Source organism: Afipia sp. MLSD5-FHT05B12, assembly GCF_058793355.1.
Genome location: NZ_JBXAFS010000012.1, coordinates 57,080 through 113,737 on the forward strand (window position 1 = coordinate 57,080; position 56,658 = coordinate 113,737).

Consider the following 56,658-nt stretch of genomic DNA (forward strand, 5'->3'; position numbering starts at 1 on the left):
AGAACCAATTTTATACGTCTAATCCAGCTCTAATCGAGAGGTTAACAAAGTGTTAATCGAAGCGGTCGTTTTGAGGCAAGGTAAGCCTAACAAGCGATGACACTTTGCTTTGTCTTCCTCTTTTGCCGTCGCCAGCCTACGACTGCAAAAAAAAGACGAGGCTCAAATGAATTCATGGCTCGATGGCTCCGATCTGATCGAACTCGCTCCGGGAAGTGCGCAAGCGACTGCCGATCGCTTGCCGGTTATTGCTCCCGTCATACCGAACAATACTGCTCCACGCCGTATCAGTATTTTTGGATTAGGCTACGTTGGGGCGGTATCGGCCGCGTGTTTCTCACGTACAGGCCACACGGTCATTGGGCTGGATACCAATGACATCAAGCGCCAGTGCTTTCGCGAGGGTAAGCCGCCGGTCGTCGAGGCAGGTCTTGACGATTTTATGCAACAAGGGGTCCGGTCGGGACGCTTGACGGCAACCGACGACGTCAATCAGGCGATACGCGACACCGACATCTCGCTGATATGCGTCGGGACGCCAAGCCGCGAAAACGGCAGTATCAATATCGATACCGTCTGCAGTGTCGTTGCGGAAATCGGACGTGCGCTTCGGGAAAAGCAGGGCGATCACCTTGTTATCGTGCGATCGACGATGATTCCGGGGTCGATGCGCAACACACTCATTCCGATTCTTGAGCGCGAATCCGGACGCCGCTGCGGTGAGGGGCTTTCCGTCGCATACAATCCCGAGTTTCTGAGGGAGAGCACGGCAGTCGCCGATTTTTTTGCCCCGCCAAAGACCGTTGTCGGTGCGGATGATCCGAGCGCCGCACTTCAGGTTGCGAACCTTTACGAGGGAATTCGCGCGCCGCTTTTCACGGTATCGTTCGAAGCCAGCGAGATGATCAAGTATGCGGACAACACGTGGCACGCGTTGAAAGTCTGTTTCGGAAACGAGATCGGAAATATCTGCCAGGCACTGAAGATCGATAGCTATGAATTGATGAACGTGTTCTGTTCCGATACAAAGCTCAACATCTCGCCGTACTACCTCAAGCCGGGTTACGCGTTCGGTGGCTCATGCCTGCCGAAGGATGCGCGCGCGTTGACATATCTCGCACGTCAACTCGACGTCGAGGTGCCGATCCTGTCCAACATTCTTCCCAGCAACCGCAATCAGATCGAAAGAGCGATCGCCAAGGTTGTTGCGTTCGGTCAGCGAGACATTGCTGTGCTTGGATTCAGCTTCAAGCCCGGTACCGACGATCTGCGTGAAAGCCCGCAGGTCGAGCTGATTGAGCGTCTGATCGGCAAAGGCTTCAATCTCAAGCTCTATGATCCAAGCGTCAATCTCTCGGCGCTGACCGGCGTGAACAGGCAATATATCGAGAAGGCAATTCCTCACATCGGCTCGATCATGATGACGTCGTTGCGGAAAACCGTCGTTGCGGCAGACGTCATCATTATTGGAAACGCGTCTGCTGAATTTCGCGGCATTGAACCGATGCTCAGCGAAGACCAGATCGTTCTCGATCTCGCCCGATTGTGGGAATCTCCAGACATGAAGGCGCGTTATGTCGGAATCAATTGGTGACCAGCGCCTTGTCAAGGATGGACGGCCGCTTCGCGTCCTGATCATTGTCGAGAATCTATCCGTACCTTTCGACCGACGCGTATGGTCGGAAGCGAAAACCATGGCGAAAGCCGGGTGTGTGGTCTCGGTGATTTGTCCGAAAGGGTTTAACGCACAAAAAAGCTATGAGCTGATCGACGGCGTTCACATTCATCGCCACGGGATGCCCTTCGAGGCCAAACGCGCATCAGGTTATCCGCTCGAATATGGCTGGGCGCTGGCTTGCGAGTTCTTCTTGAGCTGGAAAGTTCTTTTTGCTCGCGGATTCGATGTGATCCATGCGTGCAATCCGCCCGATACCATTTTTTTGATCGGCGGGTTCTTCAAGCTCTTCCTTGGCAGGATGTTCGTGTTCGATCATCATGACATCAATCCCGAGCTGTATGTATCAAAATTCGGCCGAAAGGATTTCTTCTATCGGCTGCTCGTTCTCCTTGAGAAGGTGACCTTCCAGACGGCAGATATCTCGCTTGCCACGAACGAATCCTATCGCAGGATTGCGCTGACTCGCGGTGGCATGCTCGATGAGAATGTCTTCGTCGTCCGCTCCGGCCCGGATCTCAATCGCATTCAAATCCTTCCGCCCAATCCGGAGCTGCGAAAAGGCCGCCAGTTTCTGGTCGGCTATGTCGGCGTCATGGGCGCACAGGAGGGGATCGATCTGCTGCTGAACGCTGTGAAGATGATCGTGGAGGATTTCAGGCGATCGGACATTCATTTCGGGCTTGTTGGCGGAGGTCCTGCACTCGAAGAAATGAAGACGCTGGCGAAAACGCTCGGTGTGCAGGACTTCGTTACGTTTACTGGCCGCGCCAGCGACCATGATCTGTTTGAAATGCTGAACACGGCGGACGTCTGCGTCAATCCTGACAAAGCTGACGAAATGAATGACAAGTCCACCATGAACAAGATCATGGAATACATGGCATTGAGCAAGCCGATTGTTCAGTTCGATCTGACAGAGGGACGTGTCTCCGCTGCTGATGCCTCGCTATATGCCCGACACAACGATCCGAGGGACATGGCGAGCAAGATCATCGAACTTCTTGACGATCCGGAACGTCGCGCAGCAATGGGCGCCTTCGGCCGGCAGCGCATTGAACGGGATCTGTCCTGGGAGCATGAGGCGCCGAAGCTACTCGGAGCTTACGCTGCACTGATCAAGAACAAGACCAACCGGCCCAAGGCTGAAACGCCGGTCGCTGCGACCCCGCAAGCCCGCTAGGATGTCTGTCGATATGGCAGGTTCGCTCGGTAAACTTGGATGGTACGCCAACCGATTGCGGGCCATGAGCGTGCCGGAGTTGGGTCATCGGTTACGTGAGGCCGGAAAGCGCCGTGTGTCCGCGATGCGGTCATACGATTACTCAGAGTTTGCGGCCAAGGCCACCGATCTGCCGTTTCTCTCAATCGATACGAACCGGCTGCCATTGATCGACACCGATACGCGCTCGCTTTGGCGGTCTGTCGCACCAACCGCGATGGCACCTGGGATCTATCGCGCGCTCGGTTATGATTTCAAGTTATCCAGGGACATGGACTGGCATCTTGATCCCGTCTCGGGATTGCGCTGGCCGGATAACATCTATTGCTTCGACATCGATTACCGGCATGATCGCCAGCGCGGTGATGTGAAACTGGTCTGGGAACTCAATCGACTTCAGTTCGTGCCGGTGATCGCGGCGCTGTCCCGGCTGGAGAACGATGATGTGATGGCTCAGTCTGCGCTCGATCTGATCGAGAGCTGGATCGACGCTAACCCGCCGTTCAAGGGCATTAACTGGATATCCGGGATCGAACTTGCTTTGCGTGTTGTCTCAATCCTGCTGACAATAGGGCTGGTTGGCCGGGAACGAGTTGGCGCGCGGCTTTCACGGAAGATCAGGGGTTGCCTGGCTGCGCATGCGTACTGGCTTAAGCGTTTCCCCTCGCGCTATTCGTCTGCGAACAATCATCTGATCGCAGAGGAGGCGGCACTCTTCATTCTGGGAACACTCTGGCAAGGATCCGCAATCGATCCGCTGGAAGCGCGGGATATGCTGATCGCTGAGGCCTTTCGTCAGATTCACGACGATGGCGTGGGTGCGGAACAGTCACCGACATACACCGCATTCACATGCGAGTGGTACCTTCTCGCATTCATCGTTGCGGAAGCGGCCGGCGTTCCGTTTCCGGATGACGCCATTGCGCGCATCGCTGCTGCCGGAGAACATCTACGATGGCTGCTTGATGGCACGGGGAATCATCCGCGCATCGGCGATGACGACGAAGGCCGCGTCATCGCGTCCGGCGCAGGCCATGAACCCCTTTATCTGGCATCAATCGTGAGCGGGATCGCGGCCGCGACAGGCCGCCGGGATATCGTTGCGGATCGCGGTGTTCCCCAGCTGCGAAATCTTCTTCTCGGCTGGTCCGACGATGCGTCCGATTCATGCATAGGGACGCGTACATTCGAGCGTGGAGGATATACGATCTCCAGAGGCCGAATGGGTGGGCGAGAGTCGCTGGCGGTGTTCGACCATGGCCCGCTCGGCTATCTGTCGATTGCGGCGCATGGTCATGCTGATGCCTTGTCGTTGATGCTGCATCTCGACGCAAAGCCGGTGCTCGTTGATGCCGGAACATATCTGTATCATTCCGGCGGCAGTGTCCGCGATCGTCTACGTGGCACGATGGCTCACAATACACTCTGCATCAACGGAACGGATCAGAGTGAAGTTTCCGGCGCGTTCAACTGGCGGCGCAAGGCTGTATCGAAGTATCTTGGTCTCCGCGAGATCGACCATGGCGTCCATGTTTCGGCTCAACACGACGGATATGTTTGCGACTATGGACTGACATGTGAGCGCGCGGTAACCATCGACACCAGCGGATTGACGGTGACGGACAGGTTGCTTGAGACCGGAGGCGAAGTGTCAAGGCCGCTGACCTCAATCAGCATTGATTTTCTGCTTCATCCGGAATGCTCGGCAAAAATTGAGGGAGCAACCATCGTCGTCACGCGTGATGGCGAGATGCTGATGCATGTCTCTGCTGGGCCAAGCGTCTCAGTTACGCTTGAAAGCGCGGAGTATTCGCCGGCGTTCGGGGTCATGGAGAGCTCGACGCGTATTGTGTTTCATGCAAATGACCTGAAAGCGCGGGAATTCCGCACGCGGGTCGACGTTCAGCCTGTCGCCATTTCGGTGAACGATGGTTCGCCGGCTTTACAGCCGGATCAGGCGCCAACCCCGAATCTGGCGAACGCAGGTCTCTGATGAAAAACCTGAATGTCGTCCTTTATTTCGGCGCCAATCTCGTGCCCCGCCTGTCGACATTTGTCCTGCTTCTGGTCCTGACCCGATTGCTGTCGATGGACGACTACGGGATGTTTGCCCTTATCGTTGTCACAGGCGAAATTCTCGACATGGCAACGGGTGGATGGGTACGGCTGTTTGTACTGAGCAGCGAAAGCAAGGACCGTGTGCCGTCCGCAGGCAGGCTTGGTCGCGCACTTGTTCTGACTGTCGTGTCCTGCGTACTCTCCTTGCTCGGCGCACTGCTGCTGTCGGTCGTCCAGCCCAGTCTGTCCGGATGGTTCACAGTCGCCGTTGCTGTTTATGTGCTGGCCTTCGCTGTCTTGCGGCTCGGTTTAACGCTGTTGCAGACACAGCAGCGTCATGGGCTTTACGCAGGCGTCGAGATCGCGCGGGGCATTCTGTCGCTCGCATGCGGAGTGGGCGCTGTCCTAGCGATTGAACCGACGTTCTTTGCCGCGTCGCTCGGAATTTCCCTGACAACACTCGCTCTTGGAGGGCTCGCCTGTGGGGTGGCTTTCCGCGATCTGCCGTGGCCCTATTTCCCGCGTCAGGGTTATCGCGCTGCTCTGTTATTCGGAGTTCCGATCGTATCGGTCACGCTGCTGGCGCAGACGGTCGGCTGGCTCGATCGCTTCATTCTCAACCATGCCCTTGGGCCCGCGAGCGTGGGCCTCTATGCGGCTGCTTATGCGCTGGCTAGGCAGCCGGTCGAACTGTTCAGCGGCTCGCTTAATCCGTATCTGTTTCCGATGCTTGTCCGCAGTTATTCATCTGAAGGACGAGAGGCGGCCGGCCGCGTTCAGAGCGGCAACATCCTGACGCTGGTTCTCCTGTGCGGAGCCGTGGCGGCCGGGATTGCGCTGCTTGCGCAGCCATTTGCTGAACTGGTCTTGCCGGAGGCTTATCGCGTTGAGGCCGCACGGGTCATGCCATGGATTGCGTTCGCAACACTGTTCGCAAGCCTGAAGAATTTCTGCTTCGACAATGCTTTCTACATCACGAAGAAAAACTGGCAGCAGTTAGTAAGCATGGCTCCGCCTGCGGTGATCTCCCTGTTTCTTGGGTTGCTTTTGATCCCGCGAGGTGGCCCGCAGGCTGCGGCCATGATCGCAGCGTTTTCATCCTTCGTTTCGCTTGCGGGCAGCGCGTTTCTCTCCACGCGCCTGTTGCCGTTTACTGTGCCATGGCGGGCTATCGCGGGGCTGACAATTTCGTTTAGTCTCGCTTCGGCAGCAACCCTTGGCACCCGCGCGCTTCTGGGCGGACAACTGCCGCTGATCATATTGTTCGGCGGAGCCGCGACGTTCATCGCGGTTTATGCGTCAACGCTCTCTGTATCCGGATTTGCGCTGGTGCGGATGCTTGACCGGCCGTGGGAAATCTGGCGCGAGCAATCTGCTGCGACAGCTACCGCTGAGCCAGTATCGTACTGAACAAGGCGAGATAGCTGCTGATCGCTGTCTGGGCATCGAATGTACGTGCGCGTGCGATCCGCGAGGTGGGATCGCCGGGGTCTGCCAGAACCTGGTTGATTGCCTGGGCGAGCGCATCGATGTCGCCATTGTCCACGAGCGTGCCGATGCGCCCGTGCTCCAGAATTTCGTCCGGGCCGCCACTCCGTGTCGACACCACCGGAAGTCCCGATGCCAGCGCTTCGACGACCACATTGCCGAAGGCCTCCCTGCGCGACGTCAACGCGAAACATCGAGCCTGCGCATAGCAAGGCCACGGGTTATCGCGATAACCCGGAAGTTCCAGCCTGTCTGCGGCGCCCAACTGCTTTGCGCGTGCCAGAAGATTGTCCCGTTCGGGGCCTTCGCCAAAGATCACGACGCGTGCATCTGTGTGCAGACGGGGGAGCACCTCGACCAGCGCCGCAAAATTCTTTTCCGGATTGAGTCTGCCGACGCCGAGCACGACGGGCGGACGCTGAATCAGGTCGCTAAGACTGGCCGGAATGGCGTTCCCAACCGATACCGGATTGTAGATGCGCGTCAGCTTGCCATGTGGCGCTTTCCAGTCGTCCCGGAGATGCTCGAGCAACCCGTCGGATACGCAAACGACAGCGTCGGCGCGCCGCGCGAGCCACGGCGCGAACGAATAGGACATGTGGCCGAGCCGGCCGCGTCCGACGTCGGAGCGTCCGTGATACGAAAGTACAATCCGGGACTGGCCGCCCGCGAACAGACGGGCCAAGGAAAGCTTGACGTTCGCCGCGCCGCCGATCGCGAGCACGACGTCCGGTTTTTGTGAGTGCAGGAATCCGGCGAGGGCGAACACGGAGCCGGCATGTGAACTTCCGAGTACGCGTATTGGTACACCAGCATCGATCAGCGCCCGGTTTTCAGATGCCTCGAAATCAACGAGCAGGGTGGTGTGCCAGCCAGCTTTAAAGAAACCGGATGCCAGCAGGGCAGCCACACGTTCCGCGCCACCCCTGTTCAGGGCCGGCACGTAAACCGCCACGTGTTTTGATTGAATAACCATCAATTTGACCATGCACGGTTAAGGTAAATGTCCGATTTATCGCTGGTTGCTTATCGGCTGCGGTACATAGGCGTGTTCGCCAAATCAGGGGAAAACCGATGACAGTTCTAGACGTCGCGCGCGGTGCATATGTCCGGTTGCCGCTATCGACGCGAGCCCATCTCGGCCGCTTCCTTCAGTACGTGCCAACTTCGATCAAATTCGGCAAGACATATCGTCATTGGCGTGGCGTGATTGATCGCGCAAAGACGGATGCCGATTTTGTCCGGTCCTATCGCCAGCAGGCGCTTGGTGAGGTGGTTCAATTGGCGATCCGGAATGCGCCTTACTACACCCGTACACTCAAGCCTGTGATCGGTCATATCGCGCCTGGCGAATTGCTGGGAAGCGAGGCCTGGTCTCGATTGCCCGTCCTTTCACGGCAAACCGTACTCGACCATCGCGATGAGATGTGTACCGTTCCGCTCGATCGTCTCGACCGCGCATCGACCGATGGATCGTCCGGCGAACCGCTGTCGATCATGCTTGATCGCAATCGCAGTCCGATCGAGTACGCCTTCATTCACGATGCGTGGTCAAGGACCGGATTCACGGCGCATGACTGGCGTTGCGTCTTTCGCGGATTTGATTTGATCGACGATACAAATTCTCACATGGAGATCGAGCCGGCGCTGAAAGAATTGCGGTTCTCGGTTTTTCATCTCGATGACGCGACACTGGCGTCCTATCTGGCTACTATTCGCGAAAAGAATATCAAGTTCATTCACGGCTATCCTTCCGCGATAACGATGTTCGCCCAATATTTGCTTCGGATCGGCGCATCGCCGTTGCGGCAGATTCGTGGAGTCCTCCCGATTTCAGAAAAACTGTTTCCACATCAGCGAGATCTCTTCGCGCAAGTTTTTGATCAGGCGATGATCGTGCCCTTCTACGGATTGAGCGAGAAGGTCGCGTTCGCAGTCGAGCGGGTTGGCGAGCCGGACACATACGAATTTAATCCGATCTACGGTTACACCGAACTGGTGGATGACGACGGCCAACCCATCACCACGCCCGGTAAGACGGGTCGTATCGTGTCGACCGGATTGATGTTCAGGGGTATGCCGCTCATCCGGTACGATACACGCGATGCTGCTCAACTCGTCGAATTGCCGAGCGCGAGTAACGGATATCGGCTTGTTATGAATCACCTGGCGCCGCGGCGAAGCAGTGAATATATGGTGAGCCGCTCCGGATCTCTTATTCCCTTTAATGGCCTGTGCGTGCCGATTGATCGGCATGACCTGACGCGTGAAGTGCAGTTTTGCCAGCGCGTTCCTGGCGAGGTCGAACTCATGGTTGTCACAGAAGGCGGCCGGGAGCCTGACTTCTCGGATTATCTTTCGCGGATGGCAGAGCGAGCCGCCGGCGATCTTACAATTCACCTGAAGGTTGTGGACGAATTGCCGATGACGGGCAGGGGAAAGCGCAAGTTCATCGATCAGCGACTAACCATTCCTCGTATCATGTAAACTGGATGTTAGTTGCTATGGAGTCTTCGCGACCTGCAGATAAAGTTCGCGAAGCCGCTCTGCGAACGCCGATACAGTAAAATGCCGTTGATAGATTTGACGCGAGGCGGATTGCATCTCGCCCAAGCGAAACCGGTTGGTGGCGATTTCAAGTAATGCTGAGGCGATCGGCTCCGGCTCTCGCTTGACGAGAAGCCCGTTAACTCCGTCGTTCACAATGTCGCGGACGTTGCCGACGTCGGTCGCAACAAGGGCGGCGCCGGCACAGGTGCCCTCAATCAGGCTAAGCGGTAGTGCCTCGGTACGAGAGGGCAGGACGACCACATCGGCCTTTCGCATGTGGTCGAGCATTTCACTTGCTTCGATCCAGCCCGTGAAAGTCACCTTCTGATCGAGCCCTGCCTCGCGAGCCATATCCACAAAGTGCTGGACATCACCATTACCGGCAACTGTGCAGTACCAGTTCTCGGTTGTTTGCCGAAGGCGCGCGAGTGCCGGGATCAGCACATGCATACCTTTGTTTTCGGTCAGCAAGCCGGAAAAGAGGATCGCCAGTGAACCAGTGCTCTGCTTGGGCAGTACGAGATCGGCTGCGAAATCAGGTATTCCGTTAGGAACGATCGCGATCCGTTGGTGCTCAACGCCGATGCGTTCGAACGCTTTCGCATGGACCTTGCCGAGCGCGACAACGCAATCGGCCTGGTTGGCGATTGCGCTGAACAGCCGGCCCGGCACCGTGCGTGCGGTAACCTGATCCTCGATAAACTGGCCGTGGAAATGAACAATGGTCCGCGCGCCGAATGCCTTCGCGAGCTTCAGGATGGCATACTTGCGTGGTAGGCTTCCGCCAGTGGCGAAGTTTATATGGACCACGTGCGGCCGGAAGCGGTTTAGTTCGAATCCGATTTTCGCAAGGATGAGCGGAAACGTCGCAATCCAGCGGTTTCCGCGCGCATCGCCGCGCGACTGCTCAAAGCGCAGATCAATCCCCGGCACATTGTTGTCAGTGATGAACTGGCGGAAATAATGATAAAGCCGGTCGATGCCGCCCTTGCCCGAAGGACCAAAAGGCGTGACGCACAAAACTCGAACGGAGGACATTTTCGGAATTTCTTGCATTCGTCGCGTACCGCGGCGCTGCACATGGCGGAAACCAACAACCACCCATACGCACCGTTTGGTTAGCTAACTGTTAACGTGGATTGCTTACGGTTTATTTTCACTGGTCACCATAGCGCAGCTTTCCATGATCCGTTCCGGTTATGCCGTTACCGAGCAGAGCGACAGCCGTATTCTGTTGCGCATGCTTTACGTATCATTCGTCTTTTTTATCCTGCTAAGGATTGGACTTAACGCGCTCATTCTCAACCAGTTCGTCAATTATACAACGATCGAAGGATCTACGATCGAGAAGATCCACCCGGCGTTCTACGGGATTGGCCTGGTCGCACTAGCAGTCCTGTTAAATTATCGCATTGAGCTGAGCGAGCAGGATGTCGGAGTTCTGCGCGCGATTGTCGTTTTTCTGGCAGGCATTTGCGGCCTGCTTCTGATGCTCTCAGTGAGCGGTCAAAGTACGTCATCCGGCTATATCCTGGACACCTATATCGTCGCATGCATGGCGGCATTCGTCATGATGACGCTGCCAAATCAATGGCGATCGAGCCTCGGCGAGCTAATCCTTTTGTTTCTCATTCTGAGCGCAGCCGTCGGCATCGCTGAATTCGCGCTCAGGGCGCGCTTGCTGCCTTATGCCGCAGGTGAAGATGTCTTCCGCCCGACCGGACTCTCCGATCATCCATTGCAACTGGGCCAGTGGTGTGCCGTCGGCATTTGCTCTCTCAGCGTCGCGCGATGGAGGCCATCGTTCAAGCTGATGGGTGTTGTTATTCTGTTCGTGGGTGCTCTTGCATCCGGAGCGCGCATTGCAAGCGTCGCCGCCTGTGTTTCATGCATGTTATTTCTGATCCTCGAACCCATGCCAGCCCGATCGCGAGTCGATGCGATCCAGCGGAAAATGATGCTCGGGATCGCTGGGTTGATCGCTCTGATCGCCGTCATCGGCATTATGTTCGCCGCTGGCGCATTGAGTCGTTTCGAAGGAGGCTTCGTCGATCAAAGCTCTCTCGCGCGCGTGAGCATCTATGGCGTATTCGATTATCTGACATGGAAAGAATTCCTGTTCGGTGCCGATATCGCCCGAGTTCAACGGATAGCGCTCGACATTTTCGGATTGCCGTTCATCGAGAGTTCATTCGTTGTCTTCACCGTCCAGTTTGGTTTGATCGGTGCGATCTTGTTTGCGCTGCTGCTGGCCAACCTGTTTCGGGCGCTTCTGAAGGGACGATCGGCGATCGTCATGCTGGCCACGGTGATGTTTTTCGCGTTGGCGCTGACCAACAACGCGTTGTCGGTTAAATCGGCCGACATCCTGATGATCACGTTGTTGACGATGTGTGACCATGCCGCACGGTCCCGGCGCTGGATCTCGTGATGCGATGGCTTCTACGCATATTGGTGATAGTATACAGCGCGATGATGGTGACGGCAGCGCACGCCGCTGACAGCGTCAAGGTTTTTCAACGAGGGATTGGTGTACACCGGCCACTGAACTGGGCTTCTGTGTCGCCGCTTGACGGTTCCTTGTATGAGTGGCCGCCTTTTGCCACCGCAGACCACTTCGTTTCGGATGGGTTGATCGCAGCTGTTCGTGCGGCAGGATTTGATTTCGTTCGGCTAACAGTCGACCCGGGGCCGTTTCTCCAGATGACGGGTGAGCGGCGCGATGCGCTCGATACTATCTTGCTGACGACGATTCAGCGCTTCCGAGCGCGGCATCTGAGTGTGATCGTCAACTTCCATTCCAATTCTCAAGTTGCCGGATATCAACCTGAAACGATCTTCGTCGACGCTGAAAAGCCGCTGTTTGCAGCCTATATGGCTGCGATTGCCCGAACGGCGCAATTGCTCGCAGATATGAACGACCCGAACGTGGCGCTGGAGCCTGTCAACGAACCGCCCGCCGGCTACGACACGGCGACGGCGGCGCGCTGGCAGACGATGATGGAGGCGCTATATCGAGCTGTGCGCCGGGAGGCGCCGCGTCTGACCTTGGTCGTAACCGGCGCGCAAGGCGGCAGTTGGAGAGGGTTGGCGCTCCTCGATCCGGCTCCATTTCGCGACGAGAATGTTTTTTTCTCGTTTCACTATTATGAGCCTCATCTCTTCACACATCAGGGTGTTGAGTCATCGGAGCCGCGGGAGCGGTTCTGGCGTGACATGCAGGCGCTGCCTTATCCGGCGATCAAGGAAGCGGAGAGTTCTGCCATCCTTGCGGTGCAAGAGCGGATATCGGCAGATCCGGCTTTCTCCGCTGTCGATAAAGCCCGGCAGTCGATCGCAGCGAAGGCCGCGATCATTGCGTACTTTCGCGAGGGCTGGAATGCCAAGGTGGTAGACGTCGCTTTCGATAGCGTAGCGGCATGGGCTTCGCGCAATAACATCGACACCCACCGTATTCTGCTCGGCGAGTTTGGTGCGACACGTAGCAACCCGGCGTCGAATTCCGCAGGCGGAAGGGCGAGGGCGGCGTGGCTGCTGGACGTGCGCTGCGCCGCTGAGCGCCGGAAATTTCGTTGGTCGATTTGGGAGCTCAACGGAACCGGCGGTATGGCGATCATTGATCGTGCCGACGAAAACAGGCTGGATCGCACCACGCTGGACGCGCTCGGCCTTGTCACTCAGCTTCCAAAGCCCGGTTGCCCGTCATGACCGAGACGGCAGGCAGGCGTATGGTGACGATATGTCTCAACCGTGCGCGGTTGTGGCGATGGCAACAGGAGTTGGTGACGCGTCTCGCGCGCCATCCCAATATCAATCCAGTTGTCCGGCTGGTTGACGGGCCACCACCGCCGCTCGCATTCACGCTCCTCCTGATGCTGGAGAAATTTGCCTTTCGTCTCCACGACGATCATGCCTGCGACCTCCTCAGCGAGAAGGCATTTGAGCCCTATCTGGAAACGCGGGATGCAGCGGACAACGATCATGTGCTGGATTTGACCGGGCAAACTGCGAATGGTGCTTTGCCAGATATCAAGGTCCTCTATGACGGAGCAGCTTCGGATGATGCAGCTTTGCTGGCTGTGCTGGATGCGCGTAGCCCTGTGTTGACGATTGTCGACGCTACGGGGCGGGAAATCATCTCAGGGCTGCCTGCCGTTGAAGACAAGACGGTTGCGGTGCGGGCGCTTGACACGATTTTCTCGGCGCTTTTGCAGCTGTGTGTAAAGGCTGTGACCGCTCCGTTGACGAGCGACGCACAGCCATCGCCGAGATTGCTGACGGCAAAAGCAATTCACTCAGGTCTGCCGCTGTCATTTGGTGCAGTAGCACTCGCGGGCAAGTTGAACGCCCGCATTGCGCGGCTCTGTCACGAAGCGCCGCGATGGTTCGTGGCGTGGCGGCAGATAGACGCAACGGAATCCAAAACGTCTTTGCCGAGCGCAAGCGCTTACCGTCGGCTGGCCGACGATGGCGGGCGCTATTATGCCGATCCATTTTTGTTCGTGGCGGATGGGCAGACGCATCTCTTCGTTGAAGAGTACGACATGGCGTCGGGAAAGGGATTGATCTCGACGTCGTTGTTGGCATCCGACGGTTTCGAACGACCAAGACCTGTTCTCGAGACGCAAGTTCATTTGTCCTATCCGCATGTCTTCGCGCATGCTGATGCGATATGGATGATCCCGGAATCCTTGCAGTCGAGAACGGTCGATCTTTATCGTGCTGAAAGTTTTCCCGACCGTTGGGTTCATGAAGCAACCCTGCTCGAAAATGTCGAAGCTTCAGACGCGACCGTTTGCCAACACGGCGGGCTGTGGTGGATGTTCGCGGCCACACGAAGCTGGCGCGGTTCAAATTGGGATACGCTCAGTGTTTTTTGGGCCCCTGAACTCGCAGGCCCATGGCAGCCGCACGCTGGAAATCCCATTCTCGTGGACCATCGCTGCGCTCGCCCCGCCGGCGATTTCTTTCACCACGATGGCGCATTGTGGCGACCCGCGCAGGATTGCTCGGAAGGCTATGGCTCGGGCCTGGCGTTTTGCCGAATCGACGCGCTGGACAGGGAGGTTGTCCGCCAGAGCATGCACAATACTGTGCGGCTGCGGGATGGAGGAGTGGAGCGCGGGCCGCACAGCCTGAACCGGACGAGTACGATCGAGGCCATCGACCTTTACGGCACTTCAGCCTGAGGATTTCGCGAAGGGCGGAGTTATCCGCGCTGCATAAGGCCCATTATTCAAGCAATATTAACCATACCGGGTCAAGCTCCGTGCAAGCTCGGAGTGTTGGTTCGGGTGACCTTGTTGCGTTCAGGTAGTCTCATGCGTATGCGGCCAAGTTCGTCATTCTCGATGCGCTCAGCAGGTGCTTGCGCATGACAATGGCAATCGACACGCGCGAGGCGCCGGCTGCTGTCATTGATTTTCGTGGCCTTGCGACCGCCTTTGGCCGCCGCAAAAAGCTCATCGCAGCAATCACCGGGACATGCGCGCTGTTGGCGCTTGCAATTGCTCTCTTCATGACCCCGCGATACGTTTCGCAGATCAAAATTCTTATCGATCCGCGCGGACTTCAGATTCTGCCAAACGACCTTAGCCCTGCCGCGGCGTCCGCCGACGCGACGTTTGCGGTGGTCGAGAGCCAGGTCCAAGTCATCACGTCGACCGAAGTGCTTGAGAAGGTCGTTACCAAGCTCAATTTGACCAGAGATCCGGAATTCGTAGCGGGTGAGGGTGGGGACTCGGCTGGGTCATCCTCCGAGGGGGATGCGCGTATCAGAGCCGCGCTTCGCACATTGCGGAAACGAATCGACGTTCGCCGGCCTGACCGCACATTTGTCCTCGACGTTTCAGTGTGGACGTCGTCGTCGCCCGAGAAATCGAAACAGATCGCCGATGCAATTGCTCAGGCCTATCTCGAGGTGCAAGTGCAGATGCAAACCGAGGCGGCGAGCCGAACGGCGAAAGCGCTTGAATCGCGCCTGAGTACGTTACGACAGAATCTGACGAACGCAGAGAAGCAAGTTGAAATCTATCGCATTCAGAACAATCTGGTCGGCGGGCAGGGGAATTTCCTGAGCGAGAAGGAACTGAGCGATCTGATCAATCAGCTTTCCGCACAGAGAATACGCGGAGCCGAATTGCTGGCGCGGATGGATATTCTTCGCAAACGCAACGTGACCAATCCGCCGATCGACACCATCGCAGAAGCACTTCAGTCTCAAACGATGTTCGATTTGCGGGCGCGTTACGCTGAGGCGAAGAAGGCCGAGACTGACAGCGCGGTGTCGCTTGGTCCTTTACACCCGGCCGTTATCACGGCGCGCGCGCAGGTTCGGCAGATTCGCGAACTCATCGACGTCGAGCTTGCGAGAATCCAGCGCAGTCTCGAAACCGAATATCAGCGGACCAAGGCTGTTGAAGGCGAACTCAATAGGCAGATCATCGCGGCGCGGCAAGTTTCGGCGTCGGGACAACCACCCGTTCAAAAACTGAAGGATCTGGAGAACGACGTCGCGGCGCAGCGCGTCGTCTATGAAACGCTGCAACGTCGCGCGAAGGAAGTTCGCGAAGAGGGGATGCTCGACCGGACAAACTCTCGCGTCATTTCTCCGGCGGCCATCCAGCCCGCGCAGTATGTCATTCCTCGAACTCTGGTGGTCGGGGGCGGATTTGTCATCGGTCTACTTGCAGGGATCTTTACTGCGGCTTTTCTCAACCAGTTCGACGGTGGCACCGCTGGCGTCCGTGGCGACAGGGATTTATACGAGCGCACAGGTGTGTTCAATCTGGCCACCGTTTCCCGCAAGGCAATTGTGGCCGCGAGCCGCGCGGATCCGGCGGCTGCGCCCGTTCGTGTGGACGGGCTCGGCGAACTGCCGGCCATACTCACTCAGGCGTTGGAGAAGTCGCCCGGCGCGATCCTCATTCTCGGGGCAAACGACCCCGCCGCAAGCTGCGCATTCACGCTGGCGCTGGCCAAACAGTTTGCTCAACGTGGTATGCATGCTTTGACGGTCGATGCGACGGAGACCATGCAGCTTTCCAAACTGCTTGGTCTTGAGGGTAGACCCGGATTCTTTGACGCGATGCGAAGTCCGGTGGCGTTGGGTGAGCTGGAAGTCGCGATCGGTGAACTTCGCGTTCTTCCGGCCGGCGCACGCGGCAGGTCCGAATCTTCACCTCAGACGGCGCTCTCGACGCAGAATGGCTGTGCTCTTGCTTACAACGGCACAACTCTGATCGACGGGGGAGCCGTCGACGATCAGGATTTCGCGTCTCTTCTTTCCGTGGTGGGAATCATTCTGGTGGTGGTTGACGCCAACAAAACCCAATATGACAAGGTTCTGAACGCGCTGCGAACAATGAATCCTTACCAGACGCGGTTGGTCGCGACTGTGCTGCAAACGTAGCGTTGTGAGTAGTGTCACGTAGCCACAAGCGGCCAATCAGACACAATCGTGAAGCTCGTCATCGCATCGGTTTGACGCAACAGCGCCAGTCGGTCGATCGATACCGATTTTAGATCCAGCGCAGCAAAACGCTTTGCCAGGATGTCCAGTACTGCCGTGCGCCGCTGGGCCGGAAGGTAACCCGTCAGCGTCATATGAAAACGGAAATCTTCGAACACGTAAGGATAGCCCCAGCGATCCAGGTGCATAACTTGTACATCCGTCAACGCGGACACGTTGCGCCGGTCGCGATCCTCGGGTGTCAGCGGTGCGCGGAAATCGTCAAAGGACGTCACGCAATCGGCGGCAAGTTTTTGCAGGTCAGGACAAGGGTCGCGTGGTACGATTGCGATAAATCTCCCGATGGCGCGAACAACGGGTGTAATCTGTGGGATCGTATGCGGCGTGCGCGCAAATTCCTGCATGGCTCTGGCAAGTTCGTCTTCAGTCTTGCCGGGGTGGAGGGTTATTGGGGCCTTCAGCGTGGCGTGAAAACCGTATTTGCGCGGATCGACGGTGAGCTGTTTCCAGCCTTCAATCTCCGCTTCGATGCCATTGGTAAAGGGCAGCGGCTTGCCCGAGTACGCATCGTACCCGAGCAGGTCCGCGCCGAAGCGATAAAGCGCATTCTGTGCTGAAGGTACAAAGTAGATGGCGTAGCGGGGATATTGCGGCATGCGAGTCCTGAGTAACCGCTTGCTCAGGCCGGTTCAACCCTGCGCGAGGTGGGTGCTGTCGACAAAATCCGCCGCGGTTCTGTTAGATGAACCATATGGCCGCCGGCAATTGCGGCAACGACTCGAGGTCTGAGCGGTTCCTGCGCATCAACAAGAATGATGTCGGCGCGTTTCCCGACGGCGATTTGGCCGCGATCGTGGAGACCTGTTGCCGCCGCAGGAGCACCGGAGATCAGTGCCCAGGCTTGCGGCAGAGGCAGAGTGTTATTTGCGGCTAGCAGGAACGCCGCGAGCAGGGGGGCCGGGTAGTAATAGTCCGAAGCCAGAATCGAGCACAGACCCTTGCTCACCATGTCGGCCGCGCTGGTCCAGCCGGTATGGCTGCCGCCGCGCACGACGTTTGGCGCTCCGAACACGGTGAAGTCGCCGCCGTCGATGGCCGCACGGGCGGTTTCCTCGTTGATCGGGAATTCGGCGATATCGATGCCCAAGTCGCGGAAGCCAGTACGCTGATCCGGCGATTCATCGTCATGGGACAGCAATGGAATGCTATGGTCGCGGCCGATGGACGCGAGCCGTGTAATTGAGTTCGGAACGTCGCCCGCGCGGGCCATGACTCGCTCGACCAGTTTGTCGAACTCACCTTCGCTGAGACCGGAGCGCTCTACCATGCGGGCGCGCTTCTTCGGGTTGCTCATCGACGCGGCGGTCATATGCATGTGATCGTTGAAGGCGAGGAGGTCGATGCGTCCGGCAGCCAGCCAGTTGGCAATGGTGGGCTCGGCGTCAAGGTTGAACGTCTCCTGCCGTAGATGAAAGCGTGTGTCAGCGGCAAGCCGAGGCTGCATGGCTTCGATTGCATCGAGCAAGCGGTGCGCGTTCTCGGTCCCGCGCAGGCCGGGTTCCCAGGACCACGTGGTAGCGTGGAAGACCGTCGTGATGCCGTTGGCAATCGCCTGACGGTCGCTGTCGACCAGCGCCACATCGATCGGGAAATCCACACCGGGGCGGGGCATCATCTGGCGTTCGAAAGCGTCGCCATGCATATCCACGATGCCCGGCAGGGCGATCAGGCCATCGCCGTTGAGGCGAAGGGAAGCTGCACCGCTACGCGATGAAATTTCCGCAATTTTTCCGTTTGCGACGTGAATGGATGCGTCGACAAGATCGCTTCCGACCAGCGCTTCGCCGCCTTCGATCAAGATGTCCGTCATGTGTCAGCTGCTTTCAAGGTCTGCTCTATTGGTGCGGTATGCCGATACTTTTCGATGAAGTCTTCAACCGGTAGAGTCCTGAAATCCGGCAATGCGGATCGCAAGCGATCGTGCCCCCAGTTCCACCATGCCAGCGTCATCAGTTCATCCGCCGCGCGTTCCGAGAACCGCCGCCGGATCAGCTTGGCGGGATTTCCACCGACGATCGTGTAGGCCGGCACGTCCTTGGTGACGACGGCTCCGGCTGCAACCACGGCGCCAGTCCCGATGCAGCGGCCCGGCAGGATAATGGCGCCATGGCCAATCCATACGTCATGACCGAATGTCACGTGGTGACTGCGCCGCCACGCGAAGAACTCGGCCTCATCGGGCTCGCCGGGAAAATAGGCGCTGGCGCGATAAGAGAAGTGCGCTTGCGCCGCGCGATGCATCGGATGATTGCCGGGATTGATCCTTGTCATCGCGGCGATTGAGCAGAATTTTCCGATGGTCGCGTAAGCGATCTGACTGTCATTTACGACGTAGGAGTAATCGCCGAGCGTGACTTCGTGCAGGATCGTGCGCGCGCCAATTTCGCAATAGGCGCCCGCGTTGCTGTCACGCAGGGTCGCGGTCGGATCGATGAAGGGGTGAGCGGATAGGATCTTGCCGACCATGAACGGCTTTTCTCGGGAGAGGTGCTGCGCCCGGCGAGAGCCGGTGCATTGGCGAGGAGGTCAACATCTCTTCATGCCGTTTCGTGACGACATCGTGAAAATTGGATGACGGAGAGCATTTCGTCACAGCACCCGCAATTTCGGGGGAGAGCAACCGCCTCAAGCAGGTATGTCACACAACTGTAGGAAACCCACGCTAGCGAGAGGGGAGCATACTTGGACGGAGTCGGCGCATGCTTGAGGTGGACGGATTAACGTGCCGGTTCGGCGCGAAGACGGCCGTCGATAATGCGTCTTTCTCGATTGAACCTGGCCGTTTTGTCGGTGTGATCGGCCGGTCTGGTGCCGGAAAATCGACGCTGCTGCGGATGATCAACCGGCTTGAGAAGCCGACCGGCGGGCGAATCCTGTTCGAAGGTGTAGATGTGACTGCCTTGCAGGGCCGCGATTTGCGCCGCTGGCGCGCGCGTTCGGCAATGATCTTTCAGCAATTCAATCTGGTCGGGCGGCTTGATGTTCTGACCAACGTCCTGATGGGGCGCCTCGCAGGCGTACCCCAGTGGCGGTCGTTGATCCAGCTTTGGCCGCAGGACGACAAGGCGATTGCTATTTCCGCTCTCGAGCAGTTCGATATGATGCCGATGGCCGCGCAGCGCGCCGACCAGCTTTCTGGCGGTCAGCAGCAGCGTGTGGCGATCGCCCGTGCGCTGGTTCAGCAACCCGATATTATTCTGGCGGATGAGCCGATTGCGTCGCTAGATCCGCGCAACACCCGCATCGTGATGGATGCGCTGCTGCGCATCAACAAGCATTTCGGCATCACGGTGATCTGCAATCTCCACTCGCTCGATTTGGCGCGGACATACTGCGACCGCCTGATCGGCATGTCTGCGGGCCGTATCGTGTTCGACGGCGCCCCAGCGGCACTCACCGACACGATCGCGCGCGAACTCTACGATCTCGAAGCTGGCGAAGTGATGGACGAGACCCCGGACTTTGTGCCCGGAACACTGGCACCGGCTTTTGAAACTGCCGCGGTTGCATAATCGTGCCGATGTCGTGAAGCGGTCTTTGGATTGCGTCATGCTTTGAGTCATCACATTCGACCCTGAACCCTACGATAACCGACCACAGAGGACATCATGATCAATCGCCGTATCGTTATTGCGGGCGCTGCCGCGCTCGCTTTAAGCGCCACTGCTGCTTCCGCTCAGGACTGGAAGGCCAGGTATTCCGAACTCACTTTCGCGGTTGTCCCCGCCGAGAACGCGTCCGGCGTCACTGAGCGCTGGGCGCCGTTCATTTCTTATCTGAGCAAGGAACTTGGCGTGAAGGTGAACCTTCGCATCGCCAATGATTATGCAGCGGTCATTGAGGGTCAACGCACCGGAACCATCCACATTGCGAGCTACGGTTCGGCGGCGTTCGCCCGCGCGCGCCTCACCGGGGTCAAGACCGATGCGTTTGCGCACGACCGCAACATCGACGGTACCACCGGCTACTATTCGATGTTCTTCGTTCTGGCGAAGGGGCCTTACAAGAATATCGACGATCTCAAGGGTAAGAACCTCGGCTTGGTCGATCCGAATTCGACCTCCGGCAACAATGTTCCGCGCTTTGAACTGAACAAGATGCAGATCACCGACGCGGAATCGTATTTCGGCAAGGTGGTGTTCACCGGTAGCCATGAAAATGCACTGCTGGCGCTTTCGCAGGGGACGGTCGATGTCGCCGCCAACCAGTGGACCGCTGATAACGACTCGACCCTCTCCCAGATGCTGATCAAGGGCATGCTAAAGAATGCGGACGGCTCGGCGATGAAGAAGGAAGATTTCCGCATCGTCCAAAAATCGGCGCCGATCCTGAACGGCCCATATGCGATTCTGGCCGATATGCCGGCTGATCTGAAGGCGAACATCGAGAAGGCCTTCTTCGAAGCGCCCGCCAAGGATAAGGTGGCTTTCGACAGGCTGTCCGACGGACAGAAGAAGGACTTCGCCCCGGCCACGACCAAGGATTGGGATGGCATGATCGAACTGATCAAGTTCGTCGACAGTCTTCGCAAGAAGAAGGCATCCTGACTGACGAAGGGCCGGACAGATTGCCTATTCGGCCCTTCTTCTTTCGCTCATAGAGCAGTTTCATTTTGACAATCAGTCTTTCCAGCTATCCGCCCCAGCAGATCGCGGCGCTCCAGGCTGCGTATGACGGCGCTATCTCTCGCAAGCGTCTGCGCTTTGTGGCGGGTCTTGTCGTATTTGTCGCACTACTGATCGTTGCGGGTTTTGGCGCCGAGGTGGCGCCGAAGACATTCATCGAGAAGATCGGAAACTTTGTTGGTTACTTCGACCGCATTCTGAACCTCGACACAGGCCAGCGGGTCTGGACCGATCCTGCCGAATGGTTCTGGGGCTGGCAAAAATGGCTTAAGCTGCTCGCAGAAACGCTGCTGCTGAGCTATGTAGGCACCACCATTGGCGCACTGGGCGCATTTGTCCTCAACTTCCTCGCTGCCGCCAACCTGTCGCCGCATCCGGTTCTGCGGTTTGTTGTGCGTAGGTCGCTGGAATTCTGCCGCACGGTTCCCAGTATCGTGTTTGCGCTGATCTTCGTGATCGCCTTTGGTCTTGGGCCGATGGCCGGCGTACTAGCCATCGCGATTCATTCGATAGGCGCGCTGGGCAAGCTCTATTCCGAGCAGGCCGAAAATATCGACATGAAGCCGCTTGAGGGTGTCCGCTCCACCGGTGCGAGCTGGATGTCTGCCGTTCGGTTTGCCGTGTTGCCGCAAGTAATGCCGGGGTTTGCGAGCTACACATTGCTGCGGTTCGAAATTAACGTGCGCGAGGCGTCTGTGATGGGCTTTGTCGGTGCCGGTGGCATCGGTCAGGAGCTGGTCGCGGCGGTGCGCAAGTTCTTTTACTCCGACGTCAGTGCCATTCTGCTGATGGTCATCGTCACCGTGTTCGTCATCGATATCTGCACTGGTTGGCTGCGCGGGCGGCTGTTCGGATCGGAGCAGCGCGCATGACACCGGCGGCCAGAGATCCGAAGGAGCTTGCGATTCAATATCCGGACCTTTTCCGGGGATCGCATACCGCCCGCCTGAAGATGCTCGCCGTCGGGTTGGCTGCTATCGCGCTGTTTTTCTTCGGCTGCTGGTATCTTGAATTTTCGATTGACCGCCTGGTTACGGGCTTCAGGCAACTTGGCTGGTTCGTCACACTGATGATCCCTCCGGATCCCGGTACGTCGTTTCCCACCTATCTCGTGGCGATGGGGGAAACGCTGTCGATCGCTTTTCTGGGATCGCTGCTGGCGGCGATATTAGCGCTGCCGGTCAGCCTGCTGGCGGCGCGGAACATCATTCCGTCCATTTTCCTTCGTTTTCCGGTTCGCCGCTTTCTGGATTCGGTCCGCGGCGTCGATACACTGATCTGGGCGCTGGTCTGGATCAATGTGGTGGGACTCGGACCGTTCGCCGGTGTACTGGCGATTGCGACCTCGGATTTTGGCGCGTTCGGAAAGCTTTTCTCCGAGGCTATCGAAGGTGCGGACCGCAAGCAGGTCGAGGGCATTCGCGCAGCGGGCGGCAGCAAACTACAGGAAATTCGTTTCGGCCTGATGCCGCAGGTTCTTCCTGTCCTAGCGGGCCAAATTCTCTACTTCATTGAATCCAATACGCGCTCGGCCACCATCATCGGCATTGTCGGCGCTGGTGGCATCGGGTTGCAACTGGCCGAACAAATCCGCGTGCTGGAATGGCAGAAGGTCTCGGCCTTGATCCTGATGATCTTGGCGGCGGTCGCGGTGATTGATTTGATCTCAAACCGGCTGCGCTTTGCGATCATTGGCCGCGCCGGTGAAGCGCATCACTGACTTTTATGCCTCATTTATTCTCGATCACGAACTGGACGCGCTCCGCCGCAAAGCGTGCGCGAGTGGTGAGCAGGGGCGTTCCGTTCGGCTCCGCATCCAGGCTATCAGCGACCAGCACGGGGCGGCCAAGGGCGAGATCAAGCCGGGTCGCATCGGCTGCGTCGGCGATGGAGGCTGAGACGTTGGTCCATTCGCGGCGGTAGTCGCGCACGCCAAAATGTGCGAGTAGCTTGGTCATTGAGCGGGTCTTCTCATAGACCAGCCCCCCGTCGGTGAAACGGTTCGCATCCAGCCAGGTGGTTCCGAGGCATATTGGAATGCGGTTCGCCATCCGCAAAGCGTCAATCCGAAGCAACGGCGCATCCGTCTTCAGCCCGAGCCGCTTGGCCAGGTCTCGTGTCGCCGGTTCGACCGACGCGCTCAGTAACTGACCACTGGCCTCAAGGCCGCCAGCACCGACAATCTCAGAGAAGCGTGTACGCGAGCGTAGTGGGTAAGCGATGCGTGGCGCTTCGACGTAAGTGCCGCTGCCGCGCTCTGCACGAACCAGTCCGCGTTCGGCCAGCGCCGCCAGCGCGCGCCGCACCGTATGGCGGTTAACGCGATGGATCTCCGCAATTTCCAGCTCACCGGGCAGGCGCGTATCGCGGGCATAGGTTCCGTCGGCGATAGATTGCTCGATGGAATCCGCGACACGGCGCCATAACGCAACACCTGTGGCAGTTTCTCCCGACAGACTCATGGCCGCGACAGCATGGTTGGGCGGCCAATTCCAGGCGCTGTGAAAATCATGTCGACGTCACCAGTTTGTCATGGCGCTGCGTTACGAAGTTGTCTACTAACATAGACAACTTGGAATCGGCAAGCTGGACATGATTCAACCACACGCCACATCGCAAATCGGCCGTCGCGACGCGATGTCCGTGCTCGCGCACGCCCCGACGGAGCGGATTCTGGCCTGTTTCGAAGCGCTCGATGTTCCGTCTTATGAGATGGCCCGGCAACCCGAGAGCGGACTTGTCATGATTCAAGGGCGGATCGGCGGTGACGGCGCGCCGTTCAACCTCGGCGAGGCTAGTGTTTCCCGCGCGGCGGTGCGACTGGCCTCCGGTGAACTTGGCTTCGGCTATGTGCTGGGGCGGGACGGCGAGAAGGCGCGGCTGATCGCCCTGTGCGATGCGCTCATCCAGAACAGCGGCCTCAAGGCCGACGTCGAACAAAAGGTCATTGCGCCGTTGCGTCGTGAACTTGAAGGCGCACGATCCCGGCAGGCGGCAGAGACAGCGGCGACGCGGGTCGATTTCTTCACCTTGGTGAGAGGAGAGGGTTGATGATGACACTTCGCGCCAGCCTTGGGTCCACCGATGGCTTTGCAGATCCGGTGCAATCGTCGCAATCTGTATTCCGCAGCGTGATGAATGCGCTGGCGCATCCCGGCTCGGTTCAAACCGTAGCCGAGGCAGTTCATGCACCGTCGCCCATGATGGCTGCCACTGCCGCCGTCTCGTTGGCCCTGTTCGACCACGACACGCTGATCTGGATTGATGATCGCTTTTCAGCCGAACCCGCGATGGATGCATGGCTGCGGTTTCAGACAGGTGCCCCGCTGACAGGCGATGCATCCCGCGCCGCGTTCGCCCTGATACAGGATGGTACGGCATTGCAGGATTTCAAGAAATTTGCGCTCGGGACGCCGGAATACCCTGATCGTTCAACCACGCTGGTGATTCAGGTCGATACGTTGACGGAAGGATCGGAACTGATCCTGAGCGGTCCTGGTATTCGTGGCACGTCCACATTGCGCGCGGGCACTCTGCCTTTCGATTTCGTCGCGCGCATGCAGGCCAACCACGCGCTGTTTCCGCGCGGTGTTGATCTGCTGCTGGTGTGCGGAGCTGAGCTGGTGGCGCTGCCGCGTAGTACGCACGTTGCTACGATGGAGGCCTGATCCATGTACGTTGCTGTCAAGGGTGGTGAACGCGCCATTGAGAATGCACACCGGCTGCTTGCGCATGAGCGTCGCGGTGATCCGGCTATTCTTGATCTTTCGCTAGAGCAGATTTCCGGGCAGCTATCGCTGGCGGTCGATCGGGTGATGACCGAAGGCTCGCTTTACGATCGCGAACTTGCCGCGCTGGCGATCAAGCAGGCGCGGGGAGATATGATTGAGGCGATCTTCTTGCTGCGTGCTTTCCGCGCGACGCTACCGCGTTTTGGTGCGACCGAGCCGCTCGACACCGCGAACATGCAGGTGCGCCGCCGGATCTCGTCGACGTTCAAGGATGTGCCCGGTGGGCAGATCCTGGGGCCGACATTCGACTACACCCATCGGCTGCTTGATCCGTCCCTCACTGAAGGCGTGGCGATCGCGGAACCGGCACAGGGTGTTGTTGACGAGATGCCGATGCCGCGCGTGACCGATATTCTCGGCGCAGACGGCCTGATCGAGCCATCACCGGAAGCCGATGCCGATCAGCCAGTCGGAGATCTCACGCGGGAGCCGATGAGCTTCCCGGCGGATCGCGATCTGCGCCTGCAAAACCTTGCACGGGGCGACGAGGGCTTTCTGCTTGCGCTGGGCTATTCGACCCAGCGCGGCTTTGGCCGAACCCATCCGTTTGCGGGCGAGATTCGCTTTGGCGAGGTCGAGGTCGAGTTCGTTGCGGAAGACGCAGGCTTCGCGGTGCCGCTCGGGTCGATCACGCTGACAGAATGTCAGATGGTCAACCAGTTCAAGGGATCGGCGGTGCATGCGCCATGCTTCACGCGCGGTTATGGTCTGGCCTTCGGGCAGAGCGAACGCAAGACCATGTCCATGGCGCTGGTGGATCGCTCGTTGCGTGCGCGTGAGTTGGGTGAAGACGTGCATTCGCCTGCGCAGGATGAGGAGTTCGTGATGTCGCATTCCGACAATGTGCAGGCGACAGGTTTCGTCGAACACTTGAAGCTTCCTCACTATGTGGACTTCCAATCCGAACTCGGCCTGTTGCGGAAGTTGCGCAGGGAATTCGAGGCTGCCAAGGAGACCGGCGGGTCGCTCGCGGAGGCTGCCAAGGAGACCGGCGGGTCGCTCGCGGAGGCTGCCGAATGAACGCGCCCGTTTATAACTTCGCCTACCTCGACGAGCAGACCAAGCGGATGATCCGCCGCGCTATCCTCAAGGCCATCGCCATTCCGGGCTATCAGGTGCCATTTGCCAGCCGCGAGATGCCGATGCCATACGGCTGGGGCACCGGTGGCGTGCAGGTAACGGCGGCCATCCTGGGACGCCAAGATACCTTGAAGGTAATCGACCAGGGTTCCGACGACACAACCAATGCGATCTCGATCCGCAAGTTCTTCGAGAAGACCGCGAACGTGAAGACCACGACGGTGACGTCGGACGCGTCTGTAATCCAGACACGGCATCGCATTCCGGAGACCGTACTGAATGACAATCAGATACTGGTTTATCAGGTGCCGATCCCGGAGCCGTTGCGGTTCCTTGAACCGCGCGAGACCGAGACGAGGCGCATGCATGCGTTGGGTGAATACGGCTTGATGCACGTCAAGCTGTATGAAGACATCGCGCGCCACGGCCACATTGCAACGACCTATGCTTACCCGGTGAAGGTGAATGAACGTTACGTGATGGATCCGTCGCCGACGCCGAAGTTCGATAATCCGAAAATGGATGACTGCGCGGCCTTGCAGTTGTTCGGTGCGGGGCGCGAGAAGCGCATCTATGCGATCCCGCCGCATACCAAGGTTACATCGCTCGATTTCGAAGATCACCCGTTCGAAACCTACCGCTTCGACGCGCCTTGCGCGCTGTGCGGATCTAAAACCTCTTATCTCGATGAAGTTGTAGTCGATGACAAAGGCGGCCGGATGTTCGTGTGTTCCGATACGGACTATTGTGAAATGCGCCGCGAGGACAGCCAACATGGCCCCGGCTTCGGCGCCGATCATCGGGTGACGTGATGCGCGACGACGATCAGCCGCTGCTTGTCTGTGAGGGCTTGAGCAAGTCCTACGGCCGGCAGCTTGCCTGCAAGGATGTCTCGTTCCAGCTCTATTCGGGTGAGGTGCTGGCGATTGTCGGCGAGTCTGGTTCGGGTAAATCAACGCTGTTGCAGATGCTTTCGACGCAGCTTCAGCCGAGCAGGGGTAGCGTGTCGTATCGCATGCGCGATGGCATTACCCGCGATCTTGTGACTCTGGGTGAGGCGGAGCGGCGGTTTTTGTTTCGCACCGACTGGGGTTACGTGCATCAGGATCCGGCCATGGGCCTGCGCATGGCTGTATCGGCGGGCGCCAATGTCGGCGAACGGCTGATGGCGGTCAGTTGGGGGCATTATGGCAAAATTCGTGAAACATCTTCGTCATGGCTGAAGCGTGTCGAGATTTCCACCGATCGGATGGATGACGCTCCGAAGACTTATTCCGGTGGCATGCGGCAACGGCTGCAAATCGCCCGCAACCTTGTCACCGAGCCGCGTCTGGTCTTCATGGATGAGCCGACCGGAGGGCTCGATGTTTCTGTTCAGGCGCGGTTACTCGACCTCGTCCGCGGGCTGGTGAATCAACTTGGGCTCGCTGTCATCATCGTGACGCATGATCTCGCGGTGGCCCGGCTGCTGTCACATCGGGTCATGGTGATGAAGGGCGGTGAGGTAATCGAGACGGGCCTGACTGACCAGGTGCTTGACGATCCGCGTGAGCCTTATACGCAGCTCCTTGTTTCCTCTATCCTGCCGGCATGAGGGTCCTATGTCTCCGATGATCGACATCTCCAATGCGAGCAAGACGTTCACGATGCATCTGCAGGACGGTGTCCGGCTTCCCGTCGTGTCAGGCGTGTCGATCCAGGTCAATTCGGGAGAATGCGTGGTGCTGTCCGGCCCGTCGGGTGCAGGAAAGTCGTCTCTCCTGAAAATGATCTTCGGCAACTACCGCTGCGACCGCGGCCGTATCTCGGTGCGTCACAACGAAGCAATGATCGATGTCGCTACGGCGGAGCCGCGAGATATCCTGCGGATCCGCCGGCAGACCATCGGCTATGTCAGCCAGTTCCTGCGCGCGGTTCCCCGGGTTGCTACGCTCGATGTTGTGGCCGAGCCACTTATCGCGAATGGTTTTGGGCGTGAGGGCGCCCGCGCGCAGGCAGGAGCATTGCTGCGCCGTCTCAACATCGCGGAACGGCTCTGGACGTTGCCACCGTCGACCTTCTCCGGGGGCGAACAGCAGCGCGTCAATATCGCGCGTGGCTTTATATCCGAGATGCCGATCCTGTTGCTCGATGAGCCGACCGCATCGCTCGACGGTGTCAATCGAAAGATTGTCGTTGATCTGGTTGCCGAAAAGAAAAAGCGCGGCGTGGCGATGGTAGCCATCGTTCACGACGATGAGGTTCGTCATTCGATTGCCGATCGTATCGTCGACGTCACATCGTTCGCTGCGGTAGCGTAAGAGGAAAAGAATGGTCTCCGAACGGAATGAAGGCATCTTTGGCAACGCGCGCGTGGTCCTGAAGAACCGCGTCATTGAACGAGGCTGGGTTGCAATTATTGATGGCGCGATTGTCGAGGTTGGCGAGGGTGACGCGCCGGAGCGCGGCGAGGATATGGGCGGCGATCTTCTGATGCCGGGGCTGATCGAACTGCATACCGATCACCTGGAGGCCCACTATGTGCCGCGGCCAAAGGTGTTCTGGGATCCGGTTGCGGCAGTGGTATCTTACGACGGGCAACTCTCCACCAGTGGCATCACCACAGTGCTGGATTCCTTGCGCGTGTGGCGTGAGGAAGGCGCGGAGGACGTGGACGGTCAGGCGGGTATTCTGGCCGAGGCCATTTCCTCGGCGCGCGATGCGAAACTGCTGCGCGCGGAGCATTTCCTGCATCTGCGCTGTGAAATTCCGATGCCAAGCGTTGTCGAGGAGGCGAAGGAACTGGTCGGCCGGCCGGATGTGCGGCTGATGTCGTTGATGGACCACACGCCGGGCCAGCGCCAATTTCGCGATGAGGGCAAGCTGCGTGATTATTATCGCGGCAAGAGCGGCGGCCTGACGGATGCAGAACTCGATGTAATGTTCGAGCGACGTTTCGTCTATCAAAAGACCTACGGTGAGATCAACATGCGCGCCATCGTCGCGCTCGCGCAGAGCTACGGGATTCCGCTCGCCAGCCACGACGACACGACTGAGGAGAATGTCACTGACGCGATCCGCGATCGTGTCTCCGTGGCCGAATTTCCGACCACGATGGAAGCGGCGCGGAGGCTTCATCAGGCAGGTATCGCCGTTCTGATGGGCGCGCCGAACGTTGTACGCGGCGGTTCGCATTCCGGCAACATTGCGGCGGTCGACCTTGCCCGCGAGGGACTGCTCGACATCATGTCGTCTGACTATATTCCCTCGAGCCTGTTGATGGCGGCGATGCAATTGCCGAAGCATGTGCCGGCGATCGATCTGGCGGCAGCGGTGAGAACAGTCACCAAAACGGCCGCGGAAGCTGTTGGTCTCAGCGACCGGGGTGAAATTGTTGCCGGCAAGCGTGCCGATCTGATCCGCGTGCATCTTGCACAAGATCTGCCGGTGGTGCGTAGCGTATGGCGCGAAGGGTATCGCGTAGCATGACCGATACGGCGACACTCCCCGCGCCAAGCACGGATTTGATCGAGCCGGGCCGATTAATTTTGGTTGTCGGCCCCAGCGGCGCGGGCAAGGATACGCTCATCGGGTTGGCGCAGGCAGCTTGTGCGGGCGACACCGCCGTCGTCTTTCCGCAACGAATTGTGACGCGAGAGGCTTCGTCCTTCGAAAACAACGAAGCGGTCAGCCCGATACGGTTCGGGCAGATGCTCGCGCGCGGCGACTTCGCTTTCCAATGGGAGGCGCATGGCCTGCGCTACGGTGTGCCGCGCTCGATCATCGACGACATCCGGGCCGGACACACCGTTGTTGTAAATGTGTCTCGCACCATTATCGAGTTTGCGCGCAGATCATATGCCAACGTGACGGGGGTCTTGGTGACAGCTCCACCGGATATCCTCTCGCAACGTTTAGCCGCGCGGGCGCGCGCCACCGACGGTCAACTGGATGACAGGCTTCGGAGGGCCGTGATCGCCGCAGTGCCCGATGTCGTCATCAATAACATAGGCCGCGCGGAGGACCACGCGGCTGAGCTGTTGAAGGTTATCGGCCGTCCTTGAGATCGCATCGCGGTGGCCGCAGTGTCCGTTATGCCATTGTACTGGCATAACGCGGCAACTCCGCGGACTTGTCCGGTTTAAGAACACCCATCACGGCGCGTGCGTGTCCGAGGCTGATGACCGCGATGTCGCGGGTGGGCTGGCCGGCGCGTGGCTGCGCTTTCTCGACCAGCAACAGACCGCCTTCCTCGTAGATTTTAACGGTGCCGACGCCGGTCCAGAGTGTTTCGCGGGCATCATAAAAATCCTCAACACTCTCCGTTGTAAATGCGATCTGGTCGATGGCGAGTTTATAGCCGAGGCGTTCGAAACGGCTGACGATGTCTGCATCGGACATTTTGATGCGTACACGGGGCAAGCTCAACTTGGGTTTCCTCCCTACAGGGCAATGCAGGAGAGCTCCGTTGCTCGGTCCAGAAGGTGCATTGATCTGTGTGCTTGTGTGAAGAATCGCGCCGTTTACGGCGTCGTTGTTGGCCACAGGTTCGAGCTGACGGGTACCCAAGTAAAGCCCGTTGTTTGAAATTTGCCCGGCCTCGTGCGGTGGGATGGATAATGCTGCGCCGCAACATTCCATTGGTGCAATCAAAAACTTTTGGCGGAAGCTCCAGAAATTGGATGCCATCACCCAGAAAGTCCGTGTTAGCCTTGGAGTCGGCGGTGACGCAAAGTCCCGCCGGGAATGGGAAGGAGCCCAAGAAAATGGCCTGGAAGACTCCAAAGATTGTCGAAGTGCCAGTTGGTATGGAAATCAACATGTACGCCTGCGCGGCGCGGAAGTAAGCCGCGCCTCGTTATCAGTTCAGCAGCCAAGCTGCCTGGTTGCGTCAGGAGTTCTTCCGATAGGGAGCATTCCTGCGCGGCGTGGAGTTTTGTTGTGTCTGTGACATCGAATTTCGTGACTTGAAGTCAGGTCGCCATGAAATTCGGTCGGATTGAATCGAGCGCGGAGCTTCCTTTATGCGCGTCGTCGTTCTTGGGGCTGCGGCGGGCGGTGGTGTTCCTCAATGGAATTGTAGTTGCGAGATCTGCCGCGCGGCCCGCGGTTCGCGGCCTGAATTGCAGGCAAGCCAAGCCTCGATTGCAATAAGCGCCGACGGGGAACACTGGTTTCTGGTCAATGCCTCGCCCGATCTGCGCCAGCAGTTGATTGCGACACCGCAGCTTCACCCCAAGACGGGTCACTTGCGCCACAGCCCGATTGCCGGCGTTATTCTGACCAACGGCGAGGTGGATGCTGTCGCCGGACTTTTGTCGCTCCGCGAGGGCTGGCCGTTCACGATCTATGCCCATCAACGTGTCCTTTCCATTCTCAAGTCGAACAGCATCTTCAACGTGCTCGACGAGGAGCGAGTGCGGCGTCAGCCGATCGAGTTCGATGCGGCGTTTGAACTGAAGCTTCCCGACGGCTCCCCGTCCGGACTCGAAGTTGTGCCATTTGCTGTTCCGGGAAAGCGGGCCTGGTATCTTGAAATCGCTCTACATCCCGATGACGACGACGTCTCCGGTGACACGCTTGGGTTGCGGATCGCCGACAAGAGAAGCGGAGAGTATTTCTATTTTATCGCGGCCTGCGCTGCGCTTACTCCCGATCTCAGGCCGCGACTTCAAGGCGCGCCGCTGATCTTTTTCGACGGCACACTCTGGCGCGACGATGAATTGATCGCAGCCGGATTGGGAGGGAAGACCGGCCAGCGGATGGGGCATATGGCGATGTCGGGTGATGACGGCGCAATCGCGGCGCTTGCGGACCTTGGCATCGCGCGCAAGATTTTCCTGCATATCAACAATTCGAATCCGGTTCTGCTGCCGGACTCCGCTGAGCGTAGAGCAGCGGAGAGCTCGGGATGGCAGATTCCTTCGGATGGAATGGAGATCACCATTTGATCGCGACAAGTGTGTTTGGACTGAAGGCAGGAACGCCGCTGGCGTCGGCGGAAGATCTTGAAGCGGCGTTGCGGCAGATTGGGGCAACGCGGTATCACAATCTGCATCCCTTTCACCGGCTGTTGCATGGTGGCAAGTTGAACAAGGGGCAGGTGCAGGCCTGGGCGCTCAATCGCTACTATTATCAGAGTTCCATTCCCATCAAGGATGCGGTGGTGATCTCGCGTTTCCGCGACCGCAACATCCGGCTCGAGTGGCGGCATCGCATTGAGGATCACGACGGCAATGTCGGCACGGAAGGTGGCATCGAACGCTGGCTGAAGCTGACTGAGGGCCTCGGGCTGGACAGCGCCTATGTGGAATCTGCGGAGGGGATTCTTCCGGCGACCCGTTTCGCAGTTGATGCCTATGTTCATTTCGTTCGCGACAAGACGCCGCTTGAAGCGATTGCATCGTCGCTGACAGAGCTGTTCGCGCCGAATCTGCACGAAGAGCGAATTTCGGGAATGCTCGCACATTATGATTTCATCAATTCGAGCATCATGAGCTATTTCAGGCGGCGCATGGAACAGGCACCGCGAGACGCGAACTTCGCGCTCGATTTTGTCAAGCGCCATGCCGCGACCCCGCAAGAGCGGGAGGCGGTCTGCAATGCGCTGATCTTCAAGACCAACGTGCTGTGGGTCCAGCTCGACGCACTTTATCATGCGTATGTCGATGGCCACGTGCCGCCGGGCGCTTTTGTGCCGGAGCAGGGCTGATGGCATTGCGAGGCCGCCGGATCGACATAACTGAAGGGAGCCAGCCTGTACTCGCCCGGCACGCCAAGCTGAAGTTCGACGAGGCCCGGCAGGTCTGGGTCATTCTGGTGCCGGAGCGCGTGCTCGCGCCGGACGAGATTGCGGTCGAAATCCTGCAACTTTGCGATGGTGCCCGCAACGTCGGTCAGATCATTGATGTACTCGCTGCGAAGTATACCGCCGATCGTGGTATGATTGGTACTGATGTCATCGCCATGTTGCGGGACCTCGCCGAGAAGGGGTTCCTTGCGGAGGCACAGGACACGCGATCATGAGTTCAACGCTCATCGATGCCTCTCCCGTTCACGCCGATCCGGCGGATGGATTGGCGGTGCTGGAACAGCGCAAGTCGCAGGCGGAGACGTTCGGCATTCCCTTGGCGGTTCTGGCGGAGCTGACGCATCGCTGCCCATTGCAGTGCCCGTATTGCTCGAATCCAGTGGAACTGGAGCGCGGGAGCGCGGAACTCTCCACCGACGAGTGGAAACGCGTGCTGAGTGAACTCGCAGCCATTGGCGTGCTGCAGATTCATTTTTCCGGCGGCGAGCCGACGGCCCGGAAAGATCTGGTTGAACTCGTCCAGCATGCGACCGATGTCGGCCTGTATACAAACCTCATCACCTCCGCCGTATTGTTGACGAAAGACAAGCTAACGGCCCTGGCCGATGCCGGGCTTTGCCACGTGCAGATCAGTTTCCAGGGCAGCGAGCGGGACGTCGCCGACCGCGTTGCGGGATTGAAGGACGCGCACGCGAAGAAGATCGAGGCTGCGGGCTGGACGCGCGAACTCGGCCTACCGCTGACGGTGAACGCGGTGATGCATCGCCAAAATCTGTTTCAGCTTGCCGATATTATCCAGATGGCGGTCGATCTCGATGCGGATCGGCTTGAAGTCGCCAATGTGCAGTATTACGGCTGGGCACTGAAGAACCGCGCTGCACTGATGCCGACGATTGAACAGATCGACGAGACCTCCCGGATTGTAGAGGAGGCCGAGGTGCGGCTGAGGGGTATTCTCGCTATCGACTACGTCGTGCCGGATTACTACGCATTGCGTCCAAAGAAATGCATGGGCGGATGGGGGAGGCAGTTCTTCAATATCTCGCCCTCGGGCAAGATACTGCCGTGCCACGCGGCGGAAACGATTACCGGCCTCGCGTTTGAATCGGTGCGCGAGCATTCCATCGCCTGGATCTGGCAAAACTCAGAAGCGTTCAATCGCTATCGCGGTACTAGCTGGATGCCGGAACCTTGCCAGAGTTGCGACTACAGGGAGATTGATTACGGCGGCTGCCGTTGTCAGGCATTTGCGCTGACAGGCAATGCCGGCAACACCGATCCGGCCTGCGCGCTATCACCGGCACACGAGCAGATATTCAAAACCGCGATGACGGAGGCGGCCGGTGACAAGCGTCGCTTTATCTATCGAAATTTTGCCGGCGGCACACGCGAGGCTGATCCAAATGGGCCCTGACGCCGCCGATATTGCGCCGCCCAAAAAAGCCGACAGATTTGCGCCACTGACCATGCAGCATCTCGCGGTGGGCGAGGGTCACGAGCTTTATGTGGAGACAATTGGCAACGTTGACGGCATCCCGGCGGTCTATCTGCATGGCGGCCCCGGCAGCGGCTGTCAGCCCGATCATCGCCGATTGTTCGACCCACTGCGGTTTCATGCGGTGCTGTTCGATCAGCGCGGGGCGGGGAGGAGCCGCCCCAAGGGGGTACGTGAGGCCAATACGCTGTCGCATCTGATTGCTGATATGGAGCTTATTCGCGAGACGCTCGGCATTGAGCGATGGCTGGTTGTCGGCGGATCGTGGGGTGCGACATTGGCCCTTGCCTACGCGCAGGCGCATCCGTCCCGTGTCAGCGGCATTGTGCTACGCGCGACTTTTCTGGGCACCCGTGATGAACTGGAATGGACATTCATCGGCGGCTTGCGGCGTTTCTACCCTGACCTGAACGATGATTTTCTCAGCCTGCTGCCCCCGGACGAACGCGAGCAGCCGCTCGACGCCTACTGGCGACGCATTCTCGACCCCGATCCGGCCGTCCATGGACCGGCGTCTCGCGCCTGGCACGACACCGAGCGCATTCTGTCGGAACACAAGCCTTCGAAAACACGGCTTGATCTTGCCGCAGTAGCGAATGATGCGCGTGGTCTCCCATCGTCACCGTTTATGGAAGCGCATTATTTCCAGAACGACTGCTTCATGAAACCCGGACAGCTTTTGGAAAATGCTGAACGCCTGAAGGGCATTCCGGGAATTGTCGTGCAAGGCCGCTACGATCTCCTGTGCCCGCCGTCGACGGCCCATGCACTGCTTGCGACATGGTCCGATGCAAGATTGCGAATGGTGGAGACCGCGGGACACTCGCTGTACGATCCCGGCGTGAAAGATGCTGTGGTTGCTGCCATCAAAGAGCTGTCACGCGTATAAAATTCCGGCGTGCGATGGACGCCCGTCGCAGGAATCTCAATTCGGCAACGTGACATCAACGGTTAACCCGGAATACCAGGCGGCCAGGTCCGCGATGTCAGCGTCCGACAGCGGCTTTGCCACGACATTCATGTTTTCTTCCATGCGTTCTTCCGAGCGGAAAGCCTTGAGCTGTTTTTCCAGATACATCGCGGGTGAGCCCGCGATGTTGGGCGCGATCGGAATTTTCGAGAGGCCGTCGATGCCGTGACACGCCGAACACATCTGGGCCTTCTTGCGCCCGGCCTTTGCGTCACCCGCGGCCTGTGCGGCGCTGCCCACGCCGTTCATCGTCAGCAGAACCAGCAGGCCGGTTAAGTATCGTGCGACGCGTTTGTTTTGCTCTGATTGCATCAATTGCTTTTCTTGCTGCTCTGGTCACGGTCTGCCGTGAACCGGGAGTTCCGGTTTACGGCAGATGGCTGGCGAACGCCGGCTTATTTGCCGTCGTAGGTGATGCGATAGAGCGCACCGGCGAGATCGTCGGACACCAGCATGGATCCATCACGCAAGATTGCGATGTCGACCGGACGTCCGGTGTATTCGCCGTCCGGCGTCAGCCAGCCGGAGGCAAAGACCTCCGTCTTGTCGGCGCTACCGTCTGGTTTGAGCGAGGTGAACATCACGCGCGCGCCGACGGGTTCGGTGCGGTTCCACGATCCGTGCTGGGCCGAGAAGATGCCGCCGCGATATTTGGCCGGGAACGACTTGCCGTTATAGAACGTCATGCCGAGGTCGGCTGCGTGAGCGTCCATCTCCACTTCGGGATAGACCACGTTAGCCGGCGGCGTATCGGCCTTGTATTCGACGGTGCGAACCTTGCCGCCGCCAAAATAGGGAAAGCCGAAGTTCTGCCCGGACTGAGTGATACGGTTCAACTCGCCCGGAGGAATGTTGTCACCCATTCCGTCGACCTGATTATCCGTGAACCAGAGCTGGTTGTTCTTCGGATTGAAGTCCATGCCGACCGAGTTACGGACGCCGCCAGCATAAACCTCACGATTCTTGCCGTCCTGATCCATCCGGATGATGCCGCCGATACCATGCTTGGCAAAGCCATCGAGCTTGTTCTTTGCGGGCACGTTGAATGGCTGCCCGAGCGCAATATAGAGCTTGTTGTCCGCGCCGACGCGGCAAACCCGTGAGGTGTGATTGAAGCTCTCATCTTCCTTGGGGATCAGCTCGCCTTGCGGAACCACGACAGCCACTGCGATATCGGGGCTTTCATAGAAGAACTCTGCGGCGGGGAAATTAAGAACGCGATTCTGCTCGGCAATGAAAAGGAAGCCGTCCTTTGAGAAGCAGACACCATTTGGAATAGTGAAATTGACCGACGGCGCGAATTCCTTGACCTCTTCCGCGAATCCCGCCTTGCCGCGATCGGTGACGGCATAAACCTTGCTCTTGCGCGTGCCGACGAAGGTTACGACGCCTTGCGGGCCGACGGCGATGTGCCGTGCATCGGGAACCAGAGCATAAAGGCTGATCTTGAAGCCGGGTGGCAGCTTGATCTTGGCAAGATTGTTCTTGATCGCATCGACTTTGCGGCCTGTCTGCGGCACGGCCGGAGTTTCCGTGACACCCGTTTTCTGAAAGTTGCCCAGCTTGTCGAGGTTATTGTTCTGTGACTGAGCCGAAGCTGCAATCGCTGAAGCGCAAAGGAACGCCGCGGCAGTGGCGACTGAATTCAGAGCATGGTGTTTGAAAGCGTAAAACATGATTCTATCCTCCCGGTAGGGTGTCATTCTTGGCGTTTTACGCGGGGCAGCCTATCGCAGCGTCGGCGGGGCGCAAGCCGAGCGCGGCCGGAAATTTTTCTGGCGGCGCAGCATTACCAGATCGCATCGGGCGATTGTGATTTGAAGAGAGAGGAGACGATATAAACCGTAATCAAGCGCAACGAAGTGTTCTGCCACACTCGCCGGTGTTTAGAGATGTGGGTATTGCGACGTGGTGTTTGGTTGCTGACTTTATGCCGTCATTGCGACTGCGTTATGCGAGGGCGCGATTGGCGATGGTTGCGGTCACGATGTTGCGTCCGGCACTGAAACCTCAAAGATCGAAACCAGATCGGCGACCTGCTCGGGCGTTAGTGTGCGAGGGTTCATGCCGCGCAGCATCAGATAGAGCTTTGCGGTCTCCTCGAGTTCTTCCATGGCAAATACGGCAGCTTCCAGTGTGTCGCCAGCGACCACCGGTCCATGATTGGACAGCATTACGCAGGAATACTTGCCGGCAAGTCCCCGGATCGCGTCGGAGACGGCCGGGTCACCGGGGCGGTAATAGGGCAGCAGCGCCGTCGCGCCGCAGCGCATCACATAATAGGGAGTCAGCGGCGGCAGCGCCGCATGCGGATCGATATCGGGCAGCATCGATACGGCGACACAGTGAGCGCAATGCAGATGTACGACGGCGCGGGCGTTGTGCCGTGTCTCGTAGAGCGCAGCGTGCAGGGGGATTTCCTTGGTGGGCGCGTCGCCCGACAACAGACGTCCCGATCCGTTCAGACGCGAGATGCGGGCAGGATCCAGAAATCCGAGTGACGCGTTGGTCGGCGTCACCAGCCAGCCGCCGTCGTCGAGGCGGACACTGATGTTTCCTGACGATCCCGGGGTCAGGCCCCGCTCAAACAGCGAGCGCCCGAACTGGCAGATCTGATCGCGAAGCCGTGTTTCTGTCATTGTGCAGCCCTTCCGATCGCTTTCTCTCACGGTTTTGGGGATGGCTCAAACGCCATTTTGGACGCGACGCAGGGCCGTGCTACCAAGCAGTAACCGTTCGGCGCCAAATGTCTGAACAAGCAACAAACTGGGGAGAGGTATGACCGTTAAAATGGGACGTGTCGGAATCATCGGTCTCGGTTCGATGGGTTTGGGCATGGCGCTGTCGCTCAAGCGGGCCGGCTTCGATGTCGCGGGCTGCGACGTTGCGCCGGGAGTGGTTGCGCGTCTCGTCGCGGAGGGCGGCCGGGGGGTAACGTCGCCAGCGGAAGCCGCGCAAGATGCCGATGTGGTCGTCAGTGTCGTCGTGAATGCTGCGCAGACCGAGGCAATCCTGTTCGGCGCGAAGGGTGTCGCGGAAACCCTGCCGGAAGGCGCGGTCTTTGTATCGTCTGCGACAATGGACCCGGATGTCGCGCGGCGCCTGGCGAAACAGCTCGAAGCAACCGGACGGCACTATCTCGACGCGCCGATCAGTGGCGGTGCGCAGCGCGCCGCGCAAGGAGAATTGACGATCCTTGCTTCCGGCAGCAAGGCCGCGTTCGCAAAAGCGAGGACCGCACTGGATGCAATGTCCGCGAAACTCTACGAGCTCGGAGATGAGCCGGGGCAGGGCGCGGCATTCAAGATGATCAATCAGCTTTTGGCGGGTGTGCATATCGCTGCGGCCAGCGAGGCGATGGCTTTTGCTGCGAAGCAGGGTCTCGACCTCGCCAAGGTCTACGAGGTCATCACGGCATCCGCCGGTAATTCTTGGATGTTCGAGAACCGCATGCAGCACGTGCTGGACGGTGACTACGCGCCGCGCAGTGCCGTCGATATCTTCGTCAAGGATCTTGGCATCATCCAGGACATGGCGCGAACCGAGAAATTCCCGGTGCCGGTCTCGGCGGCTGCGTTGCAGATGTTTCTGATGACATCAGCGGCGGGCATGGGCCGCGATGATGACGCATCGGTGGCGCGGATGTACGCGCGTGTAACTGGTACAAAATTGCCCGGCGAATAAAAGAAAAGTTGCAAACAACACGAACGGAATCCTCGAATGCCTCGTTTTGCCGCAAATCTCAGCATGATGTTCAACGAAGTTCCGTTTCTCGATCGGTTCGAGGCGGCTGCGAAGGCGGGCTTTTCGGCGGTTGAGTTCCTCTTTCCCTACGAGCATTCGCCTGACGATGTCGGAGAACGGCTTCATCGCAATGGTCTGACGCAGGCGCTCTTCAATCTGTTTCCGGGAGACTGGAACAAAGGTGAGCGCGGCTTTGCAGCGCTGCCGGAACGCTTTGCCGACGTGCAGAACAGCGTTCAGCAAGCGCTGCCTTATGCCGCCGCCACCGGAGTCAAACGCTTGCATCTGATGGCTGGGATCGCCGATCGCCACGATCCGAAAGCTGTCGACGCGTTTCGCCGCTCGGTGGCCTGGACCGCCGAGGCGCTGGCCAGGGAAAACATCGACCTCATGATCGAGCCGATCAATCCACGTGACGTGCCTGGATATTTTCTGAATGATTTCGGTTTCGCTGCGGGTGTGATCAATGATCTGAAAATGCCTAATCTGAAATTGCAGTTTGATATCTATCATCGGCAGATCGTCCACGGCGATGTCACCATGGCGCTGCGGCAGATGATGCCAATGATCGGCCACATCCAGATCGCGAGTGTACCTTCGCGCAATGAACCGGCAGGCGAGGAACTAAACTATCCCTTCCTGTTCGACGAACTCGATCGTTTGGGATATGGCGGCTTTGTCGGGTGCGAATACCGCCCGAAAGGCAATACAGTCGAAGGCCTCGACTGGTTCGCGCCTTATGCTGCGAAGACGGGAGCGCGCGCGTGACACTGGCTCTGGGCTGTATCGCGGACGATTACACTGGCGCATCGGATCTCGCCAACACATTGACGCGTAGCGGGCTGCGGACGGTACAGACCGTCGGCGTTCCCGGCGATGCACTAAAGCTGCCTGATGTCGATGCCGTGGTGGTGTCGTTAAAGAGCCGCTCCATTGAGGCGTCTCAGGCAGTAGCGCGCTCCCGCGACGCGGATAAATGGCTGCGGTCGCGCGGCGCCTCGCATGTCCTGTTCAAGATCTGCTCGACATTTGATTCCACAGACGCGGGCAACATCGGGCCGGTAATGGATGCATTGCGTGCCGATTCCGGCGATGACATCGTTCTGGTGACGCCCGCGTTTCCGGGAACAGGGCGCACGGTCTATCAGGGTAATCTGTTCGTTGGCAGTGTGCCGCTGAACGAAAGTCCGCTGAAGGATCATCCGCTGAATCCGATGCACGACTCCAATCTTGTGCGGGTGCTTGCGCGCCAGAGTAAATCCAAAGTCGGTCTGGTTGATCTTGCGGCCGTCGCAAAGGGCGTTGAGGCAGTCCGCGCGCGTCTCCGTGAGCTGGCTGCCCTGGGCGTCAACGCCGCGATTATCGATGCGGTGTTCGATCCCGAACTGGAGACGATCGGACAGGTGGCGCTGGGCCATCGTCTTTCCGTGGGTGCATCGGGATTGGGGCTGGGACTTGCGCGCGGACTTGTGGCATCGGGCCGGGTGAGCCAGGTGCCAGCCGTAACCAGAGAAAGGCCGATCGGCGGCCCCGTGGGGTGTCTCGCCGGAAGCTGCTCTCAGGCGACACTGGCGCAGATCGCGCATGCCGAGAAGTCGATGCCGGTGCTGCGGCTTGATCCTGAAAAGATCGTGGCGGGACCATCCGAGGTTCAGCGCGCGCTCGACTGGTCACGCGAGCATCTCGGTAATGGGCCAGTCCTGATCGCGAGCAGTTCGACGCCGGATCAGGTCTCTGCGTTACAGATCAGGCACGGGCGTGATGCTGCCGGCCACGCCATAGAGCAGGCGATGGCGGCGATCAGCGAGGGGCTGGTCGCTGCCGGTGTACGGCGGCTTGTAATCGCCGGTGGTGAAACCTCAGGCACCGTGGTCGATCGTCTCGGCGTCCCAGCGTTTCTGGTCGGCCCGGAGATCGCCGCAGGCGTGCCGGTGCTTCGCTGTGTTGGCTGGAGCAAGGGCGAGGCGGTGATGGCGCTGAAATCCGGTAACTTTGGTGGCCCGGATTTCTTCAACGACGCCATCTGCTTGATGCCGTGAATCAAGCTTCCTTGTAGCCGTATTCCTGCTGGTTGCCGGTTGCGCCGTAATACTTGTAAGGCAGGAATTTACCCGACATCGTGATCTTGACGCGGTCGCCTTTCGGATTGGCGAGGCGCTCCATGTCCATGTCGAAGTCGATCGCGGACATGATGCCGTCGCCGAATTCCTCCTCGATCAGCGCTTTCCAGGCTGGTCCATTCACCATCACCAGTTCGTAGAGCCGGTAGATCAGCGGATCAGTGGGAGGCATCTGAATGCCTTCACCGCGCATCGGCACTTCGTTGATCATCGCCTGTTCAACCTTGGAGAGGCCGAACAGCTTGGCGGCATTCTCCGCCTGCGGCTTGGTGAGTTTCATCTGGCCGAGGATGGCGCCGACCACCAGCACTTCGGAATGGCCGCCGATTTGTTCGCAGATGTGCTTCCACGTCCAGCCTTTCTCGCGCTTGATGTCGAGCAGCTTTTCGGTGAGGTCGGATCGCTTCATTTGTGTCTCCTTGAGGCAGATTATCGCGCGCTGGCTTGTCCGGCTTGCGGCTTTAGGGAAGGTTCGGTTGTGACGATTGACGGCTCAGCGAAGCCGGGACGAACCACAGGCACGTTGCGGGGATCATGATCCTTGATTGTCTCTGCGAAGGTCTTGCTGCGTGTGACCAGGAAATCGATGATGTGATTGCGCAGGGCGTAATAGTGAGGATGCCGATGAAGATCGATTCGGCCACGATCCTTCGGCAGCGGATTTTCCAGTACCTCCGCGAGCACCGCGCCGGGGCCGTTGGTCATCAGAAATATCTTGTCGGCGAGATAGATGGCTTCGTCGACGTCATGGGTGATCATGAACGCGGTCTGTCCGGTCTCAAGGCAAATACGCCGAACTTCGTCCTGCAACGTCCCGCGCGTCAGCGCGTCGAGCGCGGAGAAAGGCTCATCCATCAGCATGATTTTCGGCATTATGGAGAGCGCGCGCGCGATGCCGACGCGCTGCTTCATGCCGCCGGACAGTTCCGACGGTCTTTTGTGTTCGGAGCCGGTGAGGCCGACGATGTCGATGAACTTCTGGGCGTGGGCACGGACGCGTGCCTTGTCCCACTTGCGCCATTTCGAGGAGACCGCATAGGCGACGTTGCCCACCACCGTGCGCCACGGCAGCAAGGCATGGCTCTGGAAGATCACGGCGCGATCGAGGCTGGTGCCTTCGATGGCCTGACCGTCAACGATTACAGTGCCTTCGGATGGCTCATCGAGGCCGGCCAGGATGTTGAGAACGGTGGTCTTGCCGCAGCCAGAATGGCCGATCACGCAGCCGAATTCTCCGCGGGGCATCGATAGCCAAAAGTCCTCGAAGATCGTCGTCTTCCCGCCGTCAGGCGCCGGATAGTGCTTGGCGATGCCTTCAATTGAGATGAATTTCTCGATCATTGCATCACTCCGGGAACGTGACCATGCGCGTAAATCGCGCAAGGATTTGGTCGAACATCATTCCGACCAGGCCGATGACCAAAATGGCGATAATGACGTTGGTGATCGACAGGTTGTTCCACTCGTTCCAGACGAAGTAACCAATACCTGTTCCGCCAACCAGCATTTCCGCGGCGACGATGACGAGCCACGCGATGCCGATGGAAATGCGCATGCCGGTCAGGATGGTCGGCGCGGCGGCAGGAAGGATCACCGTGAAAGCGCGGCGTATCGGCCCGACCTCAAGCGTGCGTGCGACGTTGATCCACTCCTTACGCACGGCGGAGACGCCGAAGGCCGTGTTGATCAGCATCGGCCAGATCGCGCAGATGAAGATCACGAAAATTGCGGAGGTGTTGGAATCCTTGATGGTGTAGAGTGCCAGCGGCATCCAGGCGAGCGGAGAAATGGGCTTCAGAACCTGGATGAACGGATCGAGTGCTTTGCTGATCAGCGGTGACATACCGATCAGGAATCCGAGCGGGATCGCGACAATCACAGCAAGGAAGTAACCTAGCAAAACGCGTGCGATCGAATAGCCGAGTTGAATGCCGAGGCCCTTGTCGTTCGGGCCGTTATCGTAGAACGGGCTTTTGATGTGTTGCCAAAGCCTGGCCCCGACATCGAACGGTCCCGGCATTGCCGATTTGCCCTGGGTTGCCGTCGCGCCCATTAGCTTTGCGTATTCCGGACTCATGGTAGCAACCGACCCGCTTCCGCGCGTCGCAAGGTGCCATGCGCCGATGAAGGCAAGGAAGATCGCAACCGACAGTACGGCTGCGCGAAGTCTCAGCGACGAGGCCATGTTCAACTTGCCTTGCTGATCTTGAAGCTCTTGAGATAGTCCTCAGGCTTTGCCGGATCGAAGGGTTTGCCCATCACGCTGAATGATTTCGTGATGGTTGCCGGAGGCGTAAGACCGACTTCCTTCATGAGCTTTGCTGTGTCGGTGGCGAGATAGACCTGGCTCGCGATACCGGCGTAATCGACTTCGCCCTTGATCTGTCCCCAACGCTTCATCTGGGTCATGATCCAGACCGCAAACGACTGCCACGGGAATGGATCGAAATCGACGCGATTCGGCTGCGTGACAATGTTGCCGAGCCCGTCGGCAAAGGTGCCGGTGAGAATCTGCTCGAGCACGACCGGCGGCTGGTTGAGATAGTTCGCCGGCGAGATCGCCTCCGCAATCTGCTTGCGGTTCTCAGCCTTGTGGGCAAACGCCGTTGCATCGATGATCGATTTCAGCAGCGCCGCATAGGTGTTGGGCATTGTGGTGACGAATTCCTTGGAAGCCGCAAACGCGCAGCAGGGATGGCCTTCCCAGATGTCCTTCGTCAGGATGTGGATGAAGCCGACACCGTCATAGACCGCTCGCTGGTTCATCGGATCTGGACCAAGGAAGCCGTCGATGTTATCGGCGCGCAGGTTCGCAACCATTTCCGGTGGTGGCACCGCACGGATCTGTACGTCGGTATCGGGATCTATGCCGTGCTCCGCAAGGTAGTAGCGCAACAGGTAATTGTGCATCGAGTAGTCGAACGGCACCGCGAACTTGAAGCCCTTCCAGTCCTTCGGGTTGCGTTTGTCCTTGTGCTTGATGGCGAGGGTGATGGCCTGACCGTTGATGTTTTCGACGGCTGGCATGGTGTAGGGAATTGGATTGGAGCCTGCGCCCATTGAAATCGCGATCGGCATCGGCGAGAGCATGTGCGCTGCGTCGTATTCCTTGTTGATAGTCTTGTCGCGGATCACGGCCCAGCCGGCGGTCTTGATCACTTCGACATTGAGGCCCTGCTTCTCATAGAAGCCCATCGGCTTCGCCATGATGATCGGCGTAGCGCATGTGATCGGAATGAACCCGACCTTGAGGTCTTTCTTCTCCAGCGGTGCGCCCTGCGCAAACACTTCGGTAGCGGTCTTCAGGGGGAAAAACTGCGAGACGGCAGCAATTGCCGTGGCGGCACCGACGGACTTCAGGAATGCGCGGCGCGCGGCATCCTGGGGAAACATCGCGCGCATGACGGCGGAGGCGACGACGCCTTCGTAGCGCCGCTCGTCGCTTTGTGAGGTCGCTGTCTGGAGCTGGAGCGCGGCCTCGTGTTCGGCTTCGCTCGTGTGTTGGCCGCAAGCGCATCCGAAAGAGGAGAGGCGGCGGTTCGGATCGAACGGATTGTCGAAGGTGGACATGAAACCTCCTGCATGGGCGTTTCAATCCACTACGCAAACCGCGTGCCACTCCCATTTTGCGCGGTTTATCAATGCGCCCGCGTCGCAGCTGTAACATTGTTTATTACGAAATTCCGTGATACACGACATTTCGTAAAAAAATCACGATATTTCGTAATGAGGGATTATGGACGTTTCGCAATCGCCGGGATCGGAAAGGGGCTTCGACCTGTGGGGCGCCGCCTTCGATTTTGCGGCTGAGCCGATGATGCTGCTGGATCCTCATGGCGATCGCATCGTCGATGCCAACCCTGCTGTATGCACGCTGCTCGGATACGACCGTGCGCTGCTTCGGCAGATGAAGATCAGCGCCTTGCACGCGGGCCAAGTGCCGACGCTGATTGTCTTCACGCAGGCGGTGTTCAACAGGGGCTCATTCTGGACAAGGTCGCTGACGCCGCGTCACGCCGCGGGCAACGAATTGCGGCTGGAGTATACCGGATCGCTGATCCCGCAGGAGGGCACGCCGCTGATGCTGTTGGCGATGAGCGATCTTGAACAACGTCGCCGGCGTCTGGTCGATGTCGCGGCGGAGGATCACATGCGCGGTGGTATCGCAGCCTGGCAGCGCGTCGAGCGCGTTTTCCGCGATATCGAACGTGAGAACCAGTTGATCCTGCGCGCCGCGGGCGAGGGGATTTATGGGGTCAACGCCGAAGGCAAGACCACATTCGTCAATCCCGTCGCCGAACGCATTCTCGGCTGGTCGGCGGAGGAACTGGTCGGCACAGACATTCACTCGACAGTGCATCATACCCACCACGATGGACGACATTACCCGCACGAGGACTGTCCAATCTATGCCGCGTTCCGCGACGGCGCGGTGCATCAGGTTAATGACGAGGTGTTCTGGCGCAAGGATGGCACGCCGGTATGGGTCGAGTACACGTCCACACCGATCCGCGACCGTGGCGTGGTGGTTGGCGCGGTGATCGTGTTCCGCGATGTCAGTCAGCGTCGCGAGGCCGACGAAAAGCTTCGCGCAGCGCTCGCCGAAGTCGATCAATTGCGCGAGCGTCTCGAGCAGGAAAATGCCTATTTGCAGGAGGAAATCCGCACCGAGACCAATCCCCGAGGTATCATCGGGCGTACTGCGGCGGTGCAGAAGACGCTGCGGCAGGTGAGTCTCGTCGCACCGACGGATGCGACCGTGATGATCACTGGCGAGTCCGGTACCGGCAAGGAACTGATCGCGCGCGCGATTCACGAGGCGAGCCAGCGCAGCGACCGTCCCCTGATCCGCGTAAACTGCGCGGCTATCCCTCGTGAGCTGTTCGAGAGCGAATTCTTCGGTCACGTTCGCGGCGCATTCACCGGCGCATTGCGTGATCGTGTCGGACGGTTTGAACTGGCTGATGGTGGGACGCTGTTTCTCGATGAGGTCGGCGAAATCCCGCTTGAGCTTCAGGGCAAGCTGCTGCGCGTATTGCAGGAGGGGCATTTCGAGCGCGTCGGTGAGGAGCGCACGCGCGCGGTCAATGTCCGCGTCATCGCCGCGACCAATCGCGAACTGAAACAGGAAGTGAAGCAGGGGCGCTTTCGCGAAGACCTCTATTTCCGGCTCAATGTGTTTCCGGTTGAAACCGTGCCGCTGCGGGATCGCCGCGAAGACGTTCCGTTACTTGCGCAGCACTTCCTGAGCAGCGAAGGCAAATCGCTGAAATCCGATCTGCGCCTGTCGGAAGGCGATGTCCGCCGCCTGATGCTATACGATTGGCCCGGCAATGTCCGCGAGTTACAGAACGTGATCGAACGCGCGGCCATCCTGGCGCAGAATGGCCGGCTGCGGATTGACCTGCCCATTCAGCAAACGGGAGCCGAGCTCGCAGCAGCCTCGCGGCGTCCCAAAAATGGCGCGCCGCCGGTTATCATGACCGACGATGAAATGCGTGAGCACGAACGCAACAACATTCTGGCTGCGCTGAAGGCGTCCGGCGGCAAGGTTTTTGGCAAGGATGGCGCGGCGGAACTGCTCGCCATCAAGCCGACCACTCTGGCGTCGCGCATCAAATCGCTCGGCATTTCGGCACGAAACCCCGATTCGCCAATGCGTTAGGCAGTCCTTGCCCGTTGTTAGCGCTTGATAGAGGCTTAGTCCGGTGTTCTGCTTAAAAAACAAGCCATCGAGGTTGTTGCGCCGTGTCCATCGCCGTCGCCCTGCATCACGTCACACATTATAGGTACGACCAGCCGGTCAGCCTTGGGCCGCAGGTCATCCGGTTGCGGCCGGCGCCACACTCGCGCACGCGCGTATCCAGCTATTCGCTGAAGGTTCTGCCCGAGAAGCATTTCGTCAACTGGCAGCAGGATCCGCAAGGGAACTGGCTCGCGCGCTTCGTGTTTCCCGAACCAACGCTCGAATTCAAGATCGAGGTGGATTTCATCGCCGACATGGCGGTGGTCAATCCGTTCGACTTTTTTGTTGAGCCATACGCGGAAACATTTCCGTTCCAGTATCCATCCGATCTTGCCGACGAGCTTGCGCCGTATCTGAAGACCGAACCGGTCACTCCGTTGCTTGCGGAGTATCTCGCGGGCATTCCGCGCGAACCAGCCAATACCGTGAACTTCCTTGTCGAGCTTAACGCGAAGCTGCGCGACAGGATCAACTACGTCATCCGCATGGAGCCCGGGATTCAGACCCCCGAAGAGACGTTGCGGAGCGGCGCGGGCTCATGCCGCGATTCCGCCTGGCTTCTGATCCAGGCGCTGCGCAATCTGGGATTGGCGGCGCGCTTTGTTTCCGGTTATCTCATTCAGTTGCGTCCGGACATTGATCCACTGCAAGGGCCTCGTGAAGTCGAGACTGACTTCACGGATCTTCACGCGTGGGCGGAGGTTTATCTGCCTGGCGCCGGATGGATCGGTTTCGATGTGACGTCGGCTATGCTGACGGGGGAGGGGCACATCCCCGTCGCGGCGTCTCCGCACTACCGGACCGCTGCGCCGATCAGCGGCAATGTCAGCTCGGCCAATGTCGATTTCGGTTTCGAGATGAAGGTGACGCGCGTCAACGAAGCGCCGCGCATCACCAAGCCGTTCTCGGACGACTCATGGCGGCGTTTGGATGCACTGGGTGAAAAGGTCGATGTCGATCTTGCAGCCGACGATGTGCGTCTGACGATGGGCGGCGAGCCCACGTTTGTGTCGATGGACGATCTGGAATCCGCAGAGTGGAACGTTGCCGCGGTTGGCCCCACCAAGCGCGGCATTGCCGATGATCTGATCCGCCGGCTGCGCACACGCTTCGCGCCGGGCGGCCTCCTGCATTACGGGCAAGGCAAATGGTATCCGGGCGAAAGCCTGCCGCGCTGGGCCTTTGGGCTTTACTGGCGCAAGGATGGCGTTCCGATTTGGCGCAACCCCGATCTGATCGCGCCGATGGAAGGGCCGCGCTCTGCGAAGATCGAGCAGGCCGAAAAATTCGCGGCTGGCATTGCCGAAAAGCTCGGTGTCGATGCTGGCAATGTGCTGCCAGCCTATGAAGATCAGGCGCACTGGCTGCTGAAGGAGAACAGCCTTCCGGGCAATGTCGATCCGAGCGATTCGAAACTCGCTGATCCAGAGGAACGTTCGCGCATGGCGCAGGTGTTTCAGCAGGGGCTGAACGTGCCGCGCGGTTTCGTGCTGCCGGTGCAACGCTGGAATGCGAGGGCCGCCAGCCGCTGGCGCAGTGAGAAATGGAATCTGCGGCGCGGAAATCTGTTTCTGATGCCGGGTGATTCACCTCTCGGTCTGCGGCTGCCGATGAATTCGCTGCAATGGATTCCGCCGGAAGATTACCCCTATATCGTTGAGCAGGATCCGACGGAAGAACGCGAAGCGCTGCCGGTGTTCGACGCTCCAGCTGCGCCTCAGCCACCTGTCTTCGACGGTGGAACACTGGCGGATGGCGGGCCGCGCCAGTTTATTCAGGAGCAGCAGGCCGGGGGAAAGGGCGGCGTCCGCACAGCGCTATCCATTGAGATCCGCGACGGCATTCTCTGCGCGTTCATGCCGCCGGTGGAGAAGCTCGAGGACTATCTCGAACTGATTGCGGTGGTGGAAGCGACCGCCGAGGACATGAAGCTTCAGGTTCATGTCGAAGGTTATGCCCCGCCCTATGATCCGCGTGTCGAGGTCATCAAGGTCACCCCGGATCCCGGTGTGATCGAAATCAATATTCATCCGGCGAAGAACTGGCGCGAAATCGTAGAGACGACCATCAGCCTGTATCAGGAGGCGGCGCATGTCCGCCTCGGCGCGAACCGTTTCCTGATCGATGGCCGACACACCGGCACCGGCGGCGGCAACCACGTCGTTGTAGGCGGGGGCACGCCTGCAGACTCACCGTTTCTGCGGCGCCCAGATCTGCTCAAGAGCGTGGTGCTGTATTGGCAGCGCCACCCATCGCTGTCCTATCTGTTTTCCGGCATGTTCATCGGCCCGACCAGCCAGGCCCCGCGCATCGATGAAGCCAGGCACGACGCGCTCTACGAACTGGAAATCGCGATCTCGAAAATCCCGCCGAGGGGCGAGAAAGTGCCGTTATGGCTGGTCGATCGTACCTTCCGGCATTTGCTGGTGGACATTACCGGCAACACCCATCGTGCCGAAATTTGCATCGACAAACTTTATTCGCCGGACAGCCCCACAGGCCGTCTCGGTCTTGTCGAATTCCGGGCATTGGAAATGCCACCGGACGCGCGCATGAGTCTCGCGCAGCAGCTTGTGATCCGCGCGTTGATCGCGAAGTTCTGGCGCGAGCCGCAGGATGGCCGCTTCGTGCGCTGGGGTACGACTTTGCATGATCGCTTCATGCTGCCGCATTTCCTCTGGGAGGATTTCAGGAGCGTGCTCTCGGATCTGAAACAGGCAGGTTACGACTTCGAGCCGGAATGGTTCGAGGCGCAACTAGAGTTTCGTTTTCCGGTCTTCGGTAGCGTCCAGCATGGCGGTGTGACGCTTGAACTGCGTCAAGCCCTCGAGCCCTGGCATGTGCTGGGTGAGGAAAGCTCCGGCGGTGGCACGGTGCGTTACGTCGATTCGTCCGTTGAGCGCTTGCAGGTCAAAGTCAATGACTTCATCGAAGGACGGCATGTGATCACCTGCAATGGTCGCCGGCTGCCGACGACGAATACTGGACGCGCGGGCGAGGCCGTGGCGGGTGTGCGCTTCAAGGCATGGCAGCCATCGTCGGGTCTCCATCCGACGATCCCGGTACATGCACCGTTGACTTTTGACATTCTCGACACATGGAATAACCGCTCGCTGGGTGGCTGCGTCTATCATGTCGCCCATCCAGGGGGGCGGAGTTACGATACCAAGCCGGTCAACAGCTATGAGGCCGAGGCGAGGCGGCTTGCCCGCTTTCAGGACCACGGGCACACGCCGGGGCCGATAACTGTGCCTTCCGAGGAACGAACCCTCGAATTTCCCCTGACTCTGGACCTCCGGACACCGCTCCCGCATTGAGGCCGCCGCCATAATCGGCGAAGTTATCGCGAAAAACAGAAAGCGAGTCGGGATGGCGGACACGGACAGCGGAGAAAAGGCACCGCGAGCAGCGCAGCGCGATCTTCTGGATTGCACCCGTGGTTATGCGCCGTTGCCCGGAATTCCGGACGAATTCCTTGACGCAGAGGGCCAGCCCCGCGAGGTATGGACCCGGTTCTTCGACGCGTTCTCGACGCTTTCGCCGGGCGAGATCGAACGCCGTTTTGCGTCCGCCGATCAGCATATGCGCGACGCCGGCGTCACGTATCGCGCCCCGGGCGAGGCTGCGGATCGTTCGTGGCCGCTTAGCCATTTGCCGCTTTTGATCGGCGAGAGCGAATGGAGGCAGATTTCGGAAGGCGTCGCCCAGCGCGCGGAGCTTTTCGAACGGATTTTGCGCGATCTGTATGGCGAAGGCAGGTTGATTGCTGAAGGCGCGTTGCCTGCGGCTGCCGTCGCCGGCAGCGCGGAATATCTGCGCTCGGTTTGCGGTGTGACGCCGCCCGGCGGGCAGTATCTCAATCTCTACGCCGCCGACATCGGCCGCGGCCCCGACGGGCGCTGGTGGGTGTTGAATGATCGCACACAGGCGCCGTCCGGCGCGGGCTATGCGCTCGAAAACCGGCTGGTGCTGTCGCGCGCACTGACGAACCTCTACACGTCGATGAATGTCGAACGGGTTGCCCCGTTCTTTGAGGCGTTCCGCGACAGCCTGCGGGCCATTGCCGATCGCGACGAACCGCGCATCGGCCTGCTGACACCGGGCAATTCCAGTGAAACCTATTCCGAACATGCCACGCTGGCGCGCTATCTCGGTTTCCTGCTGGTGGAGGGCGATGACCTCGCGGTGAGCGAGGATCGGTTGCACGTCCGCACCGTTGCCGGCCTGAAGCGCCTCGATGTTTTGTTGCGGCGTGTCGACTCGAACTTCCTCGATCCCCTTGAACTCGACGCGCGTTCCATGCTCGGCGTTCCGGGGCTGATCGATGTCATCCGAAAGGGTGGCGTGGCCGTCGCCAACATGCCGGGTTCCGGCGTGATGGAAGCGCGGACGCTGCTCGGTTTCCTGCCGAGCTTGAGCCAGCGCTTCTTCGGCGAAGACCTCAAGATGCCGCACATCGCCACGTGGTGGTGTGGGCAGAAATCCGCCCGCGAGGAGGTGCTTTCGCGCCTTGACGAGATGGCGATCGAGGGCGCTTACGGCCAGTCTGTGCCCGGTTTTCCGGGGCGTGGTCCGATCGTTGGCGGCTCACTTTCACAGGAAGAGCGCGCGCAATTGGTCGATGCCATCAGCAAGCGCGGCATCGACTATGTCGGACAGGAGATGGTTCGGCTCTCCACGACGCCGGTGTGGGACAACGGGCACATCTCTCCGCGTCCGTTTGTTCTCCGGGTTTTCGCCGCGGCTACGCCGAATGGCTGGACCATCCTGCCGGGAGGATTTTGCCGTATCGCCGACAAGCCCGACGCGCGCGCAGTCTCAATGGGCGAGGGCGCACGCGCCGCTGACGTCTGGGTTGTATCGGAGAAGGAAGTTGCGACGTCCACGTTGCTGCCGCCGAGCGATGCCGTTCGGATCAGACGCATTGCCGGATGGGTGCCGAGTCGTGCGGCGGACAATCTGTTCTGGCTCGGCCGTTATCTGGAACGGGCCGAGGCGACCTTGCGGCTGGTCCGCGCGCTTGGCGGGGCATTGCGCGAACCCGGCAAGGGACCGTCGCCGATGCAGCCGGTGATCGAGCGTATACAACGCCTGCTTGTTGCCTGGGGTGCCACCTCGCCATCGACGCGCACCAAGCTGGCGACCACGGCGGCGCAAGCGCTGCAGGCCAAGGACAAGTTCGGCTCGGCGCTGTCGCTGGTTCGTTCCGCACAACGCACCGCGACAACATTGCGCGAGCGCCTTTCGCCGGATGCGTGGCATGTCATCACCGGCATGGTCGAGCGCCTGTCGGAGAAAGCCGAAGACGACGAAGCCTTGCTCGAAGCTGCGGAATGGACCCTGCAATCGCTGGCGACATTCGCAGGCCTTGCGCAGGAGAACATGAACCGCGCTGCTGGCTGGCGCTTTCTCGAGATGGGGCGCCGAGCCGAGCGCGCCATCAATACAGCGCGTTTTGCACGCCAGTTCGCCGACGACAAGGCGACAGCCGAGGACCTCGACCTGCTGTTGACGCTGGTCGATTGCCAGATCACCTACCGTTCGCGCTATCTTGTCGGGCCGGTACTCGCGCCGGTGCGCGATCTGGTTGTGCTGGATGCCTTCAATCCGCGTTCGGTGGCGTTTCAGATCGCGGCGCTCAACGAGCACATCGCCAGCCTCCCGAGCATGCGCGAGGGCGGGCTGATCGATCCGCCGCATCGTCTGGCCGTTACTCTTCAGGCCACGATGATCGCCGGCGACGCAGAGTCGTTCGATGCCAAGACTCTGTTCTCGCTGGAGCAGGATCTGCTGAATCTGGCCAATGCCATTGGATCCCATTATTTCCCGCACGGCAGTCTCGCGCTGCGGCCCGAGAAGCTCACGGGGTTTGCGTGATTTACGACATTCGTCATGTCACCACGTACTCCTACGAGAGCCCAGTGAGCTTCGCGCGCTGCTCACTAAGGCTTGAGCCAAAAAGCGGCGATGGCCAAGAATTGATCTCGCATCACGTTGAAATCAAGCCTGTCCCGTTGGAACGGACGCTGAGAACGGACTTCTTCGGCATCCGTACCGAAAGCATCGTGATTGAGGCGGCACATCGTGCTCTGCGTATTGATGCGCGATCGCGCGTGGATGTTACGCGCACTGCTCTGCCGCGCGACATGGCCTCTCCCGGCTGGGAACAAGTGCGCGAGGCTGCCTTCACGTCGAATGGTCTCGCAGCGGTCTCTCCCGTCGGATACTTGTTCGCCAGCCCATTGGTGCCGATCCAGCCGACTATCACGGACTATGCTGCGGAATGCTTTCCGGCCGGTGGTGGGATATTCGTCTCGGCGGTCCAACTGATGCGGCGGATCAACCGTGATTTTGTCTATGACTCAAAGGCGACGGAAATCTCGACGCCGTTGCTGGATGTCTTCAGGAAGCGGCGAGGGGTCTGTCAGGATTTCGCACATGTCATGATCGCGGGGCTGCGCGGTCTCGGTTTGCCTGCGGCTTACGTCAGCGGCTATCTGCGGACCACGCCGCCGCCGGGGCGGCCGCGGCTCCAGGGGGCGGATGCGACGCATGCGTGGGTGTCGGTCTGGTGCGGCGGCGAGATCGGATGGATGGGGTTCGATCCCACCAACGATCTGGTGATCGGCAATGATCATGTCATTCTGGCGGTTGGCCGCGACTACACCGACGTCTCGCCGGTCGATGGGATTATCGTCGGATCGCGCAAGCAGAAGCTTGCGGTGGCGGTGGACGTGATCCCGGTGGAATAGAAGTCGCGCGGGACACCTGATGCAATCAACCCCGGTGGCTGCCATCCGCGCAGAAAGAAGCCCGGATGTTGCAATCTGACGGGCTGCGGCCTTCCTTGCGGCATCGCGCAGAGGCAGCATCGATGGCTTGACCGAGCGTCGGACCCTCGGCGGTGAATGCGCCCCAATAACGGGTCCGGCGGATACGCGTGGTATAGAACGACATCGCACCGCACTTGGTCGTGGATGACACCTTGCAGCCACGCCCGCCGTTGTTGACGCAAAGGGTCAGGGCACGCGCCTCAGCCTCGTCCCGCGTCGCCTTCTGCCACACGGCGCCCCAAGCGCCGCGCGCCGCAAATCCGATGGCCGCCCATTGTTCACCGGGGGGCTGGGCAGCTTTTTGCTTCAGCGCGTCCAGCCGTATCCTGGCAAGTGCTGCGAATGTGCCGTTCGGATATTTGTCGAGGTAGGCTGAGATTTCAGCGGGGTTTCGCGAGTCTTTCACCGAATTCCAGAAGGTGATCTCAACGCTGGCATCGGATTGCGCGACGGCTGCTCCGGGCTGCACGAACAAGGCAACTGCAAGCGCCAGCGCACAACAGATCTTGCGTAGCATCACTCAGCCTGTCCCCGGGGTTCGGCGCGCAGACTAAAAGTCCGCTTTGGCCTTGTCGAGCGGGCAGGCTCTGGCCGGTGGAAAACCACATCAGCCATAGGCATTACTCGGCAACCTCGATACACGTGGCGTCTGCGCGTCTAGGATTTCGATCGCTTCGCCTTCTTTGCCTTTTTTGTCTTCCGGCTTTTTGGTGCGGACTTCTTCGCGGGCACCTTTTTCCCTTCCTTCCGGGCTTCGGAGAGGCCAATTGCGATGGCTTGCTTCCGGCTCTTGACCGTTTTTCCGGATCGTCCGCTCTTCAACGTCCCTTTTTTTCGCTTGTGCATCGCACGCGCGACTTTCCTGGCTGCCCCCTTGGAGTATTTCCGCGCCATCGTTGTCTCCGCAATGAATTGCCGGATACGAATAAGTGCTGAGGACGATGTTATGTTCCCGCGCAGCAACATGCGGGCCGTGCGGACAGGGAGTTCAGATGCGAGGGACTACCGGCTGTTCGTGGCCGTAACGATCCAGATTGAACCGCCGAGGGGGACGGTGTCGCCCTTCTGATGCGCTGCGAGCATCGTGCGAATCGATTGCGTGGTTGCTTCGATCTTGTCCGGCGGCTGATTTTCGAGGGCGCGGCTGGTGGGACCGATCGCAAGGGTCGTCTCGATGGCCGCTTCGAGGCCGCGGCCAGTTGCGATGTCGAGCGAAAAATCAGCTCGCTCCGTCTCGATATTCAAGAAACCCGCCTCGCCAAGGATGCTGCGGACCCGCTCCTCGTTCGCGAATGAGAACGGGCCCGGGTCATCCGGCTTCATTTCAGGAAGCTTCGGCACGTATTTGTATGCCTCCTGAAGGCCGAGCATCATCCATGGATTATCGCGTGGTGTCCGCCAGCAGGCGAACGCGAGACGGCCACCCGGCCGTAGCGCCTTGCGCATGTTCGCAAAGGAGTCCGAGGGCTGCGCAAAGAACATGACTCCGAAGCGGGAGAACAGCAGGTCCGCGCTCTCGGGGGCGAATGGATACACTGTCGCGTCCGCCAGCACGAACTCGATCGGCGCATTCGCAGGAGCAAGCTCTCGAGCCCGGCCCAGCATCGGCTCGGAAATGTCGACACCAGTGACACGGCCCGTGGAGCCAACCTGCTTCAAAAGGTCAAAGGATGTGGCTCCACAGCCGCAGCCGATATCGATGACAGCTTCCCCGTTCTTGACGGCAGCGCGCTCGATCAGAATTTTGGATACCGGCGCAAGGACGACGTCCTGAAGCTGCTGCCGCTCGGTCCAGTGGCGGCCGCCTGGACCATTCCAGTAGGCGATCTGATCGGCATTGCGGGCGTCGATGGCTGGCTGGTTCATGGGGCACTCCAGTTGCTGGGTGCTTTCTTAGGCCACCCCCGAAGAGATGAACAGGAGGGGCCAGCCATGCACCGCCCCTTGGCTCGGTCGCGTCAGCCACCCTTGAACAGGATTTTTCCAGTGCCTTTCGCGGAATGAGACAGCGCGGCCGCGGACTCGCTGAGCGGGTAGGTGGCCTCAATTGGCGTGAAGAGCGTGCCGTCGGCGATCCAGCCGGCCATTTTCTTCTGGACCTCAACCACCCGCTCGGTCGGGTTTTTGTTGAACCAGTTCAACAGCCAGAAGCCTTTCAGCGTCAGGTCGCGGAAAATGTTCGGTGCGGTGAAGAAAGGACCTGGGCCTCCGCTCATCACGCCAAAGGCGACCAGGGTGCCGCCATTGGCAAGGCAGTCGTTCACGGCCATCAGGCCGGGTCCGCCGACGCAATCGAGCGCCAGCATGATTTTGGCTTTGTCGGTCGCTTCCCTGACCCGCTTGGCGAGGTCCGGTCCTTCCACCAGAACCACGTCGGCACCGAGCTTTTTCAGTTCATCGACAAGTTCGGGGCGGCGCACGATGCTCACCGTGTGAATGCCCATTTGTTTGGCGATAGCAATCACAGCGCGGCCGACGCCTGAATTCCCGGCCGTCTGAAGAACCCAATCGCCTTTCTTGAGCGAAACGTATTCGGTCAACATGAGATAGGCGGTCGGCGGATTGACCATCAGCATCGAGAGCTGTTGGGGATCGGCACGATCCGGCAGCGCGAACAAACCTTCGGCGTTGACCTTGGCGCGCGTGAGCCACGTCGATGCGCCCTGCGGAAACAATACGCGGTCGCCTTCCCTGATGCCGGTCACACCCGAACCGATTTGGACAACGCGCGCAACGCCTTCAGTGCCAACCGGCGCGGGGAGTTTAGGTTTCACGCCGTAAAGGCCGCGGATCAGCACGAGATCGGACGGGTTGATCGGAGAAAATTCCATGTCGACGACGATCTCACCTGCACCGGGTGCGCCGGGATCGGGAAGGCTGACGGTCTCGACAACTTCCCATGGCTTGCCGAAAGCATTGATCTGAACGCTGTGCATGCTG

52 protein-coding genes and 1 pseudogene are annotated in these 56,658 nt (G+C 59.3%); 35 read left to right on the plus strand and 18 right to left on the minus strand.

Features of this window, described 5'->3' with window-relative positions; translation table 11 throughout:
- Nucleotides 1-166 precede the first annotated feature (166 nt).
- From AC1Q6J_RS16075 to AC1Q6J_RS16090, 4 genes are read left to right on the plus strand one after another with little or no spacing between them, the layout of a single operon-like run.
- Nucleotides 167-1,594, plus strand: coding sequence for a nucleotide sugar dehydrogenase (locus AC1Q6J_RS16075; protein ID WP_492280215.1), 1,428 nt, complete (start codon nt 167-169; stop codon nt 1,592-1,594).
- A complete protein-coding gene (locus AC1Q6J_RS16080) occupies nt 1,575-2,858 on the plus strand; it encodes a glycosyltransferase family 4 protein (protein WP_492280216.1) in 1,284 nt (427 codons plus the stop codon). Before AC1Q6J_RS16075 ends, AC1Q6J_RS16080 begins: the two co-directional genes overlap by 20 nt.
- A 13-nt stretch (nt 2,859-2,871) precedes the next feature.
- A complete protein-coding gene (locus AC1Q6J_RS16085; protein ID WP_492280217.1) occupies nt 2,872-4,890 on the plus strand; it encodes a heparinase II/III domain-containing protein in 2,019 nt (672 codons plus the stop codon).
- Nucleotides 4,890-6,365 carry a lipopolysaccharide biosynthesis protein gene (locus AC1Q6J_RS16090; protein ID WP_492280218.1) on the plus strand — a complete coding sequence of 492 codons (1,476 nt, stop codon included), beginning with the start codon at nt 4,890-4,892 and terminating at the stop codon, nt 6,363-6,365. Before AC1Q6J_RS16085 ends, AC1Q6J_RS16090 begins: the two co-directional genes overlap by 1 nt.
- On the opposite strand, the gene AC1Q6J_RS16095 is transcribed toward AC1Q6J_RS16090, so the two are convergent.
- Nucleotides 6,340-7,419 carry a glycosyltransferase gene (locus AC1Q6J_RS16095; protein WP_492280219.1) on the minus strand — a complete coding sequence of 360 codons (1,080 nt, stop codon included), beginning with the start codon at nt 7,417-7,419 and terminating at the stop codon, nt 6,340-6,342. The genes AC1Q6J_RS16090 and AC1Q6J_RS16095 overlap by 26 nt on opposite strands.
- 305 nt (nt 7,420-7,724) lie before the next feature.
- Between AC1Q6J_RS16095 and AC1Q6J_RS16100 the strand changes: the two genes are divergently transcribed.
- Nucleotides 7,725-8,930 (plus strand): phenylacetate--CoA ligase family protein, encoded by a 1,206-nt coding sequence (locus AC1Q6J_RS16100; RefSeq protein ID WP_492280220.1) that lies wholly within the window; start codon nt 7,725-7,727, stop codon nt 8,928-8,930.
- 15 nt (nt 8,931-8,945) lie between these two features.
- Here the strand turns inward: AC1Q6J_RS16100 and AC1Q6J_RS16105 are convergent, their stop codons facing one another.
- On the minus strand, nt 8,946-10,094 hold the full coding sequence (locus tag AC1Q6J_RS16105; protein ID WP_492280221.1) for a glycosyltransferase family 4 protein: 1,149 nt from the start codon (nt 10,092-10,094) through the stop codon (nt 8,946-8,948).
- Between the two features lie 82 nt (nt 10,095-10,176).
- Here AC1Q6J_RS16105 and AC1Q6J_RS16110 point away from each other — a divergent pair, with 82 nt between their 5' ends.
- The 5 genes and pseudogenes from AC1Q6J_RS16110 to AC1Q6J_RS16130 all read left to right on the plus strand — a co-directional run bounded on the left by AC1Q6J_RS16110 (nt 10,177) and on the right by AC1Q6J_RS16130 (nt 16,404).
- Nucleotides 10,177-11,424 (plus strand): VpsF family polysaccharide biosynthesis protein, encoded by a 1,248-nt coding sequence (locus AC1Q6J_RS16110; RefSeq protein ID WP_492280222.1) that lies wholly within the window; start codon nt 10,177-10,179, stop codon nt 11,422-11,424.
- Nucleotides 11,425-11,465: 41 nt separating this feature from the next.
- Entirely contained in the window at nt 11,466-12,701 is a 1,236-nt protein-coding gene (locus AC1Q6J_RS16115; RefSeq protein WP_492280223.1) for a glycoside hydrolase family 5 protein, read from the plus strand.
- Nucleotides 12,698-14,182, plus strand: coding sequence for a glucosamine inositolphosphorylceramide transferase family protein (locus AC1Q6J_RS16120; RefSeq protein ID WP_492280224.1), 1,485 nt, complete (start codon nt 12,698-12,700; stop codon nt 14,180-14,182). The genes AC1Q6J_RS16115 and AC1Q6J_RS16120 overlap by 4 nt, the downstream gene beginning before the upstream one ends.
- A gap of 191 nt (nt 14,183-14,373) precedes the next feature.
- Nucleotides 14,374-14,628, plus strand: a pseudogene (locus AC1Q6J_RS16125) (Wzz/FepE/Etk N-terminal domain-containing protein); the annotation flags it as partial.
- Nucleotides 14,629-14,661: 33 nt separating this feature from the next.
- The gene (locus tag AC1Q6J_RS16130) at nt 14,662-16,404 is read left to right on the plus strand and encodes a GumC family protein (protein WP_492280284.1); all 1,743 of its coding nucleotides are present in this window, start codon (nt 14,662-14,664) and stop codon (nt 16,402-16,404) included.
- Nucleotides 16,405-16,418: 14 nt separating this feature from the next.
- On the opposite strand, the gene AC1Q6J_RS16135 is transcribed toward AC1Q6J_RS16130, so the two are convergent.
- Genes AC1Q6J_RS16135 through AC1Q6J_RS16145 form a run of 3 tightly spaced genes read right to left on the minus strand, consistent with a single transcriptional unit; the run spans nt 16,419 to nt 18,990 of the window.
- The gene (locus tag AC1Q6J_RS16135; RefSeq protein WP_492280225.1) at nt 16,419-17,120 is read right to left on the minus strand and encodes a DUF1045 domain-containing protein; all 702 of its coding nucleotides are present in this window, start codon (nt 17,118-17,120) and stop codon (nt 16,419-16,421) included.
- Between the two features lie 23 nt (nt 17,121-17,143).
- Nucleotides 17,144-18,334 (minus strand): alpha-D-ribose 1-methylphosphonate 5-triphosphate diphosphatase, encoded by a 1,191-nt coding sequence (locus AC1Q6J_RS16140; RefSeq protein ID WP_492280226.1) that lies wholly within the window; start codon nt 18,332-18,334, stop codon nt 17,144-17,146.
- Nucleotides 18,331-18,990 carry an LbetaH domain-containing protein gene (locus AC1Q6J_RS16145; RefSeq protein WP_492280227.1) on the minus strand — a complete coding sequence of 220 codons (660 nt, stop codon included), beginning with the start codon at nt 18,988-18,990 and terminating at the stop codon, nt 18,331-18,333. Before AC1Q6J_RS16145 ends, AC1Q6J_RS16140 begins: the two co-directional genes overlap by 4 nt.
- A 233-nt stretch (nt 18,991-19,223) precedes the next feature.
- On the opposite strand from AC1Q6J_RS16145, the gene phnC reads away from it, so the two are divergent.
- The 4 genes from phnC to phnE (AC1Q6J_RS16165) all read left to right on the plus strand — a co-directional run bounded on the left by phnC (nt 19,224) and on the right by phnE (AC1Q6J_RS16165) (nt 22,869).
- Nucleotides 19,224-20,036 (plus strand): phosphonate ABC transporter ATP-binding protein, encoded by an 813-nt coding sequence (gene phnC, locus AC1Q6J_RS16150; protein WP_492280228.1) that lies wholly within the window; start codon nt 19,224-19,226, stop codon nt 20,034-20,036.
- A gap of 96 nt (nt 20,037-20,132) precedes the next feature.
- On the plus strand, nt 20,133-21,071 hold the full coding sequence (gene phnD, locus AC1Q6J_RS16155) for a phosphonate ABC transporter substrate-binding protein (RefSeq protein WP_492280229.1): 939 nt from the start codon (nt 20,133-20,135) through the stop codon (nt 21,069-21,071).
- Between the two features lie 65 nt (nt 21,072-21,136).
- Nucleotides 21,137-22,021: a phosphonate ABC transporter, permease protein PhnE gene (gene phnE, locus AC1Q6J_RS16160; protein ID WP_492280230.1), complete on the plus strand. Its 885-nt coding sequence runs from the start codon at nt 21,137-21,139 to the stop codon at nt 22,019-22,021.
- Complete coding sequence (gene phnE, locus AC1Q6J_RS16165; RefSeq protein ID WP_492280231.1) at nt 22,018-22,869, plus strand: phosphonate ABC transporter, permease protein PhnE; 852 nt, start codon at nt 22,018-22,020, stop codon at nt 22,867-22,869. The genes phnE (AC1Q6J_RS16160) and phnE (AC1Q6J_RS16165) overlap by 4 nt, the downstream gene beginning before the upstream one ends.
- 10 nt (nt 22,870-22,879) lie before the next feature.
- Here the strand turns inward: phnE (AC1Q6J_RS16165) and phnF are convergent, their stop codons facing one another.
- Nucleotides 22,880-23,611, minus strand: a complete 732-nt coding sequence (gene phnF, locus AC1Q6J_RS16170) for a phosphonate metabolism transcriptional regulator PhnF (RefSeq protein WP_492280232.1) — start codon at nt 23,609-23,611, stop codon at nt 22,880-22,882.
- 130 nt (nt 23,612-23,741) lie between these two features.
- On the opposite strand from phnF, the gene phnG reads away from it, so the two are divergent.
- From phnG to phnN, 8 genes are read left to right on the plus strand one after another with little or no spacing between them, the layout of a single operon-like run.
- A complete protein-coding gene (gene phnG / locus AC1Q6J_RS16175; protein WP_492280233.1) occupies nt 23,742-24,200 on the plus strand; it encodes a phosphonate C-P lyase system protein PhnG in 459 nt (152 codons plus the stop codon).
- Nucleotides 24,200-24,817 (plus strand): phosphonate C-P lyase system protein PhnH, encoded by a 618-nt coding sequence (phnH, locus tag AC1Q6J_RS16180; protein ID WP_492280234.1) that lies wholly within the window; start codon nt 24,200-24,202, stop codon nt 24,815-24,817. Before phnG ends, phnH begins: the two co-directional genes overlap by 1 nt.
- Nucleotides 24,818-24,820: 3 nt before the next feature.
- On the plus strand, nt 24,821-25,960 hold the full coding sequence (locus AC1Q6J_RS16185; protein ID WP_492280235.1) for a carbon-phosphorus lyase complex subunit: 1,140 nt from the start codon (nt 24,821-24,823) through the stop codon (nt 25,958-25,960).
- A complete protein-coding gene (locus tag AC1Q6J_RS16190; protein ID WP_492280236.1) occupies nt 25,957-26,832 on the plus strand; it encodes an alpha-D-ribose 1-methylphosphonate 5-phosphate C-P-lyase PhnJ in 876 nt (291 codons plus the stop codon). Before AC1Q6J_RS16185 ends, AC1Q6J_RS16190 begins: the two co-directional genes overlap by 4 nt.
- The gene (gene phnK, locus AC1Q6J_RS16195; protein WP_492280237.1) at nt 26,832-27,614 is read left to right on the plus strand and encodes a phosphonate C-P lyase system protein PhnK; all 783 of its coding nucleotides are present in this window, start codon (nt 26,832-26,834) and stop codon (nt 27,612-27,614) included. Before AC1Q6J_RS16190 ends, phnK begins: the two co-directional genes overlap by 1 nt.
- A 7-nt stretch (nt 27,615-27,621) precedes the next feature.
- Nucleotides 27,622-28,320 (plus strand): phosphonate C-P lyase system protein PhnL, encoded by a 699-nt coding sequence (phnL, locus tag AC1Q6J_RS16200; protein WP_492280238.1) that lies wholly within the window; start codon nt 27,622-27,624, stop codon nt 28,318-28,320.
- Between the two features lie 10 nt (nt 28,321-28,330).
- Nucleotides 28,331-29,488, plus strand: a complete 1,158-nt coding sequence (locus tag AC1Q6J_RS16205) for an alpha-D-ribose 1-methylphosphonate 5-triphosphate diphosphatase (protein WP_492280239.1) — start codon at nt 28,331-28,333, stop codon at nt 29,486-29,488.
- Nucleotides 29,485-30,063, plus strand: a complete 579-nt coding sequence (phnN, locus tag AC1Q6J_RS16210) for a phosphonate metabolism protein/1,5-bisphosphokinase (PRPP-forming) PhnN (protein WP_492280240.1) — start codon at nt 29,485-29,487, stop codon at nt 30,061-30,063. The genes AC1Q6J_RS16205 and phnN overlap by 4 nt, the downstream gene beginning before the upstream one ends.
- A 28-nt stretch (nt 30,064-30,091) precedes the next feature.
- On the opposite strand, the gene AC1Q6J_RS16215 is transcribed toward phnN, so the two are convergent.
- Nucleotides 30,092-30,688 carry a hypothetical protein gene (locus tag AC1Q6J_RS16215; protein WP_492280285.1) on the minus strand — a complete coding sequence of 199 codons (597 nt, stop codon included), beginning with the start codon at nt 30,686-30,688 and terminating at the stop codon, nt 30,092-30,094.
- A gap of 77 nt (nt 30,689-30,765) precedes the next feature.
- Here AC1Q6J_RS16215 and pqqA point away from each other — a divergent pair, with 77 nt between their 5' ends.
- The 6 genes from pqqA to pip all read left to right on the plus strand — a co-directional run bounded on the left by pqqA (nt 30,766) and on the right by pip (nt 35,194).
- Entirely contained in the window at nt 30,766-30,846 is an 81-nt protein-coding gene (gene pqqA / locus AC1Q6J_RS16220) for a pyrroloquinoline quinone precursor peptide PqqA (RefSeq protein ID WP_009031067.1), read from the plus strand.
- Between the two features lie 177 nt (nt 30,847-31,023).
- A complete protein-coding gene (gene pqqB / locus AC1Q6J_RS16225; RefSeq protein ID WP_492280241.1) occupies nt 31,024-31,950 on the plus strand; it encodes a pyrroloquinoline quinone biosynthesis protein PqqB in 927 nt (308 codons plus the stop codon).
- Nucleotides 31,947-32,711, plus strand: a complete 765-nt coding sequence (gene pqqC / locus AC1Q6J_RS16230) for a pyrroloquinoline-quinone synthase PqqC (RefSeq protein WP_492280242.1) — start codon at nt 31,947-31,949, stop codon at nt 32,709-32,711. Before pqqB ends, pqqC begins: the two co-directional genes overlap by 4 nt.
- On the plus strand, nt 32,711-33,025 hold the full coding sequence (gene pqqD / locus AC1Q6J_RS16235) for a pyrroloquinoline quinone biosynthesis peptide chaperone PqqD (RefSeq protein ID WP_492280243.1): 315 nt from the start codon (nt 32,711-32,713) through the stop codon (nt 33,023-33,025). Before pqqC ends, pqqD begins: the two co-directional genes overlap by 1 nt.
- Complete coding sequence (gene pqqE, locus AC1Q6J_RS16240; RefSeq protein WP_492280244.1) at nt 33,022-34,224, plus strand: pyrroloquinoline quinone biosynthesis protein PqqE; 1,203 nt, start codon at nt 33,022-33,024, stop codon at nt 34,222-34,224. The genes pqqD and pqqE overlap by 4 nt, the downstream gene beginning before the upstream one ends.
- Complete coding sequence (pip, locus tag AC1Q6J_RS16245) at nt 34,214-35,194, plus strand: prolyl aminopeptidase (RefSeq protein ID WP_492280245.1); 981 nt, start codon at nt 34,214-34,216, stop codon at nt 35,192-35,194. The genes pqqE and pip overlap by 11 nt, the downstream gene beginning before the upstream one ends.
- Before the next feature lie 36 nt (nt 35,195-35,230).
- On the opposite strand, the gene AC1Q6J_RS16250 is transcribed toward pip, so the two are convergent.
- From AC1Q6J_RS16250 to otnC, 3 genes are all read right to left on the minus strand, one after another.
- Nucleotides 35,231-35,587 carry a c-type cytochrome gene (locus AC1Q6J_RS16250; protein WP_492280246.1) on the minus strand — a complete coding sequence of 119 codons (357 nt, stop codon included), beginning with the start codon at nt 35,585-35,587 and terminating at the stop codon, nt 35,231-35,233.
- 83 nt (nt 35,588-35,670) lie between these two features.
- On the minus strand, nt 35,671-36,951 hold the full coding sequence (locus AC1Q6J_RS16255) for a PQQ-dependent sugar dehydrogenase (protein ID WP_492280247.1): 1,281 nt from the start codon (nt 36,949-36,951) through the stop codon (nt 35,671-35,673).
- 306 nt (nt 36,952-37,257) lie between these two features.
- Nucleotides 37,258-37,914, minus strand: a complete 657-nt coding sequence (gene otnC / locus AC1Q6J_RS16260; protein WP_492280248.1) for a 3-oxo-tetronate 4-phosphate decarboxylase — start codon at nt 37,912-37,914, stop codon at nt 37,258-37,260.
- A 139-nt stretch (nt 37,915-38,053) separates the two neighbouring features.
- On the opposite strand from otnC, the gene ltnD reads away from it, so the two are divergent.
- Genes ltnD through otnK form a run of 3 tightly spaced genes read left to right on the plus strand, consistent with a single transcriptional unit; the run spans nt 38,054 to nt 41,058 of the window.
- On the plus strand, nt 38,054-38,959 hold the full coding sequence (gene ltnD / locus AC1Q6J_RS16265) for an L-threonate dehydrogenase (protein ID WP_492280249.1): 906 nt from the start codon (nt 38,054-38,056) through the stop codon (nt 38,957-38,959).
- Between the two features lie 36 nt (nt 38,960-38,995).
- A complete protein-coding gene (otnI, locus tag AC1Q6J_RS16270) occupies nt 38,996-39,787 on the plus strand; it encodes a 2-oxo-tetronate isomerase (RefSeq protein WP_492280250.1) in 792 nt (263 codons plus the stop codon).
- Nucleotides 39,784-41,058 (plus strand): 3-oxo-tetronate kinase, encoded by a 1,275-nt coding sequence (gene otnK / locus AC1Q6J_RS16275; protein ID WP_492280251.1) that lies wholly within the window; start codon nt 39,784-39,786, stop codon nt 41,056-41,058. The genes otnI and otnK overlap by 4 nt, the downstream gene beginning before the upstream one ends.
- A 1-nt stretch (nt 41,059) precedes the next feature.
- On the opposite strand, the gene cynS is transcribed toward otnK, so the two are convergent.
- Genes cynS through AC1Q6J_RS16295 form a run of 4 tightly spaced genes read right to left on the minus strand, consistent with a single transcriptional unit; the run spans nt 41,060 to nt 44,709 of the window.
- On the minus strand, nt 41,060-41,548 hold the full coding sequence (gene cynS / locus AC1Q6J_RS16280; RefSeq protein WP_492280252.1) for a cyanase: 489 nt from the start codon (nt 41,546-41,548) through the stop codon (nt 41,060-41,062).
- Between the two features lie 20 nt (nt 41,549-41,568).
- Complete coding sequence (locus AC1Q6J_RS16285) at nt 41,569-42,480, minus strand: ABC transporter ATP-binding protein (protein ID WP_492280253.1); 912 nt, start codon at nt 42,478-42,480, stop codon at nt 41,569-41,571.
- A 4-nt stretch (nt 42,481-42,484) separates the two neighbouring features.
- On the minus strand, nt 42,485-43,324 hold the full coding sequence (gene ntrB, locus AC1Q6J_RS16290) for a nitrate ABC transporter permease (protein ID WP_492280254.1): 840 nt from the start codon (nt 43,322-43,324) through the stop codon (nt 42,485-42,487).
- Between the two features lie 2 nt (nt 43,325-43,326).
- Nucleotides 43,327-44,709, minus strand: coding sequence for a CmpA/NrtA family ABC transporter substrate-binding protein (locus AC1Q6J_RS16295; protein WP_492280255.1), 1,383 nt, complete (start codon nt 44,707-44,709; stop codon nt 43,327-43,329).
- 166 nt (nt 44,710-44,875) lie between these two features.
- On the opposite strand from AC1Q6J_RS16295, the gene AC1Q6J_RS16300 reads away from it, so the two are divergent.
- From AC1Q6J_RS16300 to AC1Q6J_RS16315, 4 genes are all read left to right on the plus strand, one after another.
- Complete coding sequence (locus AC1Q6J_RS16300; protein WP_492280256.1) at nt 44,876-46,804, plus strand: sigma-54 interaction domain-containing protein; 1,929 nt, start codon at nt 44,876-44,878, stop codon at nt 46,802-46,804.
- Between the two features lie 83 nt (nt 46,805-46,887).
- Nucleotides 46,888-50,202, plus strand: coding sequence for a transglutaminase family protein (locus tag AC1Q6J_RS16305; protein ID WP_492280257.1), 3,315 nt, complete (start codon nt 46,888-46,890; stop codon nt 50,200-50,202).
- Nucleotides 50,203-50,254: 52 nt separating this feature from the next.
- Entirely contained in the window at nt 50,255-52,762 is a 2,508-nt protein-coding gene (locus tag AC1Q6J_RS16310; RefSeq protein ID WP_492280258.1) for a circularly permuted type 2 ATP-grasp protein, read from the plus strand.
- Nucleotides 52,759-53,637 (plus strand): transglutaminase family protein, encoded by an 879-nt coding sequence (locus tag AC1Q6J_RS16315; protein ID WP_492280259.1) that lies wholly within the window; start codon nt 52,759-52,761, stop codon nt 53,635-53,637. The genes AC1Q6J_RS16310 and AC1Q6J_RS16315 overlap by 4 nt, the downstream gene beginning before the upstream one ends.
- A gap of 25 nt (nt 53,638-53,662) precedes the next feature.
- On the opposite strand, the gene AC1Q6J_RS16320 is transcribed toward AC1Q6J_RS16315, so the two are convergent.
- The 4 genes from AC1Q6J_RS16320 to AC1Q6J_RS16335 form a co-directional block, all read right to left on the minus strand.
- On the minus strand, nt 53,663-54,235 hold the full coding sequence (locus AC1Q6J_RS16320) for a DUF4189 domain-containing protein (RefSeq protein ID WP_492280260.1): 573 nt from the start codon (nt 54,233-54,235) through the stop codon (nt 53,663-53,665).
- Between the two features lie 140 nt (nt 54,236-54,375).
- Nucleotides 54,376-54,684, minus strand: coding sequence for a DUF6496 domain-containing protein (locus tag AC1Q6J_RS16325; protein ID WP_492280261.1), 309 nt, complete (start codon nt 54,682-54,684; stop codon nt 54,376-54,378).
- A 36-nt stretch (nt 54,685-54,720) separates the two neighbouring features.
- Nucleotides 54,721-55,584 carry a class I SAM-dependent methyltransferase gene (locus tag AC1Q6J_RS16330; RefSeq protein ID WP_492280262.1) on the minus strand — a complete coding sequence of 288 codons (864 nt, stop codon included), beginning with the start codon at nt 55,582-55,584 and terminating at the stop codon, nt 54,721-54,723.
- A 92-nt stretch (nt 55,585-55,676) separates the two neighbouring features.
- The gene (locus tag AC1Q6J_RS16335; protein WP_492280263.1) at nt 55,677-56,654 is read right to left on the minus strand and encodes a zinc-dependent alcohol dehydrogenase family protein; all 978 of its coding nucleotides are present in this window, start codon (nt 56,652-56,654) and stop codon (nt 55,677-55,679) included.
- Nucleotides 56,655-56,658 lie beyond the last annotated feature (4 nt).

Coding starts and splice junctions, on each gene's coding strand:
- ltnD (WP_492280249.1), top strand. CDS start 38,054: ATGACCGTTAAAATGGGACGTGTCGGAATCATCGGTCTCGGTTCGATG.
- pqqE (WP_492280244.1), top strand. CDS start 33,022: ATGAGTTCAACGCTCATCGATGCCTCTCCCGTTCACGCCGATCCGGCG.
- AC1Q6J_RS16110 (WP_492280222.1), top strand. CDS start 10,177: ATGATCCGTTCCGGTTATGCCGTTACCGAGCAGAGCGACAGCCGTATT.
- AC1Q6J_RS16255 (WP_492280247.1), bottom strand. CDS start 36,951: ATGTTTTACGCTTTCAAACACCATGCTCTGAATTCAGTCGCCACTGCC.
- phnG (WP_492280233.1), top strand. CDS start 23,742: ATGATTCAACCACACGCCACATCGCAAATCGGCCGTCGCGACGCGATG.
- phnF (WP_492280232.1), bottom strand. CDS start 23,611: ATGAGTCTGTCGGGAGAAACTGCCACAGGTGTTGCGTTATGGCGCCGT.
- AC1Q6J_RS16215 (WP_492280285.1), bottom strand. CDS start 30,688: ATGGCATCCAATTTCTGGAGCTTCCGCCAAAAGTTTTTGATTGCACCA.
- AC1Q6J_RS16285 (WP_492280253.1), bottom strand. CDS start 42,480: ATGATCGAGAAATTCATCTCAATTGAAGGCATCGCCAAGCACTATCCG.
- cynS (WP_492280252.1), bottom strand. CDS start 41,548: ATGAAGCGATCCGACCTCACCGAAAAGCTGCTCGACATCAAGCGCGAG.
- AC1Q6J_RS16325 (WP_492280261.1), bottom strand. CDS start 54,684: ATGTTGCTGCGCGGGAACATAACATCGTCCTCAGCACTTATTCGTATC.
- pqqB (WP_492280241.1), top strand. CDS start 31,024: ATGCGCGTCGTCGTTCTTGGGGCTGCGGCGGGCGGTGGTGTTCCTCAA.
- ntrB (WP_492280254.1), bottom strand. CDS start 43,324: ATGGCCTCGTCGCTGAGACTTCGCGCAGCCGTACTGTCGGTTGCGATC.
- AC1Q6J_RS16320 (WP_492280260.1), bottom strand. CDS start 54,235: ATGCTACGCAAGATCTGTTGTGCGCTGGCGCTTGCAGTTGCCTTGTTC.
- AC1Q6J_RS16250 (WP_492280246.1), bottom strand. CDS start 35,587: ATGCAATCAGAGCAAAACAAACGCGTCGCACGATACTTAACCGGCCTG.
- AC1Q6J_RS16295 (WP_492280255.1), bottom strand. CDS start 44,709: ATGTCCACCTTCGACAATCCGTTCGATCCGAACCGCCGCCTCTCCTCT.
- phnL (WP_492280238.1), top strand. CDS start 27,622: ATGTCTCCGATGATCGACATCTCCAATGCGAGCAAGACGTTCACGATG.
- phnC (WP_492280228.1), top strand. CDS start 19,224: ATGCTTGAGGTGGACGGATTAACGTGCCGGTTCGGCGCGAAGACGGCC.
- pqqD (WP_492280243.1), top strand. CDS start 32,711: ATGGCATTGCGAGGCCGCCGGATCGACATAACTGAAGGGAGCCAGCCT.
- otnI (WP_492280250.1), top strand. CDS start 38,996: ATGCCTCGTTTTGCCGCAAATCTCAGCATGATGTTCAACGAAGTTCCG.
- phnN (WP_492280240.1), top strand. CDS start 29,485: ATGACCGATACGGCGACACTCCCCGCGCCAAGCACGGATTTGATCGAG.
- otnC (WP_492280248.1), bottom strand. CDS start 37,914: ATGACAGAAACACGGCTTCGCGATCAGATCTGCCAGTTCGGGCGCTCG.
- AC1Q6J_RS16095 (WP_492280219.1), bottom strand. CDS start 7,419: ATGGTTATTCAATCAAAACACGTGGCGGTTTACGTGCCGGCCCTGAAC.
- AC1Q6J_RS16120 (WP_492280224.1), top strand. CDS start 12,698: ATGACCGAGACGGCAGGCAGGCGTATGGTGACGATATGTCTCAACCGT.
- AC1Q6J_RS16300 (WP_492280256.1), top strand. CDS start 44,876: ATGGACGTTTCGCAATCGCCGGGATCGGAAAGGGGCTTCGACCTGTGG.
- phnD (WP_492280229.1), top strand. CDS start 20,133: ATGATCAATCGCCGTATCGTTATTGCGGGCGCTGCCGCGCTCGCTTTA.
- AC1Q6J_RS16205 (WP_492280239.1), top strand. CDS start 28,331: ATGGTCTCCGAACGGAATGAAGGCATCTTTGGCAACGCGCGCGTGGTC.
- phnK (WP_492280237.1), top strand. CDS start 26,832: ATGCGCGACGACGATCAGCCGCTGCTTGTCTGTGAGGGCTTGAGCAAG.
- AC1Q6J_RS16190 (WP_492280236.1), top strand. CDS start 25,957: ATGAACGCGCCCGTTTATAACTTCGCCTACCTCGACGAGCAGACCAAG.
- AC1Q6J_RS16330 (WP_492280262.1), bottom strand. CDS start 55,584: ATGAACCAGCCAGCCATCGACGCCCGCAATGCCGATCAGATCGCCTAC.
- AC1Q6J_RS16085 (WP_492280217.1), top strand. CDS start 2,872: ATGGCAGGTTCGCTCGGTAAACTTGGATGGTACGCCAACCGATTGCGG.
- AC1Q6J_RS16185 (WP_492280235.1), top strand. CDS start 24,821: ATGTACGTTGCTGTCAAGGGTGGTGAACGCGCCATTGAGAATGCACAC.
- AC1Q6J_RS16135 (WP_492280225.1), bottom strand. CDS start 17,120: ATGCCGCAATATCCCCGCTACGCCATCTACTTTGTACCTTCAGCACAG.
- phnE (WP_492280231.1), top strand. CDS start 22,018: ATGACACCGGCGGCCAGAGATCCGAAGGAGCTTGCGATTCAATATCCG.
- AC1Q6J_RS16115 (WP_492280223.1), top strand. CDS start 11,466: ATGATGGTGACGGCAGCGCACGCCGCTGACAGCGTCAAGGTTTTTCAA.
- AC1Q6J_RS16140 (WP_492280226.1), bottom strand. CDS start 18,334: ATGACGGACATCTTGATCGAAGGCGGCGAAGCGCTGGTCGGAAGCGAT.
- AC1Q6J_RS16310 (WP_492280258.1), top strand. CDS start 50,255: ATGGCGGACACGGACAGCGGAGAAAAGGCACCGCGAGCAGCGCAGCGC.
- pip (WP_492280245.1), top strand. CDS start 34,214: ATGGGCCCTGACGCCGCCGATATTGCGCCGCCCAAAAAAGCCGACAGA.
- AC1Q6J_RS16075 (WP_492280215.1), top strand. CDS start 167: ATGAATTCATGGCTCGATGGCTCCGATCTGATCGAACTCGCTCCGGGA.
- pqqA (WP_009031067.1), top strand. CDS start 30,766: ATGGCCTGGAAGACTCCAAAGATTGTCGAAGTGCCAGTTGGTATGGAA.
- AC1Q6J_RS16080 (WP_492280216.1), top strand. CDS start 1,575: ATGTCGGAATCAATTGGTGACCAGCGCCTTGTCAAGGATGGACGGCCG.
- phnH (WP_492280234.1), top strand. CDS start 24,200: ATGATGACACTTCGCGCCAGCCTTGGGTCCACCGATGGCTTTGCAGAT.
- AC1Q6J_RS16335 (WP_492280263.1), bottom strand. CDS start 56,654: ATGCACAGCGTTCAGATCAATGCTTTCGGCAAGCCATGGGAAGTTGTC.
- AC1Q6J_RS16145 (WP_492280227.1), bottom strand. CDS start 18,990: ATGGTCGGCAAGATCCTATCCGCTCACCCCTTCATCGATCCGACCGCG.
- AC1Q6J_RS16090 (WP_492280218.1), top strand. CDS start 4,890: ATGAAAAACCTGAATGTCGTCCTTTATTTCGGCGCCAATCTCGTGCCC.